This window comes from Sinorhizobium arboris LMG 14919 (assembly GCF_000427465.1).
GTDB lineage: Bacteria > Pseudomonadota > Alphaproteobacteria > Rhizobiales > Rhizobiaceae > Sinorhizobium > Sinorhizobium arboris.
This window is the reverse complement of record NZ_ATYB01000014.1, coordinates 941,585-998,290: the sequence shown is the minus strand read 5'-3', so window position 1 is coordinate 998,290 and position 56,706 is coordinate 941,585. Positions and strand designations below refer to the sequence as shown.

General features: G+C 62.7%; 52 protein-coding genes (1 of these 52 running past the window's edge). 26 read left to right on the top strand and 26 right to left on the bottom strand.

Annotated features, from left to right (window positions below; genetic code table 11):
* Nucleotides 1-207: the 5' portion of a YceD family protein gene (locus tag SINAR_RS0115855; RefSeq protein ID WP_028000018.1), read on the bottom strand. The gene continues 345 nt to the left of window position 1, outside the view; 207 of the gene's 552 nt are visible here — the first part of the coding sequence; it begins with the start codon at nt 205-207; its stop codon lies off the left edge, out of view.
* Nucleotides 208-291: 84 nt separating this feature from the next.
* Nucleotides 292-828: a ubiquinol-cytochrome C chaperone family protein gene (locus tag SINAR_RS0115850; RefSeq protein ID WP_028000017.1), complete on the bottom strand. Its 537-nt coding sequence runs from the start codon at nt 826-828 to the stop codon at nt 292-294.
* A gap of 138 nt (nt 829-966) precedes the next feature.
* On the opposite strand from SINAR_RS0115850, the gene SINAR_RS0115845 reads away from it, so the two are divergent.
* On the top strand, nt 967-1,473 hold the full coding sequence (locus SINAR_RS0115845; RefSeq protein WP_028000016.1) for an outer membrane protein assembly factor BamE: 507 nt from the start codon (nt 967-969) through the stop codon (nt 1,471-1,473).
* Nucleotides 1,474-1,625: 152 nt separating this feature from the next.
* On the opposite strand, the gene SINAR_RS0115840 is transcribed toward SINAR_RS0115845, so the two are convergent.
* The 4 genes from SINAR_RS0115840 to ribH all read right to left on the bottom strand — a co-directional run bounded on the left by SINAR_RS0115840 (nt 1,626) and on the right by ribH (nt 6,133).
* Nucleotides 1,626-3,761, bottom strand: coding sequence for a sodium-translocating pyrophosphatase (locus tag SINAR_RS0115840; protein WP_028000015.1), 2,136 nt, complete (start codon nt 3,759-3,761; stop codon nt 1,626-1,628).
* Nucleotides 3,762-3,959: 198 nt separating this feature from the next.
* Nucleotides 3,960-5,186 (bottom strand): MFS transporter, encoded by a 1,227-nt coding sequence (locus tag SINAR_RS0115835; protein ID WP_028000014.1) that lies wholly within the window; start codon nt 5,184-5,186, stop codon nt 3,960-3,962.
* Nucleotides 5,187-5,192: 6 nt separating this feature from the next.
* The gene (nusB, locus tag SINAR_RS0115830; RefSeq protein ID WP_028000013.1) at nt 5,193-5,675 is read right to left on the bottom strand and encodes a transcription antitermination factor NusB; all 483 of its coding nucleotides are present in this window, start codon (nt 5,673-5,675) and stop codon (nt 5,193-5,195) included.
* The gene (gene ribH / locus SINAR_RS0115825; RefSeq protein ID WP_028000012.1) at nt 5,672-6,133 is read right to left on the bottom strand and encodes a 6,7-dimethyl-8-ribityllumazine synthase; all 462 of its coding nucleotides are present in this window, start codon (nt 6,131-6,133) and stop codon (nt 5,672-5,674) included. Before ribH ends, nusB begins: the two co-directional genes overlap by 4 nt.
* Before the next feature lie 249 nt (nt 6,134-6,382).
* Here ribH and SINAR_RS0115820 point away from each other — a divergent pair, with 249 nt between their 5' ends.
* Entirely contained in the window at nt 6,383-6,886 is a 504-nt protein-coding gene (locus SINAR_RS0115820) for a cupin domain-containing protein (protein WP_028000011.1), read from the top strand.
* A gap of 36 nt (nt 6,887-6,922) precedes the next feature.
* A complete protein-coding gene (locus tag SINAR_RS0115815) occupies nt 6,923-7,465 on the top strand; it encodes a GNAT family N-acetyltransferase (RefSeq protein ID WP_028000010.1) in 543 nt (180 codons plus the stop codon).
* 114 nt (nt 7,466-7,579) lie between these two features.
* Here SINAR_RS0115815 and SINAR_RS0115810 read toward each other — a convergent pair whose 3' ends face one another.
* The 7 genes from SINAR_RS0115810 to SINAR_RS0115780 form a co-directional block, all read right to left on the bottom strand.
* A complete protein-coding gene (locus SINAR_RS0115810) occupies nt 7,580-8,200 on the bottom strand; it encodes a riboflavin synthase (RefSeq protein WP_028000009.1) in 621 nt (206 codons plus the stop codon).
* On the bottom strand, nt 8,201-9,406 hold the full coding sequence (gene ribD, locus SINAR_RS0115805; RefSeq protein ID WP_028000008.1) for a bifunctional diaminohydroxyphosphoribosylaminopyrimidine deaminase/5-amino-6-(5-phosphoribosylamino)uracil reductase RibD: 1,206 nt from the start codon (nt 9,404-9,406) through the stop codon (nt 8,201-8,203).
* A gap of 17 nt (nt 9,407-9,423) precedes the next feature.
* Nucleotides 9,424-9,897, bottom strand: a complete 474-nt coding sequence (nrdR, locus tag SINAR_RS0115800) for a transcriptional regulator NrdR (RefSeq protein ID WP_028000007.1) — start codon at nt 9,895-9,897, stop codon at nt 9,424-9,426.
* A 12-nt stretch (nt 9,898-9,909) separates the two neighbouring features.
* A complete protein-coding gene (glyA, locus tag SINAR_RS0115795) occupies nt 9,910-11,205 on the bottom strand; it encodes a serine hydroxymethyltransferase (RefSeq protein ID WP_028000006.1) in 1,296 nt (431 codons plus the stop codon).
* 183 nt (nt 11,206-11,388) lie between these two features.
* Nucleotides 11,389-12,720: a L,D-transpeptidase family protein gene (locus SINAR_RS0115790; RefSeq protein ID WP_028000005.1), complete on the bottom strand. Its 1,332-nt coding sequence runs from the start codon at nt 12,718-12,720 to the stop codon at nt 11,389-11,391.
* A gap of 421 nt (nt 12,721-13,141) precedes the next feature.
* Nucleotides 13,142-13,654 (bottom strand): transcriptional regulator LdtR, encoded by a 513-nt coding sequence (ldtR, locus tag SINAR_RS0115785; RefSeq protein WP_028000004.1) that lies wholly within the window; start codon nt 13,652-13,654, stop codon nt 13,142-13,144.
* A 130-nt stretch (nt 13,655-13,784) separates the two neighbouring features.
* Nucleotides 13,785-14,222 carry a DUF6163 family protein gene (locus tag SINAR_RS0115780; RefSeq protein ID WP_028000003.1) on the bottom strand — a complete coding sequence of 146 codons (438 nt, stop codon included), beginning with the start codon at nt 14,220-14,222 and terminating at the stop codon, nt 13,785-13,787.
* Between the two features lie 177 nt (nt 14,223-14,399).
* On the opposite strand from SINAR_RS0115780, the gene hemB reads away from it, so the two are divergent.
* The 4 genes from hemB (at nt 14,400) to SINAR_RS0115760 (ending at nt 17,735) form a co-directional block, all read left to right on the top strand.
* Entirely contained in the window at nt 14,400-15,413 is a 1,014-nt protein-coding gene (hemB, locus tag SINAR_RS0115775; protein ID WP_028000002.1) for a porphobilinogen synthase, read from the top strand.
* Nucleotides 15,414-15,493: 80 nt separating this feature from the next.
* A complete protein-coding gene (locus SINAR_RS0115770; protein ID WP_003529322.1) occupies nt 15,494-15,958 on the top strand; it encodes an RDD family protein in 465 nt (154 codons plus the stop codon).
* A 95-nt stretch (nt 15,959-16,053) separates the two neighbouring features.
* Nucleotides 16,054-16,833, top strand: a complete 780-nt coding sequence (locus SINAR_RS0115765) for an arginyltransferase (RefSeq protein ID WP_028000001.1) — start codon at nt 16,054-16,056, stop codon at nt 16,831-16,833.
* 2 nt (nt 16,834-16,835) lie between these two features.
* Nucleotides 16,836-17,735, top strand: a complete 900-nt coding sequence (locus SINAR_RS0115760; RefSeq protein WP_028000000.1) for a DMT family transporter — start codon at nt 16,836-16,838, stop codon at nt 17,733-17,735.
* A gap of 35 nt (nt 17,736-17,770) precedes the next feature.
* Here the strand turns inward: SINAR_RS0115760 and SINAR_RS0115755 are convergent, their stop codons facing one another.
* Both SINAR_RS0115755 and parC read right to left on the bottom strand, forming a co-directional pair.
* The gene (locus SINAR_RS0115755; protein ID WP_027999999.1) at nt 17,771-18,109 is read right to left on the bottom strand and encodes an ArsR/SmtB family transcription factor; all 339 of its coding nucleotides are present in this window, start codon (nt 18,107-18,109) and stop codon (nt 17,771-17,773) included.
* Between the two features lie 158 nt (nt 18,110-18,267).
* Nucleotides 18,268-20,544, bottom strand: coding sequence for a DNA topoisomerase IV subunit A (parC, locus tag SINAR_RS0115750; protein WP_027999998.1), 2,277 nt, complete (start codon nt 20,542-20,544; stop codon nt 18,268-18,270).
* A gap of 261 nt (nt 20,545-20,805) precedes the next feature.
* Between parC and SINAR_RS0115745 the strand changes: the two genes are divergently transcribed.
* The 3 genes from SINAR_RS0115745 (at nt 20,806) to groL (ending at nt 24,134) form a co-directional block, all read left to right on the top strand.
* Nucleotides 20,806-21,999 (top strand): aq_1923 C-terminal domain, encoded by a 1,194-nt coding sequence (locus SINAR_RS0115745; protein WP_027999997.1) that lies wholly within the window; start codon nt 20,806-20,808, stop codon nt 21,997-21,999.
* A gap of 174 nt (nt 22,000-22,173) precedes the next feature.
* The gene (locus SINAR_RS0115740) at nt 22,174-22,392 is read left to right on the top strand and encodes a hypothetical protein (RefSeq protein WP_027999996.1); all 219 of its coding nucleotides are present in this window, start codon (nt 22,174-22,176) and stop codon (nt 22,390-22,392) included.
* Nucleotides 22,393-22,505: 113 nt separating this feature from the next.
* Entirely contained in the window at nt 22,506-24,134 is a 1,629-nt protein-coding gene (gene groL / locus SINAR_RS0115735; protein WP_027999995.1) for a chaperonin GroEL, read from the top strand.
* 186 nt (nt 24,135-24,320) lie between these two features.
* Here the strand turns inward: groL and SINAR_RS0115730 are convergent, their stop codons facing one another.
* Nucleotides 24,321-24,701, bottom strand: a complete 381-nt coding sequence (locus tag SINAR_RS0115730) for a rhodanese-like domain-containing protein (RefSeq protein WP_027999994.1) — start codon at nt 24,699-24,701, stop codon at nt 24,321-24,323.
* Nucleotides 24,702-24,818: 117 nt separating this feature from the next.
* On the bottom strand, nt 24,819-26,606 hold the full coding sequence (gene aspS, locus SINAR_RS0115725; RefSeq protein ID WP_027999993.1) for an aspartate--tRNA ligase: 1,788 nt from the start codon (nt 26,604-26,606) through the stop codon (nt 24,819-24,821).
* A gap of 301 nt (nt 26,607-26,907) precedes the next feature.
* On the opposite strand from aspS, the gene SINAR_RS0115715 reads away from it, so the two are divergent.
* The 5 genes from SINAR_RS0115715 (at nt 26,908) to SINAR_RS0115695 (ending at nt 33,779) form a co-directional block, all read left to right on the top strand.
* Nucleotides 26,908-28,143, top strand: coding sequence for an MFS transporter (locus SINAR_RS0115715; protein ID WP_027999992.1), 1,236 nt, complete (start codon nt 26,908-26,910; stop codon nt 28,141-28,143).
* A gap of 146 nt (nt 28,144-28,289) precedes the next feature.
* A complete protein-coding gene (locus SINAR_RS0115710) occupies nt 28,290-29,747 on the top strand; it encodes a multicopper oxidase family protein (protein WP_027999991.1) in 1,458 nt (485 codons plus the stop codon).
* Between the two features lie 82 nt (nt 29,748-29,829).
* Nucleotides 29,830-30,981 (top strand): ribonuclease D, encoded by a 1,152-nt coding sequence (gene rnd, locus SINAR_RS0115705; RefSeq protein WP_027999990.1) that lies wholly within the window; start codon nt 29,830-29,832, stop codon nt 30,979-30,981.
* Nucleotides 30,982-31,234: 253 nt separating this feature from the next.
* Nucleotides 31,235-32,302 carry an adenylate cyclase Cya2 gene (gene cya2 / locus SINAR_RS0115700; RefSeq protein ID WP_027999989.1) on the top strand — a complete coding sequence of 356 codons (1,068 nt, stop codon included), beginning with the start codon at nt 31,235-31,237 and terminating at the stop codon, nt 32,300-32,302.
* Between the two features lie 118 nt (nt 32,303-32,420).
* Complete coding sequence (locus SINAR_RS0115695; protein ID WP_027999988.1) at nt 32,421-33,779, top strand: esterase-like activity of phytase family protein; 1,359 nt, start codon at nt 32,421-32,423, stop codon at nt 33,777-33,779.
* Between the two features lie 160 nt (nt 33,780-33,939).
* Here the strand turns inward: SINAR_RS0115695 and ppx are convergent, their stop codons facing one another.
* The 4 genes from ppx to SINAR_RS0115675 form a co-directional block, all read right to left on the bottom strand.
* Nucleotides 33,940-35,463 (bottom strand): exopolyphosphatase, encoded by a 1,524-nt coding sequence (gene ppx / locus SINAR_RS0115690; RefSeq protein ID WP_027999987.1) that lies wholly within the window; start codon nt 35,461-35,463, stop codon nt 33,940-33,942.
* 11 nt (nt 35,464-35,474) lie between these two features.
* Nucleotides 35,475-37,685, bottom strand: coding sequence for an RNA degradosome polyphosphate kinase (locus SINAR_RS0115685; protein WP_027999986.1), 2,211 nt, complete (start codon nt 37,683-37,685; stop codon nt 35,475-35,477).
* Between the two features lie 64 nt (nt 37,686-37,749).
* Nucleotides 37,750-38,439 (bottom strand): DnaA regulatory inactivator HdaA, encoded by a 690-nt coding sequence (hdaA, locus tag SINAR_RS0115680; RefSeq protein ID WP_027999985.1) that lies wholly within the window; start codon nt 38,437-38,439, stop codon nt 37,750-37,752.
* Between the two features lie 73 nt (nt 38,440-38,512).
* Nucleotides 38,513-39,628 (bottom strand): AI-2E family transporter, encoded by a 1,116-nt coding sequence (locus SINAR_RS0115675; protein ID WP_027999984.1) that lies wholly within the window; start codon nt 39,626-39,628, stop codon nt 38,513-38,515.
* 222 nt (nt 39,629-39,850) lie between these two features.
* Between SINAR_RS0115675 and purM the strand changes: the two genes are divergently transcribed.
* Together purM and purN are read left to right on the top strand one after the other, a co-directional pair.
* Nucleotides 39,851-40,921 carry a phosphoribosylformylglycinamidine cyclo-ligase gene (gene purM / locus SINAR_RS0115670; RefSeq protein ID WP_027999983.1) on the top strand — a complete coding sequence of 357 codons (1,071 nt, stop codon included), beginning with the start codon at nt 39,851-39,853 and terminating at the stop codon, nt 40,919-40,921.
* On the top strand, nt 40,918-41,580 hold the full coding sequence (gene purN, locus SINAR_RS0115665) for a phosphoribosylglycinamide formyltransferase (protein WP_027999982.1): 663 nt from the start codon (nt 40,918-40,920) through the stop codon (nt 41,578-41,580). Before purM ends, purN begins: the two co-directional genes overlap by 4 nt.
* A gap of 30 nt (nt 41,581-41,610) precedes the next feature.
* Here purN and SINAR_RS0115660 read toward each other — a convergent pair whose 3' ends face one another.
* From SINAR_RS0115660 to SINAR_RS0115645, 4 genes are all read right to left on the bottom strand, one after another.
* Entirely contained in the window at nt 41,611-42,993 is a 1,383-nt protein-coding gene (locus SINAR_RS0115660) for a virulence factor (protein ID WP_027999981.1), read from the bottom strand.
* The gene (mprF, locus tag SINAR_RS0115655) at nt 42,990-45,596 is read right to left on the bottom strand and encodes a bifunctional lysylphosphatidylglycerol flippase/synthetase MprF (protein WP_027999980.1); all 2,607 of its coding nucleotides are present in this window, start codon (nt 45,594-45,596) and stop codon (nt 42,990-42,992) included. The genes SINAR_RS0115660 and mprF overlap by 4 nt, the downstream gene beginning before the upstream one ends.
* A gap of 104 nt (nt 45,597-45,700) precedes the next feature.
* On the bottom strand, nt 45,701-46,294 hold the full coding sequence (locus tag SINAR_RS0115650; protein ID WP_027999979.1) for an NUDIX domain-containing protein: 594 nt from the start codon (nt 46,292-46,294) through the stop codon (nt 45,701-45,703).
* Nucleotides 46,295-46,396: 102 nt separating this feature from the next.
* Nucleotides 46,397-48,529 carry a molybdopterin-containing oxidoreductase family protein gene (locus tag SINAR_RS0115645; RefSeq protein WP_027999978.1) on the bottom strand — a complete coding sequence of 711 codons (2,133 nt, stop codon included), beginning with the start codon at nt 48,527-48,529 and terminating at the stop codon, nt 46,397-46,399.
* A gap of 68 nt (nt 48,530-48,597) precedes the next feature.
* Here SINAR_RS0115645 and SINAR_RS0115640 point away from each other — a divergent pair, with 68 nt between their 5' ends.
* Genes SINAR_RS0115640 through SINAR_RS0115625 form a run of 4 tightly spaced genes read left to right on the top strand, consistent with a single transcriptional unit; the run spans nt 48,598 to nt 51,271 of the window.
* Nucleotides 48,598-49,467 carry a 23S rRNA (adenine(2030)-N(6))-methyltransferase RlmJ gene (locus SINAR_RS0115640; protein WP_027999977.1) on the top strand — a complete coding sequence of 290 codons (870 nt, stop codon included), beginning with the start codon at nt 48,598-48,600 and terminating at the stop codon, nt 49,465-49,467.
* A gap of 51 nt (nt 49,468-49,518) precedes the next feature.
* Nucleotides 49,519-49,962 carry a hypothetical protein gene (locus tag SINAR_RS0115635; protein ID WP_027999976.1) on the top strand — a complete coding sequence of 148 codons (444 nt, stop codon included), beginning with the start codon at nt 49,519-49,521 and terminating at the stop codon, nt 49,960-49,962.
* On the top strand, nt 49,923-50,666 hold the full coding sequence (locus SINAR_RS0115630) for a ribonuclease T2 family protein (protein ID WP_050577509.1): 744 nt from the start codon (nt 49,923-49,925) through the stop codon (nt 50,664-50,666). Before SINAR_RS0115635 ends, SINAR_RS0115630 begins: the two co-directional genes overlap by 40 nt.
* A 14-nt stretch (nt 50,667-50,680) precedes the next feature.
* On the top strand, nt 50,681-51,271 hold the full coding sequence (locus SINAR_RS0115625) for a glutathione S-transferase (protein ID WP_027999974.1): 591 nt from the start codon (nt 50,681-50,683) through the stop codon (nt 51,269-51,271).
* A gap of 57 nt (nt 51,272-51,328) precedes the next feature.
* Here SINAR_RS0115625 and SINAR_RS0115620 read toward each other — a convergent pair whose 3' ends face one another.
* The gene (locus SINAR_RS0115620) at nt 51,329-51,967 is read right to left on the bottom strand and encodes an outer membrane protein (protein WP_027999973.1); all 639 of its coding nucleotides are present in this window, start codon (nt 51,965-51,967) and stop codon (nt 51,329-51,331) included.
* A gap of 364 nt (nt 51,968-52,331) precedes the next feature.
* On the opposite strand from SINAR_RS0115620, the gene SINAR_RS0115615 reads away from it, so the two are divergent.
* The 5 genes from SINAR_RS0115615 (at nt 52,332) to SINAR_RS0115595 (ending at nt 56,671) form a co-directional block, all read left to right on the top strand.
* On the top strand, nt 52,332-53,096 hold the full coding sequence (locus SINAR_RS0115615) for an SDR family oxidoreductase (RefSeq protein WP_027999972.1): 765 nt from the start codon (nt 52,332-52,334) through the stop codon (nt 53,094-53,096).
* Nucleotides 53,093-55,117 carry an excinuclease ABC subunit UvrC gene (gene uvrC, locus SINAR_RS0115610; protein ID WP_027999971.1) on the top strand — a complete coding sequence of 675 codons (2,025 nt, stop codon included), beginning with the start codon at nt 53,093-53,095 and terminating at the stop codon, nt 55,115-55,117. Before SINAR_RS0115615 ends, uvrC begins: the two co-directional genes overlap by 4 nt.
* Before the next feature lie 237 nt (nt 55,118-55,354).
* On the top strand, nt 55,355-55,942 hold the full coding sequence (gene pgsA, locus SINAR_RS0115605; protein ID WP_027999970.1) for a CDP-diacylglycerol--glycerol-3-phosphate 3-phosphatidyltransferase: 588 nt from the start codon (nt 55,355-55,357) through the stop codon (nt 55,940-55,942).
* Entirely contained in the window at nt 55,939-56,199 is a 261-nt protein-coding gene (gene moaD / locus SINAR_RS0115600; protein ID WP_027999969.1) for a molybdopterin converting factor subunit 1, read from the top strand. Before pgsA ends, moaD begins: the two co-directional genes overlap by 4 nt.
* Nucleotides 56,200-56,203: 4 nt before the next feature.
* The gene (locus tag SINAR_RS0115595; RefSeq protein WP_027999968.1) at nt 56,204-56,671 is read left to right on the top strand and encodes a molybdenum cofactor biosynthesis protein MoaE; all 468 of its coding nucleotides are present in this window, start codon (nt 56,204-56,206) and stop codon (nt 56,669-56,671) included.
* The last annotated feature ends 35 nt before the right edge of the window (nt 56,672-56,706 follow it).

Here is a 56,706-nt window from a genome sequence, read left to right as displayed (position 1 = left end):
AACCTCGCCCCTGATCTTCACGCCGTCCTTTTTCCAGCGCGCGATCTGCAGGTCCGCAGTCAGGGAGGAGACGCCGTCGACGCGCCAAAGCTTGGCAAGTGCGCGCAGTTCGGCCTCGTTCGCCGACAGATGCACGGTGACGGGATTTGCCGATATATGCCCGACTTTCACCGGATAGGAGAATGCCGATTTGCTCTCTTGCTTCATGTTCAAGTCCTTCCTCGCACCGGCGCCACGGCAAGGCGGCGGCCGGCGCGCTGCCATTTCAATCGACGAACGATCACGGCGCTCTTACGTTCCGGCCGAGGGGATGCGCAACTGACCGGTCTCGACTGCCTCTTCGGCTGTATCCGAGAGCACGGACTCGACCGCAAGAAGGTAGGAGGCGAGGCCTCTCATGGACGGCGCGTCCTCCACGCCGGCATGAAAATTGCGCCGCAACGCGGCCGCCAGGGCGCCGGCGTCCCGACCTTCGAGCGCCGCCGCATAGGATTCGAGACGGCCATAGAACATGCCCGCGAGTTTCTTCATCTTCTTCGGCACGCTGACATCGCCGACGCCGAGCTCGCGGATGGAATGATCGACATCCTCGAAGAACGCGTCGACAATCTCCTGCGCGATCTCCTGGCCCGCTCGTGCGGAGGTGCGCGTGCGGCGGAAATAGAGAATGAGAATCGCCGACAACATTTCGAAGCGCCCCATGACCGTGTCGGGCACATCGAGATCGGTATAGAGGAACGGCTGGCGCGCCGCTGCGGTCAGCGCCGCATATTGGCGTGTCACAATCGCAATATTGCCGCTTTTTTTCTTGAACAGTCCAAAAATCATCACAGAGGCCGGCTGGCTTTCTCGAAATCAGGGGCAAGCGCCCCATGACCATGTTGCATGATAGCCGAAGCTGGTTTACCGAAGCGGGCACGAATTGCAATGGCCGATCTGCCAATCGATACTCCAGGGGAGCAGTCCTTGACGAAGCGGTATTTGACGACAAACCTCAAAGTACTGGGCCGTGCCGTGCTCGTGGCTTCCCTTTGTACTACCGCCCTTTCCGCCTGTATGTCCGCGAATGTGGGTGAAGTCCTGCATCAGGGCTATGTCGTCGATCAGGAAACGCTGGCGCTCGTGCCGGTCGGATCGAGCCGCGAGCAGGTACTGCTCTCGCTCGGTACGCCTTCGACGACCGCGACATTCGACAATGAAGTGTTCTATTACATCTCCCAGACCCGCAAGCGGCCGGTCGCCTTCATGAAGCCGAAGATCATCGATCAGTCGATCCTGGCCGTCTATTTCGACAAGGAAGGCACCGTCAGCCAGCTTGCGCACTACACGATGAAGGACGGGAAGGTCTTCGATATGCTGTCGCGCACGACGCCGACCGGCGGCAAGGAAACGAGCTTCCTCGGTCAGCTCCTGAGCGGCCCGGGCGCAGGACAGGCCGCCGCGCGCAATCTGTTCAAGGACTTCGGCAAGTAACCGAACCGCAGCCGGTCGGCATAGGGGCTTCGCTCGCCATGACCAGCTCGTGGCGGGACTTCCACCCGCAGGAATGCGCCCATGCCGGGCGCACAAGGAAAAAGGCCCGCGAGACTTTGTCCCGCGGGCCTTCTGCGTGTAAGGAGCCTGCCTCAGGCGAGAACGGCGAGCAGGAGAAGCGCCACGATGTTGGTGATCTTGATCGCGGGGTTGACCGCCGGACCGGCCGTATCCTTGTAGGGATCGCCGACGGTGTCGCCCGTCACCGAGGCCTTGTGCGCGTCGGATCCCTTCATGTGACGCATGCCGTTGCGATCGACGAACCCGTCCTCGAAACTCTTCTTCGCATTGTCCCAGGCACCGCCGCCGGACGTCATCGAGATGGCCACGAAAAGACCGTTGACGATAACGCCGAGGAGCGAGGCACCGAGCGCCGCGAAAGCCGAGGCCTTGGAGCCGGAGATCAGCAGCACGCCGAAATAGACGACGACCGGCGCCAGCACCGGCAGCAGAGACGGGATGATCATCTCGCGGATCGCCGCCTTCGTCAGCATGTCGACGGCCCGCCCGTAATCCGGCCGGTCCTTGCCTTCCATGATGCCCGGCTTTTCCTTGAACTGACGGCGCACCTCCTCCACGACGGAGCCCCCTGCCCTTCCGACGGCAGTCATCGCGATGCCGCCGAAGAGATAGGGAATAAGGCCGCCGAAGATCAGCCCGGCGACGACGTAGGGATTCGACAGGTCGAAGGAGATCGTCCCTACGTCGAGGAAATAGGGATGCTTGTCGCCATTGGCTGCGAAATAGGCGAGGTCGTTGGAATAGGCGGCGAAGAGCACGAGGGCACCAAGCCCCGCGGAGCCGATCGCGTAGCCCTTCGTCACGGCCTTGGTGGTGTTGCCGACGGCATCCAATGCGTCGGTCGACTTGCGCACCTCCGGCGGCAGATGCGACATCTCGGCGATCCCTCCGGCATTGTCGGTCACGGGTCCGAAGGCGTCCAGCGCCACGATCATGCCGGCAAGGCCGAGCATGGCGGTCACGGCGATGGCGGTCCCGAAGAGGCCGGCGAACTGGTAGGTCGCGATGATGCCGCCGACGATGACGATCGCCGGCAAGGCGGTCGACTCGAGGGACACGGCGAGACCCTGGATCACGTTGGTGCCGTGCCCGGTGACCGAGGCCTGCGCGATCGAGTTCACCGGCCGCTTGTTCGTCCCCGTATAATATTCGGTGATCACCACGATCAGCGCGGTAACGATAAGACCGATGATGCCGCAGAGAAACAGGTTCCAGCCGGTGATGTCCATTCCGGCGACCGATCCGATCGATCCCCACCCGATCGTCAGCGACGTCGCCGCGCCAAGACCAAGGATCGATAGCGCGCCCGTGACGATCAGCCCGCGATAGAGCGCGCCCATGATCGAGCCGTTGGTGCCGAGCCTGACGAAGAAGGTGCCGATGATCGAGGTGATGATGCAGGCCGCGCAGATCGCCAGCGGATAAGTCATGACGGTTGCGAGCAACGGAGCTCCGGCGAAGAAGATAGATGCAAGCACCATCGTCGCCACGACGGAGACCGCATAGGTTTCGAAGAGGTCGGCTGCCATGCCGGCGCAGTCGCCGACATTGTCGCCGACATTGTCGGCGATGGTCGCCGGATTGCGCGGATCGTCCTCGGGAATGCCGGCTTCGACCTTGCCGACGAGGTCGCCGCCGACGTCGGCGCCTTTGGTGAAGATGCCGCCGCCGAGACGGGCGAAGATCGAAATCAGCGATGCCCCGAAACCGAGCGCGACCAGGGCATCGATCACCTCGCGCGAGGCCGCCTCATGCCCGAGCCCTGCGGTGAGTACAAGGTAGTAGACCGAGACGCCAAGGAGGGCGAGGCCGGCCACCAGCATGCCGGTGATGGCGCCGGATTTGAAAGCGATATCGAGACCGGAGGCGAGGCTGACCGACGCGGCCTGAGCCGTACGGACATTGGCTCTGACCGAAACATGCATGCCGATGAAGCCCGCGGCACCCGAGAGCACCGCACCGATAAGGAAACCGATGGCGGCCGCACCTGAAAGCAGAACCCATGCGGCGATGAAGACGACGACACCGACGATGGCGATGGTCGTATACTGACGCGTGAGGTAGGCCTGCGCCCCCTCTCTGATAAAACCTGCGATTTCTTGCATGCGGGCATTCCCCTGATCGGCGGCAAGCACCGATCTCGTCGCCCAGATGGCATAGACCACCGAAAGCAACCCGCATGCGATAACGCCCAACAATATGGTCATTTCGCACTTTCCTCCGTTACAACCTGCGGGCTCACTCCCTGCCGCAGGCCCCTCTCTCCGCGAATCACGCGCCGCCTCCTCAAGCGACGCGTTTTCGCGGCGCGGCCAGAGTGCTGTTGCCGATGTGGATCGTCAAGCCCCTGAAATTGCCCGCATGCGGGCCTTTTCGGGCCGGGAAACTCTGGTGAAAGCGGGTCTTCAGGCGATGGCTTGCTTGCGCGTGCGCATCAGCGGGACAAGGAGAAGCAGGCAAACCCCTGCCACCGGCCATACGGCCGCGCTCAGCATGTCCCAGCCATAGGCGGAGAGCACCTTGCCGGAGGCGAACGAGGAACCAGCGACCGCCGAGAAGAGAATAATGTCGTGAAAGCCCTGGACCTTGTCTGCCTCATGCGGCCGATAACTCTGCGCGACAATCGCCGTCGAACCGATGAAGCCGAAATTCCAGCCGAGGCCGAGCAGGGTCAGTGCACCCCAGAAGTTCCAGAGCGCGACACCAAGGTGAGCCACGGCAGCGCACGCCATCAGCAGGAGGAGGCCGCAGGCGACGATGCGTTCGGCCCCGAAGCGGCTGATCAGCCAGCCTGTCACGAAGCTCGGAGCGAACATCGCAAGCACGTGCCACTGAATTCCGAGGGTTGCGAGATCGCTTGAAAAACCGCAGCCGACAACCATGGCGACAGGCGCACCCGTCATCATGAAGGTCATAAGGACATAGCTCGAAATCCCGCAGATCATACCGGTCAGAAATCGCTGGTTGCCGGCAATCTCGCGCAGCGGGCGCGCCGGAGGCAGATTTTGCGGGGTTGATGCCCGTGAGCGATCAGGCAACCGTAGCGGCATGAAGAAGAACAGCGCGGCGATGCAGACCGGTACGAGAGCGACGAAAGCGCCCGCAAACCACACGGGCGCAAAGTAATCGCCGGCGAGAATGACGATCTGTGGCCCGAGCACCGCCGAGACGATGCCGCCCCCCAGGATCCAGGAAATCGCCTTGGCTTTGTAGAAAGACGGCGACGCGTCGGCTGCGGCAAAGCGGAGCTTCTGCGTGAAGCCGTTGGAAGCTCCGAGGACGGCGAGACCGCAGGCGAAGAACCAGAAGCTCTCCCGAAAAAGCGCCGCCGTGGCGAGCACGCCACCGAACGCGGCAATCGACGCGCCGGCCATGAAGGCGTAGCGCCGGCCGATGAGTCGTGACAACACCGCAACGAGCACCACGCCGAGCGCCATGCCGAGATTGTAGGCGGTGAGCGGCGCGGTCGCGAGCGACTTGTCTTCCCCGAGCAGCTGATGGCCGGCAACGCCGCCGACGGCGAAACTGATCGGGCCGACAACGCCGAGCAGCGCCTGGGCCACGGTGAGCAACTGCACGTTGCGCCGCGCCTCGCGCAGGGTCGTGCCCGCTTCCGTCGTGTCAGCGATCACCCGCGCTTACTTTCTCTGATCGCCGCGAACCTGCTTGGCGATCCGGTCGAGGACGGCATTGACGAGCTTCGGCTCCTCGTCCTGGAAGAAGGCTTTGGCGATCTCGACGTATTCGGTCACGATGACAGGGACCGGCACGTCCTTTCGCTCCAGGATCTCAAAGGTTCCGGCACGCAGGATTGCACGGACGGTGGAATCGAGCCGAGAAAGCGCCCAGTCATCCTGCAACGCCGAGCCGATCAATGGATCGAGTTTGCGCTGGTCCCGCACGACGCCCGCAACGATCGAACGGAACCATGAGGCGTCCGCCCTCAGATAGGTGTCGCCGTCCAATTCCTTGCCGAGGCGGTGCTCCTCGTATTCGGCGACGATCTCCAGGACGCCGGTCCCGCCGACGTCCATCTGATAGAGCGCCTGAACGGCTGCGAGGCGCGCGGCACCGCGCTGGTTGACCTGTTTCAGCGGCTGATCCGAGGGGGTCTTCGTCACTTGTCTGCGCCCAATCTTTTCTTCAGTTCGATCATGGTCAGGGCGGCGCGCGCCGCGAACCCGCCCTTATCGCCTTCCGAGCGGCGGGCCCGTGCCCAGGCCTGCTCGTCGTTCTCGACCGTCAGAATGCCGTTGCCGATCGCGAGGCTCTCGCTGACGGCGAGGTCCATCAGTGCGCGCGAGGACTCGTTGGCGACAATGTCGAAATGATAGGTTTCGCCACGGATCACCATTCCGAGCGCAACGAAGCCGTCATATTCCGCCCCGCCTTCGTCGGCGCCGTCGAGCGCCATGGCGATTGCCGCGGGAATTTCCAGTGCCCCCGGAACGGTCACAATATCATAAGTGGCGCCGGCCGCATCCAGCGCATGCTTCGCTCCGTCGAGCATTGCGTCGGCCATATCGTCATAGAAACGCGCTTCCACAATCAGGATGTGGGCGGGCTTGCTCTTCGCCATGGATCACCTGTCTTGAAAAAATTCGGACCGGCCTTGGCCGGTGCAGGCGGCGGTCAAACCATGCCCGGCACGGAATGGCAAGTAAATTCCGCCGAGCGTGAGCCATTTGCCGTGCCGCAGTCCTCGATATTGGCCTGCTGAATAGCAAACCCGCTTGTAACCCTGTCAACTGTCTCTAATCCTAGGCGCGCCCGGGCCGATTCCAACAAGGCCGTTCCGGGCCTGCGACGCGGCCGGAGGAGGACTGCGATGACGGAAGCAAAAAGGCCCATCGTGAATCTGAAGAAGCTGAAGCTCGAGCACTGGCGCCGCGGTTCGTTTTTCGAATCCAGCGATGCCTCCTTCGGATCGCTTCTCGGTCTCAAGGATCTCGGCATCGGCTACGGCGAGGTTCCGCCCGGCAAATCGGGCTGTCCGTTCCATAATCACCATGTCGAAGAAGAACTGTTCATCATTCTCGAGGGAGAAGGAACGTACCGTTTCGGCAGCGAACGCCATGCGGTCGGACCGGGCGACGTGCTCGGAGCGCCAGCCGGTGGACCCGAAACAGCGCATCACCTCATCAACACCGGCACCGTGCCGCTCAAATACCTGTCCATCTCGACCATGGCGGCGACCGAAATCTGCGAATATCCGGACTCCGGCAAACTCCTGGCCAGGACCCGGCGTCCGGGCGAAAGCCAGGCATCGTTCGACTTCATCGGCCGCGCTGCGTCGAAGGCAGATTACTGGGACGGTGAACCGGGCATCTGAACCCTACTCCTTTCCTGCCAAACAAGCGGAGCGAACATGCATAGCGTGCCCACGATCGAGACCGAGCGGCTTCTTCTGCGCCCTTACAGGCGCGACGATTTCACTCCCTATTGCGCACTCTTCGGCGACGAGGAAATGAACCGCTATACCGGCGGCGTACCCTACACGCGCGAGCAATCCTGGACGCGCTTCCTGCGTCAAGTCGGGATGTGGCATTACTTCGGTTTCGGCTTCTTCGCGATCCAGGACAAGCAAAGCGGTGCCTTCATCGGAGAAGCCGGCTTCCACGAGGCGCATCGCCAGATCACACCCTCGCTCGAAGGAACGATGGAGACGGGCTGGGCGATTTCCCCGAAGAACCATGGCCGCGGCCTGGCGACGGAAGCCGTGACCGCCGCCCTCGCCTGGGCCGACCGTCAGTTTCCGACGCTCAGAAAGACCTGCATCATCGAACCGGGCAACCAGGCTTCAATCAACGTCGCGCTGAAACAGGGCTTCAAGGAATTCTGGCGCACGACCTATAATGGCCGGCCAATGGTCATGTTCGAAAGGCAGGTGAAACGCCGGCAGCCTGACTGAATGCTGCAGCGGGCGCATCGGCGCCTCGTCCGGCCCGTCGGCCGCCTTCTCCCTGCAAGCGGGAAACGAAGGGGACTCGCGGCGCCAGCGATCTTTCGGCTGAACGATCCCGCTTCACTTCTCGCCCGGTACCGGGAATTCCGCCAGCCGCGCTGCGTAGCGCGCCATGGTGTCCACTTCGAAATTGACGAGATCACCAGGCTTGCGTCCGCCCCAGGTCGTCACTTCGAGCGAGTGCCGGATCAACAGCACGTCGAATTCGACGCCATCCACCTTGTTCACGGTGAGTGACGTTCCGTCGAGCGCCACCGAGCCCTTGGGGGCGACGAATCTCGCGAGATGTTCCGGTGCGCGCAGACGGAAGCGCACAGCTTCCCCCTCCGGTTCCACGGCGAGGATCTCCGCTCTGCCGTCGACATGGCCGGAGACGATATGGCCGCCTAATTCGTCGCCGATCTTCAGCGAGCGCTCGAGATTGATGCGCGTGCCCTCCCGCCAGTCGGCGATTGTCGTCAGCCTCAGCGCCTCCTCCCATGCCTCGACCTCGAACCAGCGCTCGTTGCTGCCGGCTTCCGGCAGTGACGTGACGGTCAGGCAGACGCCGGCATGCGCGACGGAGGCACCCAGGTCGATCGTCTTCGGATCGTAATTGGTGGCAATGCGAAGCTTGATGCCTTCCTTGAGGGGCGTGACTTTCTCGACCGTGCCGATGTCGGTGATGATGCCTGTGAACATTCAGATATCTCTCTCGTAGTCTTCGAAAATATCGTCGCCATAACGCGCCGTGCGACGAAGCGTGAAGCCCGCCGGCACGGACGTCCTTTGAAATGGGGATGAAATACCGTTTTCACCAATGGCTTCCGGACCGGTGAAGAGCAGTATCCGGTCCACGACACCGGCATCAAGAAAGGAACGGGCCGCTCGGGCCCCACCCTCCACGAGCAGGGAGGAAATGCCCCTGGACGCAAGTGCAGCCAGGAGGTCGGGGATGGTTTCGGCGTTCAGCAGCTCGGCTCCAGCGGCTTCAAGGGCGTTTCGACGGGCGTTGTAGTCGCCCTCTCCCACCGCCTGCGGCGAGAGGGCTGATCCTCGGGTCAAACCCGAAGAGAGGGGCAAACTGCTCCGCCTCTCATTCGCCCCTCGGGCAGATTCTCCCCATTCGCGGGGAGAATGAAAGCCCGCGTCTCCCGTTACGACGATCAGCGGAACGCGGCGCGCCGTGCGGACCAATTTCGATTCGAGTGGCAGATCGAAGCGGCGGTCGAGCACGATCCGCACAGGGGAACGGTCTTCCAGCCCGTGCATCCGCACGGTGAGTTCGGGATCATCTGCAGCGGCCGTGCCGATACCGACAAGAATCGCGTCAGTCTCGGCCCGCAATATCTGCACCTGGGCGCGCGAAACGTCACCGGTGATCCTCACCTGCCCCTCGCCTCTCCGTCCGATCATGCCATCGGCGGAAACCGCAAGCTTAAGTGTCACATGCGGACGTTTCTTGCGTTGGCGCATGAGGTAGGCCTCGAGTACGCGCTCGCCCTCCTCCTGGAGAATACCGATGTCCACGTCAACGCCGGCGTCGCGGAGCATCACGACGCCGCGGCCGGCTACGCGCTCGTCGGGATCGAGTATGGAAACGACGACGCGGCCGATCCCCGAGGCGATCAGCGCGTCCGCGCAGGGCGGGGTCTTGCCGTGATGCGAGCAGGGTTCGAGGGTGACGTATGCGGTTGCCCCCCTCGCCTTCTCGCCCGCCACCGCAAGCGCCTGCGTCTCCGCGTGCGGGCGCCCGCCCGGCGCCGTCACGGCGGCGCCGACGATCGTCCCCTGTTTGACGAGGATGCAGCCGACGGAAGGGTTGGTGGAAGTCAGGCCGAGATTGCGTCGCGCCAGACGCATCGCCGCCGCCATGAAACGTTCGTCTTCATGCATCGGCTCGCCCATAGCGCTTGCTCTCCGGGTTATTCGCCCGGATCGCGGGCAATCTTGGCGCTTATCTCCGCGATGACCTTCTCGAAATCTTCGGCATGGGAGAAGTCGCGATAGACAGACGCGTAGCGCACGAAGGCGACGTCGTCGAGGCTCTTCAACGCCTCGAGCACCTGAAGACCGATCTCCTCCGAATGGATTTCGGTTTCGCCCGAGCTTTCGAGCCGCCGGACGATGCCCGAGACAGCCCGTTCGATCCGGTCGCGATCCACCGGACGCTTGCGAAGCGCGATCTCGAAGGAGCGCAACAGCTTGTCCCGGTCGAAAGGAACCTTCCGACCGGTCTTCTTGATGATCATCAGCTCACGCAGCTGCACCCGCTCGAAGGTCGTGAAGCGGCCGCCGCAATCAGGGCAGATGCGGCGGCGGCGAATGGCATTCCCGTCCTCTGCCGGACGGGAATCCTTCACCTGACTGTCTTCGGAACCGCAATAGGGGCAGCGCATGCAGCCGTCCGATCACATATAGCCGTACATCGGGAAGCGACCGGTGAGATTCATCACCTTCTCGCGCACGCCACCTTCGACGGCAGCATTGCCCTCGTCGGAGTTGGCAGCCTTGAGACCGTCGAGCACCTCGACGATGAGCTCGCCGATTTCCTTGAACTCCGCTTCCTTGAAGCCGCGGGTCGTGCCGGCCGGTGCGCCGAGGCGAACGCCGGAGGTGACGAAGGGCTTTTCCGGGTCGAAGGGGATGCCGTTCTTGTTGCAGGTGATGAAGGCACGGCCGAGAGCGGCTTCGGCACGCTTGCCTGTCGCGTTCTTCTTGCGCAGGTCGACGAGCATCAGGTGGTTGTCGGTACCGCCCGAGACGATGTCGAGGCCATTGGCCTTCAGCGTTTCGGCGAGCGTGCGGGCGTTCTTGACGACCTGGGCCGCATACTCCCTGAAGGAGGGCTGCAGCGCTTCCCCGAAAGCAACCGCCTTGGCTGCAATCACGTGCATCAGCGGTCCGCCCTGGAGGCCGGGGAAGACGGCAGAGTTGATCTTCTTGGCGATTTCCTCGTCATTGGTGAGGACCATGCCGCCGCGGGGCCCGCGCAGAGACTTGTGGGTGGTCGTCGTTGCGACGTGGCAGTGCGGGAACGGCGACGGGTGCTGTCCGCCGGCCACGAGACCGGCGATGTGCGCCATGTCGACCATCAGCCATGCGCCCACCTCGTCGGCGATCTCGCGGAAGCGCTTCCAGTCCCAGATGCGGGAATAGGCCGTACCACCGGCGATGATCAGCTTGGGCTTGTGCGTGCGCGCCTTGTTGGCGACGTCGTCCATGTCGAGGAGGTGATCGTCTTCGCGCACGCCGTAGGAAACGACGTTGAACCACTTGCCCGACATGTTGACCGGGGAACCGTGGGTCAGGTGACCGCCGGAATTGAGGTCGAGGCCCATGAAGGTATCGCCCGGCTGCAGCAGGGCCAGGAAGACCGCCTGGTTCATCTGCGAGCCCGAATTCGGCTGGACGTTGGCGAAGTTGACGCCGAAGAGCTTCTTCGCGCGCTCGATCGCAAGTTCCTCGGCGATATCGACATACTGGCAGCCGCCGTAATAGCGCTTGCCCGGATAACCCTCGGCGTATTTGTTCGTCATGATCGAACCTTGCGCCTCGAGCACGGCCCGCGAAACGATGTTCTCGGAAGCAATCAGTTCGATCTCATGGCGCTGGCGCCCCAGCTCCTTCTCGATCGCACCGAAAATCTCCGGATCGCTGTCGGCGAGAGAGCGGGTGAAGAAAGCGTCGTTGGTCTGTGAAAGCATCGGCTCGAGGCTCCTCTGAAGGGTGGCTGTTCTTTAGCTTCCTCGCACGCGGAGAGCAATATCCGCTATGCGGATTGCGTCATTTCCGCCATCCGCCGCGCCGGGTGCGAGCAGCCGCCCCCAATCGAAAGGGCCGCGCGTTCGATGAACGCGCGGCCCTTGATGAGGAATGCGGCATTTGGCCTATTGCGGCAGGGCGTCCGCGTCGATGGGACCGGCAGACTGCTCGATCCCCGTCGTCGTCTGCAGCGCGAGTTCGGCTGCGCCGTCCCGGCGATAGATATCGTCGCGGAACTGGACCACGCGATCCTTCGCCGACCATGCCGTAACGTAGGTGAAATAGACCGGGACTTCTTCGGCAAGCCTGATCGGCGTGTTCACGCCGGACTTGATCGTCGCCTCGATCTGCTGGCGCGACCAGCCGGGCGTCTCCTTCAAGAGCCAGGTGGAAAGGTCGCGCACGTTCTGGACGCGCACGCAGCCCGAGGATTCGAAGCGCATCAGCTTGTTGAACAGGCCCTGCTGCGGCGTGTCGTGCATGTAGACGGCATGCTCGTTGTGGAAGTTGATCTTCGTCGAGGACATCGCGTTGATCTTGCCGGGATCCTGACGGAACATCAGGTTCGGCGCCTTTTCAGCCTGCCAGTCGACCGTTTCCGGCGACACTTCGTTGCCGTTGCCGTCGAAAAGGCGGATCGCATTGCGCTCCAGATAGGTCGGATCCTTGCGCATCAGCGGCATGATGTCCTTCTGGATGATCGAGCGCGGCGCGGTCCAGTAGGGATTGAGAATGACCTCGTAGATCTTGGAATTGAGGATCGGCGACTGCCGGTCGATCTTGCCGACGATGGCCGTATGGCGCAGGACGACGCGCCCGTTCTCCACCGCCTCGATATAGGCTGCAGGGATGTTGACCATGACATAGCGCCGGCCGAGGTCACCCGACATGGATTGAAGCCGCACGAGATTTGTTTCGAGTTGGGCCAGCCGGGTCGCGGCGTCGACGTTCAGCGCCTTCAGGGTATATTCGCCGATCACGCCGTCTGCGGGCAGCCCATGGCGCGCCTGAAAGCGCTTGACCGCGCCGTCGACATAGGAGTCGAAGGAAGAGGAAATACCCGCGGACTGCGGCAGATCGCCTGAAATCATCAGTCGTCGACGCAACTGCTGGACGGACGGATCGGTGACGCCGAGTTCGAGCCTCCGGGTGCTGGCAGGCGTAACCATCGGCCAGCCGCCCGCGGCTGCGATCTGCTGATAATCCAAGATCGCCTGCTGCAGGTGCGCGATCGTTTCGGGCCCGAAAACCGGAGTATTGGAAAGAACTGCCGTCGCGGTACGCGAAGCTTTTGCGTCGAACTGATCGTCCCAGGAGCCGCGGCGCGGCGAATTGATGATTTCGTTCAGTGCATCCTGGGCGCTGGCGGCACCCGCCCATGCGGCGGCCCCGAAGGTTGCGGCCGAACGCAGAAATGCGCGGCGCGAGAAAGCATCAATTCCGTTCTTTTTCGACATAGTCCCACCGTCTCAATGCGCCAGAAGCGCGCTGCCCGAGCCCTAAAGCGCATCGCGCGATGCGCTTTACGTCTTTGCATTCATGCAAGTCGCTTCCCAAAACCTATCTGCGCTTTTGGGCGACATGCATTAGCACGGTCGTGGTTAACAAAGGTAAACCCGCCTGCCACCCGGCCCTCAAATCGCTTCACGTTGCCGCGAACAAGAGCCGCCCCGGCAGGCGAGCCGCGAAGCGGACTTCCGCCGCGTCAACGCAATTGCGCACCTGCCACACCCGAGCGTCGCTGTCACAGCAATATGGCCAATTCGTGTCTCCGCGCAGCCGGCAGGTCGCAGCGCAACAACCAAATGGCGTAAAACGCCGCAAAGGTCGGACACGCAGGGATTGCGCCCGACCCTTGAGACTGGAGGTGACGGTTGACTACAGCCGATAAAGGATCTGATCGTTCCAGAAGCGGTCGAGACGCTGCAGCAGCTTGTTCATCTGCGTGAATTCGTCGCTGCCGATACCACCGACCTTCTGGATCGAACCGATATGGCGCTCGTAAAGCTTGGCGACGGTTTCGGCGATCTCCTGCCCCTCTTCCGTCAGGCTGATGCGAACCGAACGTCGGTCGACACGGGAACGCTGATGGTTGATCAGACCGAGATCGACGAGCTTCTTGACGTTGTAGGAAACATTCGAGCCGAGATAATAGCCGCGGGAGCGAAGTTCGCCGGCCGTCAGCTCGGAGTTGCCGATATTGAAGAGCAGGAGCGCCTGAACCGCATTGACGTCGCTGCGGCCCTGGCGGTCGAATTCGTCCTTGATGACGTCGAGCAAGCGGCGATGCAGACGCTCGACCAGGTGGAGGGATTCCATGTAGAGACCACGGATGGTTTCTTCCTGCGGGTCTCTGGGCGCAATAACCTGCGGCTTCATCTTGGTGTTCATTTTCGTGCCTCACTGTTTCGTTTGGCGGTGTCTCTTTGTCTTCCCGCCTTGAGTGAGACCCTATCGAATACGTATAAAATTCTACTTAAACCGCAGCCTTAACATGTACTTACCGAGGGCCAGGCCTGTCTCAGGGTGAATCAACCCTTACCTTCCGCACTTGGCGCAGCCGCTGATAAAGCAGCGCGGCGCGGGAAAGAATGAATGTGACGGCAACGGATCCGTGGAGCGCGATCAGCAATGGGCGGTGGCCAAATATGCCGGGATAGAACTTGTCCATTGCGATCTCCGTCGCGGCGGCAACCACCCAGACGACCGGGCCCCAGGAGACCAGAAGCCATAGTCCTATGGCGGCAACCGGATAGACGACCGCCAGGGCCGTGGCGGCCGCGCGCCACTCCGCCGACAGAAGATCGAACCGGCCGGCGCCGTTATGGGAAAAGCCGATCAGCATGGCCCAATAGTTCAATGCGAACCAGAAGCAGGACGCGGCAACCAGGCGCAGGAACCAGGCGAAGAGCACCTCGGTGAGCGACGGTTTCGGCACATGAACAGAATCATGAAGCATGGCCGGCAAGATAGGCCGTCCGCCGGCGAACCACCAGCACGAAGGACGGGAAAGCGCCGCGATGCACTCGACGAGCGGAAGAAATGCCGCATCCCACCGCGGGCAATTCGGGTTTCAACCCCTAAAGGCGCGTGATAAACCGCCTTCGAGCACGAGTAGGAAAAAGGACGCGGCGCGATGAACGACAGGACAAATCTTGTGGACAGGATCACCGGACATCGCCGCATGCGCCGCAATCGCAAGGCGGACTGGACGCGCCGCCTGGTGCAGGAGAACCGGCTCACCGTGGACGACCTGATTTGGCCGATCTTCGTCGTGCCCGGCACCGGTGTCGTCGAGCCGATCGATGCGATGCCGGGTGTCAGCCGCATGAGCGTCGACAAGGCGGTCGAGGCAGCGAAGGAGGCGGCCGGCCTCGGCATCCCGGCCATCGCCACCTTTCCCAATGTCGATATGGCGCTTCGCGACGAGACCGGATCGAACAGCCTCGAGGCCGACAATCTGATCAATCAGGCGACGCGGGCGATAAAAAAGGCCGTACCCGGCATCGGGATCATCACCGATGTGGCGCTCGATCCGTTCACCAGCCACGGCCACGACGGCATCCTGCGCGGCGGCGAGATCGTCAACGACGAGACGGTGGAAGCGATTGCCAGGGCGGCGGTCATTCAGGCCGATGCCGGTTCCGACATCATCGCACCCTCCGATATGATGGACGGGCGGATCGGCGCCATCCGCGAGGCACTCGACGCGGCCGGCCATCAGAATGTCGGTATCATGTCCTATGCGACGAAATTCGCCTCCGCCTTCTATGGCCCGTATCGCGAGGCGATCGGCACCGGCGGGCTGCTCAAGGGCGACAAGAAGACCTATTACATCGATCCGTCGAACGGCACGGAGGCGATCCGCGATGCGGCACTCGACGTGGAGGAAGGCGCGGACATGCTGATGGTGAAGCCCGGCCTGCCCTATCTCGATATTTGCTGGCGGGTGAAGGAAGCCTTCGGCCTGCCGGTCTTCGCCTATCAGGTTTCCGGCGAGTACGCGCAGATCAAGGCGGCGGCGGCCAATGGCTGGATCGACGGCGAGCGGGTGATGCTGGAGACACTGCTGGCCTTCAAGCGGGCCGGCTGCGACGGGATCGTCAGCTACTTCGCCGTCGACGTGGCACGTATCCTCGCCAAGCGCTAAAAACGGGCGACCGCACCGACGCATTGTTTTACCGCATTCGCTCCCCATATTCTGGGTGGATAGCAATCTGAGGCACGCGCATGAGCATGCATAATGAAGAATTGAGGCTTCCGAGCGAGGATTGGCGCGCCTACCAGGGCGTCCTGTCGCGCAGGATATTCGCCTTCATCATCGATTACCTGATCGTCGCGCTGCTGTGGATCCCGGCGGCCGTCGTGGTTTTCTTCCTCGGCATCCTGACGCTCGGCCTCGGCTTTCTCCTTTACCCGGTCCTCTTCGCCCTGGTGGCGATGCTCTATTTCGGGCTGACCGTCGGCGGCCGCGAGCAGGCATCACCCGGCATGAGGATCATGGGCGTGGCGATCGCCCGGACGGACGGCCGCCCGATGGATTTCCTGACGGCAATCGTCCATCTGGCGATATTCTGGATCGCCAACGCGCTGCTGACGCCGCTCATCCTGCTGATCGGCCTGTTCACCGACCGTGGCCGCCTGCTCCACGATCTGCTGATCGGCACAGTCGCCGTTCGGCGCGACATGTACTGACGGCGCCGTTACGCCGAACGAGTGTGTTGACGTTTTTCATTCTTCGGCCATGCTATTACGATGAGCAACCGCACGAAGAGTGATCCCCGCGCTCGATGAACACGCAGACAGCACCGTCTCCTCAGTTCTACCTGACCGCACCGGCAGCCTGCCCCTATTTGCCGAACCAGATGGAACGGAAGGTATTCACCCACATGGTGGGAGAGCGGGCACCGGAGCTCAACGACCTGCTGACGCAGGGCGGCTTCCGCCGCTCGCAGAACATCGCCTACCGCCCCGCCTGCGAGACTTGCCGGGCGTGCATTTCGGTACGCATTCTGGCCAACGAATTCGTACCGACACGATCCATGCGTCGCGTGCTCGCGGCCAACGGCGACATCGTCTCCGCCGAATATCCGGCCGAGCCGTCGAGCGAGCAGTACAATCTCTTCCGACGCTATCTCGACTGTCGCCATCAGAAGGGCGGCATGTCCGACATGTCGGTGCTCGACTATGCGATGATGGTCGAGGATACGCATGTGCACACGAAGATCATCGAGTATCGGTTGCGGGTCGAAGGCGACGGCATCAGCGACAAGGCGCGAGGTCCCCTCATCGCCACCGCCTTGACGGACCGAATGAGCGATGGTCTGTCCATGGTCTATTCCTTTTTCGATCCGGCTCTCTCCGAGCGATCTCTCGGCACCTACATGATTCTGGATCATATCCGCCGGGCGAAGGAACGCGGCCTGCCGCATGTCTATCTCGGCTACTGGGTCAGGGGATCGCGCAAAATGGGGTATAAGACAAAGTTTTTGCCGCAAGAGCACCTTATGGCCCGCGGCTGGGAGCGCTATTCTGGCGAGCACGATTCCACCAAACCCGCCACGGATTGAAATTGACGCCCTCCACTGACGCCGCCCGGCACCGGCGCGGCCTTGCCATTACCGGCCTCGGCGGCCTTGCGCTCTCCTTCGACATCCCGCTGATCCGGTCAGCAGATGGCGAGGTCTGGTCCATCCTCGCCGTGCGCAGCCTCTCGACCTTTCTTGCCGCGCTCGCCATATGGGTGGTGATCAACCGCCTGCTCGGCCGCCGTGTGGCCCTGATTCCCGGCAAGGCCGGCCTGATCGCGGGGCTCTTCTACGGCATCAACTCGTTTACTTTCCTGCTCGCCGTGTTCAATACGTCGACGGCGAACGTTGTCTTCATCCTGGCGTTCACTTCGACGTTCGCGGCAATCCTCTCCTGGATATTCCTCAAGGAGCGCCCCTCCAACGCCACTTTCCTGACAATGGCGGTCATGGTCGTCGGTGTCGGTGTGATCGTCAGCGACGGGCTCGAAAGCGGACACCTTTTCGGTGATGCGATGGCTGCTTGCTCGGCCTTCCTGCTCGCAAGCGCGATCACGATCAGCCGCGCCAGCGGCCGCGACATGTCGCTCGTGCCGCTGACGACGGCGATCTTCCCGGCAATTGCCGGCTTCATGCTCTTGCCGCCCGGCGGCCTGTCGATCGCCGAACCGGCCTACATCCTCTTCAACGGGCTGGTGATGATCCCGCTTGCCTTCTTCTGTCTGGCGACGGGGCCGCGCTACCTTTCCGCACCGGAGGTCGGCATGTTTTATCTGCTGGAGACCATTCTTGCGCCGATCTGGGTGTGGATCGTCTTTGCCGAAACGCCAACGAGCCGAACGCTTCTCGGCGGTACGATCCTCATTCTCGCTTTGCTCGGCCATTCGCTTTGGCAGACGCGGATGAAGGCGGCGAGGATCGCGTGTGCGGAGCTCCCGAGCTGACCGGCACGCGATCGCATCCCGTCCATGCGGCATCGTTATCGCTGTTCGGGCGACCCGTCGTCCCTGGAAGATTCCTGCATCTGCGACTGCATCGCCCAAAGCTCGCGATTGGTGTCGATCCACTCCGCGGCAATCTCGAGCGGCGCGGGATCGGCTTTGACGAGTTCCTTCCCGCCCTTCCACCGCCGCGCGATCAGTCCCGCCGTCTCCAGAACGGCCAAATGACCGGCAAGGACATCCTGCCCGATGCCGACGGCTGCAGCGATACCCGCCGCGGGCGTCTCGCCGGCGAAGAGGACTTCGAATATGCGGCGCCGCGTCGGGTCGGCGAGCGCCAGCAACGTGTCGTCAAGAGCCGAGGCCATCGCGTTCATCTCGCCGGCGCATGGTCGCTCAAATCAGGGCCGATTTGAGGAAACATGCAGGAGATCAGGGAATTACAGCGACTTTCAGGATAACGAAGACATCCGCCTGCGCCATCCACGAACATTGATCCACGGACGCGCCGCGCTTGCAAGCCCGGAGTCTCCAATCAGCCGCTGAACTTGCCGCTCCTTGGAAAGCCTTTCGGCACGACCCTGCCCGCGCCGGCGCGATCACCCATCCACTCTATCAGCTCGTCCTTGGTCTTGGCGAAGACCCGTCCGGCGCTGTCTTCCCAGGTGAGACCTTCCGCGATCGCGAAAGAGCGGATATCGGAAACGCCGCCATCCTTGTAGCGCTGCAGCCGCACGCCCTTGCCGCGCGCCATTTCCGGAACCTGGACCAGCGGGAAGACGAGCATCTTGCGGTTCTCGCCGACGACGGCGAGATGATCGCCCTTGACCGGAACGACGAGCTTGGCTTCGTCGGGCATGGTGACGTTCATCACCTGTTTGCCCTTGCGCGTGTTGGCGACGATGTCGCTCTCGGTGACGACGAAACCATTGCCTGCCGTGGACGAGACGATGAGCTTGCGCGCCGGATCATGCACGAAGGCGGTCAGCACGTCCTGGTCGTTCTCCATATCGACCATGATGCGCAGGGGTTCGCCGTGGCCGCGCCCGCCGGGCAGCTTGTCGCCGCCAAGCGTGTAGACCTTCCCGCCCGTCGTGAAGATGAGGATCTTGTCGGTGGTCTGGGCAGGGAACGATACTTTCAGGCCGTCGCCGTCCTTGAACTGGAGCGAAGACGTATCTGCGATGTGCCCCTTCAGGGCCCGGATCCAGCCTTTCTCGGAGATGACCACGGTGATCGGTTCTTTTTCGATCATCGCCTGCTGGATGGCTTCGACATCCGCCTCGGGCGCGTCGGCGAAGGTGCTGCGGCGTTTGCCGAGCTCGGTCGCCTTGGCGAATTTCTTCTTGACCTCGCCGATCTCCCACGCAACCGCCTGCCACTGCTTGTCGTCCGAAGCGAGCAGTGCCTCGATTTCCGACTTTTCCTTCGACAGCGCGTCGAACTCGGTACGAATTTCGAACTCTTCGAGCTTGCGCAGCGAGCGCAGTCGCATGTTGAGGATCGCTTCGGCCTGAACATCGGTGAGCGTGAAGCGCTCGATCATCACCGCCTTCGGCTCATCCTCCTCGCGGATGATGCGGATGACCTCGTCGATATTGAGATAGGCGATGAGATAGCCGCCGAGAATCTCGAGCCGCCGCTCGATCGCTGCAAGCCGGTGGCGCGAGCGGCGCTGCAGGACCTCGCGGCGGTGCGCCAGCCATTCGCTGAGCACCTCGTTGAGCGCCATGACGCGCGGTACGCGGCCCATCGAGAGCACATTCATGTTCAGCGGAATGCGGCTCTCGAGCTCGGTAAGCTTGAAGAGCGATTCCATGAGAATATTGGCGTCGACCGAGCGGCTCTTGGGCACGAGCACGACGCGGACGTCCTCGGCCGATTCGTCTCTGATATCCTCGAGCAGCGGCAGTTTGCGCGCGATCAGCAACTCGGCGATCTTTTCGATCAGGCGCGACTTCTGGACCTGATAGGGAATTTCGGTGACGACGATCTGGAAGCCGCCGCGTCCAAGATCTTCCACCGCCCAGCGCGCCCGGACCCTGAATCCCCCACGGCCGGTGCGATAGGATTCGATCATGCTGGCGCGGCTCTCGACGATCACGCCTCCGGTCGGGAAATCCGGACCTTCGATGCCCCCGCGCTGCGGATTGGCCGGGTCGAACAGCAGCTCCTCCACTGTCGCATTCGGATGCTTGATGAGATGGAGCGCCGCGTCGCAGAGTTCATGCGCATTGTGCGGCGGAATGGAGGTCGCCATGCCAACGGCGATGCCGGAAGCGCCATTGGCCAGCAGGTTCGGGAAGGCGCCGGGAAGCACGGTGGGCTCCTGGTCCTCCTCGTTATAGGTTGGACGGAAGTCGACCGCATCCTGATCGATGCCCTCCAGGAGAAGGGCGGCGACGTCGGTCATCTTCGCTTCCGTGTAACGGTAGGCGGCGGCATTATCGCCATCGATATTGCCGAAGTTGCCCTGACCGTCGACGACCGGATAGCGCTGGGAAAAATCCTGCGCAAGGCGCACCAGCGCATCATAGACCGACTGGTCGCCATGCGGATGGAACTTACCGATGACGTCGCCGACGATACGGGCGCATTTCTTGAATGAGGAATTGGGCCGCAGGCCCATCTCGCTCATGGCGTGAATGATCCGGCGATGGACCGGCTTCAGGCCGTCGCGGACATCCGGCAACGCGCGATGCATGATGGTCGACAGTGCGTAGGCGAGATAACGCTCTTCCAGCGCCGCCTTCAGGTCAACCGGCTGAATGTTGTCGTCCCCGCCAGACGGCGGCAAAAGGCTTTGTCCCATGCATCCTTGCTACCTCAACCGGCGCCAGACGGCAAGAATTCCGGGCTATGCCACTGTGGAGAACGTCATCGGCGGCCGGTCCCTGCCCCGTATCGATCGAAAGGATAAGCGTCCCAGAGGGGAAAAGCCGGTTTGCACTTGGCGGAGGAACTGCGCTTGCGTATCGTCCGGTCACGGTCGACGCATCGGGTAAGATCACTCACTCGGAAATAAGCGATCCAGACACAGATTTGCAATCAAACCATTTCATAGGGAACTCCAATGGTACATACGCGCAAAGTCCGCCTGATGCTGGCCAGCGCCGCCCTCCTTATCCTCGCAGGACCGGCCATGGCCCTGGACGGGGCGGACATGATGAAGAAGCTCGATGCGGCGACGTCAGCCAACGGCACTTCGGTGACCTACGACAAGGCGGAGGCCGACGGCGACGTGGTGACGGTCACCGGCATGAAGCTGCGGGTGACGGCGAAACCCGGCCGGTCCCTCAATATCGGCGAAGTGACATTCGAAGGCGTCGAGGAAACGGACGGCGGCGGCTACTATGCCGAAACCGTCTCCTTTCCTGACATCAATATCAGTGACAAGGACGCAAGCGTCTCGATCAAGGACATCTCGATCGGCGGCCTGTCCATACCGGGCAACCCGGCCGGCACCACGATCGATGACATCCTGCTCTACGAAACGGCCGGCACCGGCCCGATGAGCGTCAACGTCGAAGGCAGGAACGTCTTCACGGCCGAAAGCACGGAAACCAATCTGACGCGACAGGAAGACGGTGCGGGCTTCGATTTCGACGCGACGCTTGCCGGAATCAAGGCGGACCTGTCGGACATCCGGGATGCCAAGGCGAAGGATGCGGTCGAGAAGCTCGGCCTCACGACCCTCGATGGCGGGATCACGATGAAGGGCAGTTGGAAACTGGAAACCGGCAACCTTGCTCTCGATGAATATGCCCTCGACTTCAAGGATGTCGGCCGGCTGAATATCGCCATGAACTTCTCCGGCTACACGCTCCAATTCATGAAGTCGCTGCAGGAGGCGGCCAAAGCGGCGGAAGCCAACCCGAACAGGGAAGAGGCCGACCAGGCCATGGGGCTGGCAATGCTCGGCCTGATGCAGCAGCTTACCTTCAACAGCGCCTCGATCCGTTTCGACGACGCGTCCATCACGAAAAAGGCGCTCGACTACGCCGGCAGTCAGCAGGGCGTCACCGGAGATCAGCTGGCACAATCGCTGAAGGGGCTCGTGCCGATCATGATGGCACAGCTCAATGTCCCGGAGCTCCAGAATCAGGTTACCGGTGCCGTCAACGCCTTTCTCGACAATCCGAAGAGCCTGACGATCAGCGCCGAGCCGGAAAAGCCTGTGCCTTTCCCGATGATCATGGGCGCCGCGATGGGGGCTCCCAATACCATTCCCTCCGTCCTTGGCGTCAAGGTGACGGCGAACGACTGATCGCGCTCATGGCGCGGCGACAGGCTGAATCCCGGCGGCAAGGCCGCCGGTTTTTTTTCATCCGCCCAATCGATGCTATGATGCGGTGCTTGATGCTCGAAAGCGATCGCCTATCTATTTTTTGCGTGCCGACACATTGCGCATTCGCGACCTACGAAGCGGAAGGAGGACGCCATGGGACTGAAGCATTCGGATATCACCGCCATCCTCGGCCCTGTCGACGAAACGCTGATGGCCGAACTTCTTGCGACGGGTGCGACCGCGGGTGAGCTTGCGGAAGCAATCGCCTGGGTCAACAATGACGAGGCCCTGATCGGAGAGGGTCGCCATCTTCCGGCAGGCCGGGTCGCGGCGCTGATCGATATCCTGACGCCCGATGACGACGAGGAGTGAATGCGACCGCAAGCGACGGGGAGCACGGCACGCCTAGCTCCGCTCGCCGTGGGCAGATGAGCAGTGTGCAGCGAGCACGAGGCATTACGGCATTCAATGTCGAGGAGGAATAGATGGCTGCCAAGGAAGTCAAGTTCACCAGCGATGCCCGCGACCGACTGCTGCGCGGGGTGGATATCATGGCCAATGCGGTCCGCGTGACCTTGGGCCCGAAGGGACGAAATGTCGTCATCGACAAGTCCTTCGGTGCGCCGCGGATCACGAAGGACGGCGTTTCGGTTGCCAAGGAAATAGAGCTCGAAGACAAATTCGAGAATATGGGCGCCCAGATGCTGCGCGAGGTGGCGTCGCGTACCAGCGACGTTGCCGGTGACGGCACCACCACCGCCACCGTACTCGCCCAGGCTATCGTCCGGGAGGGAGCAAAGTCCGTCGCCTCGGGTATGAATCCCATGGATCTGAAACGCGGGATCGACCTTGCGGTCGATTCGATTGTCAAGGAACTCGGGACCAACGCCCGCAAGGTCTCCAAAAACGCCGAAATCGCACAGGTGGCGACGATTTCGGCCAATGGCGATGCGGAGATCGGCCGCTATCTCGCCGAGGCAATGGAAAAGGTCGGCAATGAGGGCGTGATTACGGTCGAAGAGGCAAAGACCGCCGAGATCGAGCTCGAGGTCGTCGAGGGAATGCAGTTCGATCGCGGCTATCTCTCGCCCTATTTCATCACCGATCAGGACAAGATGAGAGCCGAGCTCGAAGACGCGTACATTCTGCTGCATGAGAAAAAGCTTTCCAATCTGCAGGCGATGGTCCCAATTCTCGAATCGGTGATCCAGGCCGGCAAACCGCTCCTGATCATTGCCGAAGACGTGGAGGGCGAGGCGCTGGCGACGCTGGTCGTCAACAAGCTTCGCGGCGGTTTGAAGATCGCTGCGGTGAAAGCCCCGGGCTTCGGCGACCGCCGCAAGGCCATGCTGGAGGATATCGCCATCCTGACCGGGGGAACCGTCGTGTCCGAAGAGCTTGGCATCAAGCTCGAGAATGTGACGATGGACACGCTCGGCCGCGCCAAACGCGTCATGGTGGAAAAGGAGACGACGACGATCGTCGACGGAGCCGGATCGAAAGAGGACATCAGCGGCCGCGTCGCTCAGATCAGGGCGCAGATCGAGGACACCAGCTCGGACTACGACAGGGAGAAGCTGCAGGAGCGGCTTGCCAAGCTCGCTGGCGGCGTGGCCGTCATCCGCGTCGGCGGCTCAACCGAGGTCGAGGTCAAGGAGAAGAAGGACCGCGTCGACGACGCACTTCATGCAACGCGTGCGGCGGTCGAGGAAGGCATCCTGCCCGGCGGAGGCGTAGCGCTGCTGCGGTCCGTGGGCGCCCTCAAAGGGCTTGCGACGGCCAATGACGACCAGCGCGTGGGCATCGACATCGTTCGCCGCGCGATTGAAGCGCCGGTGCGCCAAATCGCCGAAAATGCCGGCGCCGAAGGATCGATCATCGTCGGGAAACTGCGCGAGAAGGAGGATTTCGCCTTCGGCTGGAACGCCCAGACCGGAGAGTTCGGGGACCTCTTCGAAATGGGCGTCATCGACCCGGCGAAGGTCGTGCGCGCCGCCTTGCAGGATGCTGCCTCGGTCGCCGGTCTTCTCGTGACCACGGAAGCGATGATCGCCGAGAAACCCAAGAAAGAGGGGCAGCCGCAGATGCCGCCCGGCGGCGGAATGGATTTCTAAGAAAGGGTCCAGGCCACGCAGGCGGCAGGACCGCCGCTGCCGCGACCTTCTCCCCGTTCTGACGCGTTCTGACGGGGAGAAGGGAGCAGGGACAAGTTGCGGGCGCCGCAAGTCTCCTTCGCCCCGCTTGCGGGGAGAATATGCCGGCAGGCGGCTGAGTGGCGGAGCGCCGTTCGATGTGCGCGCCTATGCCGGTTCCGTTTCAATGCCGCTTTCCGCAAGCTCCTTGAAGCCGCCGATGTTGAACACCGACGTGTAACCCATCTCCTGCAGGACTTTGCCGGCAAGTGCCGAACGGCCGCCGGAGGCGCAATGCAGGAGGATGGTCCGGTCCTTCTGAAAGACCGGGTTGTGATATGGGCTTTCCGGGTCTGCCCGGAACTCCAGCATGCCCCGCGAGACGTTCACCGCCCCCTTGACCTTGCCGGTCTGCTGGACCTCCGTCGGATCGCGGACATCCACCACGAGCACATCGCCGGAGCGCATTTTCTCGGCCGCTTCGGCGGGTGACAATTTCTGGACGGCACCATTTGCTTCCGCCAGCAGATCCTTGACGCTCTTGGCCATTGCTCCCCTCCAACCAATCTGCTGCACGCTGCAGCGTGGAAAGGAAACGCCTCGGCGCCCGCCCTGTCAAGGCAGGCGCCGTGAACTTGGCGGTTCCGCTCGGCCCGGCCGGAAGGATCAGTCCTTCTTCTGCGGGATCGGCCGGATCGAAAGTTCCCTCAGTTGCGCCGGCGTCGCCGGAGAAGGCGCGCCCATCAGCAGATCCTGGGCCTGCTGGTTCATCGGGAACAGCGAGATCTCGCGCAGATTCTTGGCGCCGACCAGCAGCATGACGATGCGATCGATGCCGAAGGCCATGCCGCCATGTGGGGGAGCACCGTACTGGAACGCACGGTAGAGACCGCCGAACCGCTCTTCGACGTCGGCTTGGCTCAGGCCCACGTTCTCGAAAGCCTTGACCATCAGTTCCGGCGACTGGTTACGGATCGAGCCCGAGGCGATCTCGAAGCCGTTGCACACCATGTCGTACTGGAACGCCTTGATCGACAGCAGATCGTCGCTCGAAAGCGCCGTCAGACCGCCTTGCGGCATCGAAAAGGGGTTGTGGGCGAAGTCGACACGCTTTTCCTCCTCGTTCCATTCATAGAACGGGAAGTCCACGATCCAGCAAAGCTCGTACCGATCGCGGTCGACGAGGTTCAGTTCCTCGCCGGCCCTGGTGCGAGCCTCGCCGGCGAACTTGTAGAATTTCGCCGGCTCGCCGGCGACGAAGAAGCAGGCGTCGCCATCTTCGAGGCCGAGCTGGGTGCGGATCGCATCGGTACGTTCCTCACCGATATTCTTGGCCAGCGGACCGGCGCCCTCGAGCTTCTCGCCCTCTTTGCGCCAGAAGATGTAGCCGAGACCCGGCTGGCCCTGGCTCTGGGCCCAGGCGTTCATACGGTCGCAGAATGCGCGGGAGCCGCCGGTCCTGGCAGGAATGGCCCAAATCTCCACCTTCGGGTTGGAGGCGATCATGTTGGCGAAGACCTTGAAGCCGGAACCGGCGAAATGCTCGGTGACTTCCTGCATTTCGATGGGGTTGCGCAGATCCGGCTTGTCGGACCCGTATTTGCGGATCGCGGTGTCATAGGGAATGCGCGGGAACTTGTCGGTCACCGGCTTGCCGCCGGCGAAGTCCGAGAAGATCGCCCGGATCATCGGCTCCATGGCGTCCCAGACGTCTTCCTGTTCGACGAAGCTCATCTCGAGATCGAGCTGGTAGAACTCGCCGGGCAGCCGGTCGGCGCGCGGATCCTCGTCGCGGAAGCAGGGGGCAATCTGGAAGTAGCGGTCGAAGCCCGCAACCATCAGGAGCTGCTTGTACTGCTGCGGCGCCTGCGGCAGCGCATAGAAATTGCCCGGATGGATGCGGCTCGGCACCAGGAAGTCGCGCGCACCTTCCGGCGAAGAGGCCGTCAGGATCGGCGTCGTATATTCCGTGAAGCCGATGTCGCCCATCCGCCGGCGCATGGCGGCGATGATCTCGGTGCGCCTGACGATGTTCCTGTGCAGCGTCTCGCGGCGGAGATCCAGGAAACGGTATTTCAGGCGCACGTCTTCCGGATAGTCCGGCTCGCCGAAGACCGGCAGCGGCAGCTCCTTGGCGGCCGAGAGAACCTCGATCTCGCGGGCATAAAGTTCGACCTCGCCGGTGGGCATGTTCTTGTTGACCGTTTCGTCGGTGCGCGCCTTGACGACACCATCGACGCGGATGACCCATTCGCCGCGCACGGTCTCGGCGCTCTTGAAGGCCGGGGAATCCGGATCGGCGACGACCTGGGTCATGCCATAGTGGTCGCGCAGGTCGATGAAGAGCACGCCGCCGTGATCTCGGACGCGGTGAACCCAGCCGGAAAGGCGAACGGTGGAGCCGACATCCGACTTGCGGAGGGCGGCACAGGTGTGGCTGCGGTAACGGTGCATCGTATAGTCCCGGAATTGCTTAAAAGCCGCGCGGCTCGCAGAACGGCGCAGGGCGGCATGGTCAAAGTCGGGCGGAAAAGCGCATGATGCGCCGGTTTTGTCAAGGCCGCAGCACGCCGCCGGCAAGAGCGCCGCCGGGCGGCAGAAACCACCGCTTCGATCACGGCCGCGAGCGGTAAGGCGCAAATTTCGACACGGGCGGTCACAAATTGCTACTGTTCCCGCTCGTCCGCCGCGGTTAAACAGGAGAAAGGGTCGCGTATCGCGCGAGTCGCGGCCGCAATCGGATGCCTCCTGCCCCATGTCCCAGATTCGCCCGCTCATCCCGCTGCTCGTCACCGCAGGCATTCTGATCGGCGGCAACGGGTTGCAGGGCACGTTCATTTCCTTGAGAGCGCTCGAAGAGGGGTTCTCTACCTCGCTGATCGGCGTGATCGGCGCCGGCTACAATGTCGGCTTCGCGATCGGCTGCGTCTATGTCACCCGCATTCTGCGGGCGATCGGCCATATCCGCACCTTCTCGGCAATGGCCGCCATCGCTTCCGCCGCTGCCATCGCCATGGTGCTCATCATCGATCCATGGTTCTGGTTCCTGATGCGGCTCGTAGCCGGCATATGCTTCGCGAGCCTGTTCGCCACGGTGGAGAGCTGGTTGAATGCCAGCGTCACCAATGCCAATCGCGCTCGCACCCTGTCGGTCTATCGCCTCGTCGATCTCGGCTCGGTGACGGCTGCGCAATATGCAATCCCCGGAATCGGGATCGGGGGGTTCGAACTTTTCGCCATCGTCTCGATGGCGCTGACACTCTCGCTCGTTCCGATCTCCTTTGCCGACCGCTCGAGCCCGGTTGCGCCGGAAGCGATACGCTTCGACGTGAAGGCGCTCTGGAACATCTCGCCGCTGGCCACCATCGGCTGCATCGTCGTCGGCCTCACCAATGCCGCGTTCCGTTCGCTCGGACCGATCTATGCGCAGGAGATCGGTCTGTCGGTGACCGCGATCGCGACCTTTATGAGCGCGGGCATCATCGGCGGCGTCGTGCTTCAATATCCGCTCGGATATTATTCCGACCGGCTCGATCGCAGGCTGATCATCCTGGTCGCCACCTTCGGCTCCCTTCTCGCGGGGCTCTTCCTCGCCTTCGTCGCCGGCAGCGACGAGTGGTTGAACTTCGCCGGCATCTTCGCCTTCGGCGCCTTCGCGATGCCGCTCTTCTCGCTCTGCTCCGCGCATGCCAACGACCATGCGGCGGAGGGCCAGCATGCGCTGGTTTCCGCCGGCATGCTTTTCTTCTGGTCGCTCGGAGCCATCATTGGACCGCTCCTGGCGTCCTTCCTGCTCGAGATCTTCGAACCGCAGGTGCTTTTCGTCTATATGGCAGCTGTCCTGGCTCTCTTCATGCTCTACACGCTCCGGCGCATGACTGCGCGCAAGCCCGTTCCAACCGAGGAACGGTCGATGCGCTTCCGCAGCCTTCTGCGCACATCGTCATTCTTCAACAAACTTGCAGGCGGCCAGACGCGGAAGGAACCTTGATCCCTTCGGGCGACAGCGGGGCGCGGGCCCGCCTAATTGCTGAAAGTGAAAATCAGGTTTAATAACGGGCCGGATCGTTTTCGCAGGGCGAAACGACCTCGCCGCGCACGCCCCTTTTACTCGGGAACAGACAAGCAAAGATACCGATGCTAAACCGCCGAATATTTCTCCAGGGTTCAGCCGCGCTTGGGGGCGCCTTCGCGCTCGGCGCCGGTCTTGCCGCCAGGGCCGGGGCAGCCCCCGACCCGCAGATCCTGACGGCGCGGTTCACCGAGGCGCAGATCGCGGCCGGCGGCATCACCCCCCGGGTCATGACCTATGATCCCCGGGTCATGGTCCATGATCCCCGGGGCATGGCCCATGATCCCGCGGTCATGGCCCGTGATCCCGGCAAAGCGGCAACCGCCGGCATGCCGCCCGTCCTCAGGATGCGCAAAGGCGAGCCTTTCGCAGCGAGACTGGTCAACCGTCTCGACGAACCGACGACCGTCCACTGGCACGGTCTGAGGATCGCCAATGCGATGGACGGCGTGCCGCAAATGACGCAGCCATATGTCTATCCCGGCGACGGCTTCGACTATCTCTTCACGCCGCCGGATGCCGGCACCTTCTGGTACCATCCGCATTGCAACACGCTGATGCAGATGGGGAGCGGCCTGACAGGCGTGATCGTCGTAGAGAACCCGGAGGACCCGGTCTTCGATTCGGAGATCGTCCTCAATCTCAGGGACTGGCGGCTCGGGGCCAACGGCGAATTCATCGCCCCTTTCAAACCGCGCGACGCGGCGCGCGGCGGGACATATGGGACGGTGAGAACCGCGAACTGGCGGCGGGAGCCGGTCTACGACGCTCCGGCCGGCGGGCTCGTCCGGGTCAGAATCGCCGCCACCGACGTCACGCGTATCTACACGATCGGGCTCGAAGGCGCCGGGGCCAAGGTGATTGCACTCGACGGCAACCCCGTCGAAGTCCCCTTCGCCCTCGACCGGCTCGACCTCGGCCCCGGCCAGCGCGCCGACCTTGCGCTTCGCATGCCGGAAAGTGAGGGCGAGCGCGCCAGGCTCGGCAATCTCCGAGGCTCCGCCCCCTGGACGATCGCGGCCTTTCGGGCAGTCGGCACTTCGCTGAAGCGGGACCTCGGGGATGACGCGCCTCTGCCCCCGAACCCTATTGCAGAGGCCGACCTTTCGACGGCCAAGCGGATTCCGATCGATCTGACGGCAACGGCCGAGCACAAGGCGACCGCCTCGATCTGCGGCTCGCTCGGTTATACGTTTTGGGCAATCAACAAAGTTCCATGGCCCGGCGACACGCCCGATCCGGTCGCGCCGATCGAGGAACTCAAACTCGGAAAAAGCTACGTGCTGGAGATTGCAAACCGCACGCCGCATGCCCATCCGATCCACCTGCATGGCTTGAGCTTCCGCGTCCTCGCCTCGAATAAACGGAGCCTGCTGCCGCCACCGACCGACACGATCCTGCTCATGCCGGACGAGCAGGCGCAGCTCGCACTGGTCGCGGACAATCCCGGAGACTGGGTCTTCCATTGCCATATCATCGAACATCAGAAGACCGGTATGTCGGCTTATTTCCGGGTCGCCTGACAATTTCGATTGTGACAGGTGCCGTGAAACGGTACACGGGAAAGCTCAAAGCCGCATTTTTGCCACAGTGATTTAAAGCCCGATGATTCAAACGACAGCAGATCTTGAGGCCGCCTGCCGAGAGCTGGCCCGTTCAAGCTATATTACGATCGATACGGAGTTCCTGCGCGAAACCACGTTCTGGCCGGAGCTGTGCCTCATTCAGATGGCGAACCCGGAAATGGCCGTCATCGTCGATCCGATGGCACCGGGGATCGACCTTGCCCCCTTCTTCGCGCTCATGGGCAACCCCGATGTCGTGAAGGTGTTTCACGCCGCCAGGCAGGACATCGAGATCATCCACCATCTGGGAAATCTCATCCCTCATCCCCTCTTCGACACTCAGGTCGCCGCCATGGTCTGCGGATTCGGCGACAGCGTCTCCTATGACCAGCTCGTCAACCGAATCAAGAACGAACATATCGACAAGTCCTCGCGCTTTACCGATTGGAGCCGCAGACCATTAAGCGACAAGCAGCTCGACTACGCGCTGGCCGATGTGACTCATCTGAGGGAGATCTATCATTATCTCACCAAGGAATTGGAACGCGAGGGCCGCTCCTCCTGGCTTGCGGAGGAAATGGCGATCCTCGAAAGCCGGGAAACCTACGACCTCCACCCGGACAAAGCCTGGCAACGGCTGAAGATGCGGGTGAGAAAGCCGATCGAGCTTGCAGTCCTTCAGAAGGTGGCGGCGTGGCGCGAGCGCGAGGCGCGGGCCCGCAACGTGCCGCGCGGACGAATTATCAAGGATGATGCGATCTACGAGATCGCGCAGCAGCAGCCGAAGGATGCCGAGGCGCTCGGCCGCCTCAGGACCATTCCCAAGGGCTGGGAGCGCTCCAGTGCAGGCGCGGCCCTCATCGAGGCCGTCGGCGAAGCCCTGGCGATTCCGAGGGCCGAGCTGCCGCGCCTGCCGCGCCAGAACCACGCGCCCGAAGGCGCCGCGGCGGCGAGCGAGCTGCTGAAAGTACTTTTGAAGCTCATCTCCGAAAAGGAGGGCGTTGCGGCCAAGATCATTGCCAACAGCGATGATCTTGACAGGATTGCAGCCGAGGGCGAAGGCGCCGACGTCGCTGCGCTCAGGGGCTGGCGGCGTGAACTCTTCGGCGACACGGCGCTGAAGCTCATCAATGGCGAGGTGGCATTGCGCTTCGTCGACAAAAAGATCGAGGCGATGGAAATCGGCGGTTGAAACCGCCACCCGACGACAATTTTCCGCCCGAATCCGAGCTTAGCCGAGGCACTCGACTGATCGCAGCAAGTGGTTGCGGTCAGCTATTTCTAGGTGGCGAGCCGCACCGCCCGCCCGCGTGCTCACAACTGCATGTCTCCTTCAGTCGTGCCCGATTGAAGGAGAAAGCATGTAGCCACTCAAAGTCCTAAAGCGACCTTTGCGCGACTGACAAGACGGGCGGCGCCAGGTCTCCGATTCCGAGGCTGTCCACATGCGCTGGAGATTTTCCACGCTCGAGATCATTCTTTTGGTGCTCGTCGTTGCCGGCAGCGGCATGGCTTATGCATGGGTGGTCTACGGCGGCGGCGGCCTGATCGGGGCGACCTATGCGCTCTTCATGTGCATGCCGGTTCTCGCCTTTGAAAGGCACATCATTTTCCGACGTCTTCACCGGTGGATACACGGCTCGGCGACGCCGGCGTTTGTTCTCGCGTCCCTCGCCGTCTACTTCCTGTTCGTCAACGTCGGTTACGCGGCCGCCGGGCTGCTTTTGCACGTCGCCGGCGTAATGCGCGAAAGCAGAACTGAGGCCATGCTGCCATCGCTCAATGTGCTGGCATACGCGCTTGCGACTTCCGGTCCGATCATCTTCGTTCTCAGGGTGCGCGAATTGCTCGGCCGCGACATTTTTCTGAGCCTGCTGACCGGGCGCTACCGCAAGCCGGTGCAGGAGGAGCGCGTATTCCTCTTCATTGATCTCGCCGGATCGACGTCGCTTGCCGAGCGCTTCGGCGATCTGCGCATGCAGGAGTATCTGGGAAAGCTGTTCGCAACCATGGCTGATCCCGTGCTGCGCTATGGCGGGTCCATCGACGATTATGTCGGCGACGCTGCCGTGATCACCTGGCCGTACGACCGTGCCGTTGCGGATGCGGCCTGCATCCGCTGCGTGTTCGACATCCTCGAGCAGATCGAGGCGGACGCCCATCGCTGGCGAAAGGATTACGGCGAGGTGCCGCGCCTGCGCGCCGCCCTTCATGGCGGCACGATCGTTGCTGCAGAGATCGGCGTCGACAAACACAAGATCACTTATTTCGGCGACACGGTGAACACGACGGCGCGCCTCGAGGGCCTCTGCCGAACGCTCGACCGCCAGGTGTTGATCTCGGCCGATCTGCTTCGCCGCCTGCGCCCGCCCGTCTTCGTCCGTTGCGAGGATCTCGGCGAGCACGAGGTCAAGGGCCGCGGCCAGCGGCTCGCGGTGTTGTCGCTCGGCACAGGCGAGCCGGTCGACAAGGGCAAGGGGGCAAGCAGCCGTGCAGCTTCGCTCCCTTCGTGATCGACATCGGTCATGCGGCCGGTCACAGAAGCTTCACACCACCGTAAAGCAAACATCAAACAGCCGTCATGAAAGCCGCCTATCGGGTTCATCTGAACTCCAGCCCGAGGTGAACTTCATGACGAAATCCATTCTGGCCACGATGGCGGTGATCCTGCTGACGTCGAGCGCGGCGCTTGCGGAGGAAACGGCCTTTCCCGCAACGCTCAAAGCGCATGCGATCCTTCCCGCAAACACGATCATCGCCGCGCCGGCGGATGCCGCGGAGTACCTCAAGACCTCGGGCAAGTTCTCGACCGCCGACCGCAAGCGCGCCACGGAGCTCGGCAGCGTCCCCGGCAAGGACGGCATCCGCGCGACCGGTCTGTCGCTTCCCTTCAACGGCCAGCCCATGCAGGGTTTCTCCGGCATCAAGGCGATGGAGGACGGCACGTTCTGGAGCCTGTCGGACAATGGCTTCGGCAACAAACTGAACTCCACCGACGCCATGCTTATGCTCCACCATCTCAAGATCGACTGGGATGCGGGCAAGGCCGAGGCGTTGAAGACCCTGTTTTTGTCCGATCCCGACCGTAAGGCCCCCTTCCCCATCGTCATGGAAGGCTCGGCCACCCGCTATCTGACAGGCGGCGACTTCGACGTCGAATCCATTCAGCCGGTCGCCGACGGCTTCTGGGTCGGCGAGGAATTCGGCCCTTATATCCTGAAGTTCGACACAGCCGGCAAGCTCACCGATGTCATTCCGACTGTTGTCGAGGACAAGCCCGTGCTCTCGCCCGACAATCCGGCACTGACGCTGCAGGGCGATCCCTCCAAAAAGGCACCAGCCTTCAACCTGAAACGCTCCGGCGGCTACGAAGGACTGGCACTTTCGAAGGACGGCTCGAAACTCTACGGCTTGCTCGAAGGGCCGATCTGGGCAGACAGCGAATCCGTTGAGCAAGCGGACGGCCGGCCGGCTCTCAGGATCCTCGAGCTTGACGTCGCTACCAAGGCCTGGACCGGGCGCAGCTGGCTCTATCCGCTCGCCGAAGGCGGCGAAGCGATCGGCGACTTCAACATGCTCGACGAGAAGACCGCGCTGGTGATCGAGCGCGACAACGGCGCCGGCACCGCCGACAAGGCCTGTGCGGACCCCAAGAACCCGCAGCCGGATTGCTTCGCCGTCGGGTCGAAGCTGAAGCGGATCTACAAGATCGCGATGGGCGACGAGAACGTCGGCAAGGCCGTGCGCAAGATCGGCTATATCGACCTGCTGAACATCGCCGATCCGGACAACCGCAAGCGGCAGGGCGGCGGCGAGGGCTATTACGACATGCCCTTCGTCACCATCGAGAATGTCGACCGCGTGGACGAGGCGCATATTGTCGTCGGCAACGACAATAACCTTCCCTTCTCCGCCGGGCGTTCGCTCGACAAGGCCGACGACAACGAGTTCGTGCTCCTCGAAGTGGGCGAGTTCCTGAAGGCCGAGTAAGTCGCCCGAACATCGCTCGTCGCGCCGACCGGCATTGCTTTTCGGCGCCGCGAACGCGGCGCTGCCCTGATCGCTGCGACAACGAGCGCAGGGATGAGGGCACAGGGGTGTGCCGCGCCTTATTGACGCGTCCGGTTCGAGCGCACACTCGAAAGAACATTCAGCGTTCGAAGCAGAAGGCGAGCTTTTTGCCGGTCAGCTTGCCGAGCTGCTGGAGCCGGCCATCGAGGCGCTCGCCCTCGAAATCGGCATAGGCAGCCGGGACGACGAATTCCAGATCGATGTCGGGATTCGAAGATTGCCTGAGGGTGAGATGGCGCGCCACACCCGGCATGGAGGCCGAAAAGAGATAGGCGACGCGCAACAGCCCTCCCAGGAGCTTCGCCAGTTCATGCAGGCGCGGCGTCGTGATGCCGGCGAGCGGGCTCGTGGCGCCGTCGTCGTTGAGCCCTTCGAACCGGTAGTAATTCGCGAGCGCGATATAAGCTCGCCCCGCATGGGTGATGCCGGTGAAGGCCGAATGGGCAATAATGTTCAGCGCCTGCAGACCGCGATAGTCCGGATGCGCCCGCCAGCTGATATCCGCCAACAGACAAGCAGCCTGACGGTAGCGCCTCTCCTCTTCCGTTTCCTCGACACCGAAGAACGGCACCAGGCGACCGGTCCATTGAGCCAGCTCGCGCGCATGTTCCGGCGAGCGGGCGCGAAGGATGGCGAGTTCGTTGGCGGCCGTCAGCAGCGGATCCTGCTGGCGTTCCTCCTCGGAAAGCAGCGAAAAGAGATAGCCCTCGCGAACCCCGAGCGCGGAAAAGGAGATGCGCTCGGGCTTCATGATGGAGATTGCCTCCTGCATCGTCACCGCCCCGAAGGGCAGCAGGTTCCGGCGGCTCTTGGAAATCGTAGCATAGGCGGAGGGCTTGATATTCTTCGGCTCGATCACTTCCGCAAGGATCGCCAGCGCCTCCTCATAGGAGATCTCGTAGCCCTGCATCATGTGCAGCGGGTAATCGTGCATCTCCATGTGCAACTTGGCGATCGCTCGCCAGGTTCCGCCCACGGCATAGAAGGTCCGTCCGGTCCCCTTCCTCAGGACCTCGGTATTTTTCATGAACTTGCGGACCCAGGTTCGCGCCTTGCTCAGCGAGCCGCTCGAATGTTCGAAGAGGCGAATGCCGCCCAGCGGCAGCGTTATACCTTTGCCGATCCGCTTGCCGCTCACGTCGACCAGCTCGAGCGAGCCGCCGCCGAGGTCGCCGACGACACCGTCCGGCTCATGGTAACCGCCGACGATACCCATGGCCGAGTAATAGGCCTCCTCCTCGCCACTCAGGATTTTCACCCTTTGCCCGAGGATGGCTTCCGCCCTTTCGATGAAGGCAGCTCCGTTGGTGGCCTCGCGCGCCGCAGCGGTCGCGAGCACATACATCTCTGTCGCGCGCGCCTGGTCGGAGAGCGCACGAAAGCGGTGCAGCGCCCTCAGCGCCCGCGCAACGCTTTCCTCCTCCATGCGGCCGGTCGCATCGATGCCCTTGCCGAGGCCGCACATCACCTTCTCGTTGAAAAGCATTGCCGGCGAACGACTCAGCCCTTCATAGACGACGAGGCGAATGGAGTTGGAGCCGATATCCACAACGGAGACCGGGCGGATGCCGGGCAGACGTCCCTGCGCTTCAGATTCGACCATGCAATTCCAGTTTACTTGCGCCAGCCGCTCTTCCAGCCGGCAATCAGCTTCGGTGCACTGGATTTCAGAGCCTCACCCCGGCCTGAAAGGCTCGGATTGGTCATGAAATAATGCTGCGCGTTGAACGGCTCGGCGTCCTTGCCGACTTCCATACGGCGCGAAGTGCCGTCCGGAAGAATCTCGTAGCTCTGCTGGTTGTCAATGAGATTTCCCAGCATGATCTGCGAAAGAACCTGTTCGTGCACAGTGCGGTTGATGAGAGGGACGAGCGTCTCCACTCGCCTATCCAGATTGCGCGGCATCATATCCGCCGAGCCGATATAGACAAGCGCGTTCTCCGATGGAAGTCCATGTCCGTTGCCGAAGCAGAAAATTCTCGAATGCTCCAGGAACCGGCCAACGATGGATTTGACGCGGATGTTGTCGGAAAGACCGGGCACCTGCGGCCTGAGGCAGCAGATGCCGCGCACGACGAGATCGATCTCGACGCCAGCGCAGCTTGCCTTGTAGAGCGCGTCGATGATTTCCGGGTCCACCAGGGAGTTCATCTTCATCCAGATCGCCGCCGGACGCCCGGATTGCGCATGCCCGATCTCCTCCTCGATGTGCTTGAGGATGCGCGGACGCAGCGTATGCGGTGACACCGCGAGCTTCATGCCCGCTTCCGGCTCGCCGTAGCCGGTGATGAAGTTGAAGATGTTCGCCATGTCGTGGGCGATCACCGGGTTGCAGGTGAAGAACGAGAGGTCGGTATAGATCTTTGCCGTGACCGGGTGATAGTTGCCGGTACCCAGGTGGCAATAGGTCCTGAGTTTGCCTTCCTCGCGGCGCACGACCATCGACATTTTGGCGTGGGTCTTCAACTCAATGAAGCCGAAAACCACCTGGACGCCGGCGCGCTCGAGGTCGCGCGCCCAGCGGATATTCGCCTCCTCGTCGAATCGGGCCTTGAGCTCGACAAGTGCGGTCACCGACTTGCCCGCCTCGGCGGCGTCGATCAGCGCGCGCACGATCGGGCTGTCGTTCGAGGTCCGGTAAAGCGTCTGCTTAATCGCGAGCACGTCCGGATCGCGTGCAGCCTGCAGCAGAAATTGCACCACGACATCGAAGGATTCATAGGGGTGGTGGACGACCATGTCCTTTTCGCGAATGGCGGCAAGACAATCGCCGGCATGTTCGCGCACCCTTTCCGGAAAGCGCGGATTGTAGGCTTCGAAGCGCAGATCCTCGCGCGGCGCCTTGGTGATCTCCGAGAGGGTGTTCAGCGCAAGCAGGCCCGGCAGCACCGCGACGCGGTTTTCCGGGACCCCGAGTTCCTGCACGACGAACTGGCGCAAGGAAGCCGGCATTTCCGAATCGGTCTCGATGCGGATCACCGATCCGCGACGCCGGCGCTTGAGGGCCGTCTCGAAAAGACGCACGAGGTCTTCGGCTTCTTCCTCGACTTCGATATCGCTGTCTCTGATGATGCGGAACGTGCCCGACCCCTTCACTTCGTAGCCCGGGAAAAGCCGGTCGATAAACAGGCTGACGACGTCTTCGAGGGTGATGTAGCGAATGACGCTCTTGACGTCCGGCAGACGAATGAAGCGGTCGAGCGCCACCGGCAGGCGCAGCAGCGCCGTCATCGGGTCGCGCCCGGTCTTGCTGACGAGCTGCAGGCCGATGGAGAAGCCGAGATTCGGAATGAACGGGAACGGGTGTGCCGGATCGATCGAGAGCGGCGTCAATACGGGGAAGATCGCCTGGTCGAATTCGTTCGCAAGCCAGCTGCGATCCTGCGCGGAAAGCGAAGCCGGACGGACGATGAGGATGTCCTCCTTGGCGAGATATTGCTGCAGGACGGCAAGCGATGCCTGCTGTTCCATCTGGAGGTTGTCGACTTCCGTCAGGATGCTCTCGAGCGTCTCCGCCGGCGTCCTGCCGTCCGGGCTGCGCAGCGAAAGTCCGGAACGCACCTGGCCCTCCAGGCCCGCGACACGAACCATGAAGAATTCATCGAGGTTGGCGGCGGAGATCGAAAGAAAGCGGACGCGCTCCAGGAGGGGATGCGCCGTGTTCAACGTTTCTTCGAGTACCCGGCGGTTGAACTGGAGCCAGGAGAATTCGCGGTTGACGAAGCGCTCGGGGCTCGTGAGAAGGTCCGGCTTCTCGGCGGGCGCCTCACGCTTCTGTTCGGCAGGCGCCTCATGTTCCGTGATTGCAGACGTCGCGTTATCCATGCCCATAAGACCCCATTACTCCGAACGAACGAGCTATCCCAGTTTGACGACGGAACTGTGACAGTCAATCGGAGGAACCGGCATTTGCAAGCTCCTCCAGCACTTCCGCCGCCAGGGTGCGGTTCGGCCGCGTAGCGCGGGCGAGCGCCAGGTGGTCGATCCGCTCGACGATGGTCTGCGCCGCCTCCAGCGAGCGTTCCATCCGCGCGACGATGTAGCCGACCAGGCGCTCGTCGACGAGAAGCTGCCGGTCGGCGAAAAGCTTGGTGAGCACCTGCACGAGCAATTCGTCGTCGGGCTCGCCGATTTCGACCACGGTGGCAGCCTTGAGACGCGACCTCAGGTCAGGCAACTCCACCGGCCACGACATCGGCCATAGCCGCGACGTCATCAAAAGCGCCGTGCCGTTCTGGCGCACGCTGTTGATGACATGGAAGAGAGCGGCATCGTCGAAGCCCTGCCGGTCGGCATCCTCGAAGAGGACCGGTTTTTCCGCAGCGATATCCGCGGCGTCCGAGCCGTCTATGGGATGTATCGGCTCCGCCCCGGCCTTTTCGCGCCAGATGCCGGCGAGGTGCGATTTGCCGGAACCGACCGGCCCGCAGATGATGACCACCGGCGACGGCCAGGCCGGCCAGTGATCGACGATGGAAATGGCCGCACTCAGCCGGTCGGAAACGAGCAGGTCGTCGCGGCCGGTCGCGGGCGCGTGGCCGAAGACCAAAGGCAATTGTTCGGACAGATGTCTCTTCATGCGTTACCCGTGAGCATTCACCTTTTGCAGCTGCGTACGTCCGGACGGGAAACCGCTATGCACTGGACGTGCTCTAGCCGTGGCTTTCCGGCTCCTTGTGCGCGGCTGTCCTATGCCCGTGATAGAGATCGCTATCAAGGTACCGCTGGATGCCGAAGCGGACAAGCACACCGATTGCAGCCGCCGCAGGCACCGCCACGAGAAGGCCGACGAAGCCGAAGAGAGCACCGAATGCAAGAAGGGCGAACATCAGCCAGACCGGATGCAGCCCGACGCTTTTGCCGACCAGTTTCGGTTGCAGAATGTTGCCTTCGAGAAATTGGCCGCTGAAGAAGACGGCAAGCACCACAAGTATCCAGATATAGTCCGGCCAGAACTGAACGAGAGCGACGCCGACCGCAAGCACGAGGCCGACCAGCGATCCCACATAGGGAATGAAACTGATCATTCCGGCAAAGAGGCCGATCAGGAGGCCGAAATTGAGCCCGACCATGCTCAGCCCGATCCCGTAATAGAGGCCGAGGATGACGCAGAGAGAACCCTGGCCGCGGACAAATCCGGCAATGGTCGTATTCATATCGCGAGCGATCTGCCGCACGATCTCGACATAGTCGCGCGGTATCCAGCTATCGACCTTGTCGACCATGCGGTCCCAGTCGAGCAGCAGATAGAACGCGACGACGGGGGTGATGACGAAAAGGGACAGGATGTTGAGCAGCGCCATCCCGGAGTTCCAGAGCTGCTGAAACAGCGTTCCGAGAAAGCTTGCGCCCTGCTCCAACAGTTTGGCCGAGTTCTGCTTGATGGCCGCCATCTGGGCACCGAGCCAGTCCGGCAACAGCGTCGACTGGCTGTCGGTCAGAAACTCCTGAAGCCTGGTGACGTATCCCGGCATTTTCTGAATGAAATCGGCAGCCTGAGTGACGACCAGCGGAACGATGATCATCAGCGACAGCGCCAGCACGACGACGAAGGCGACCAGGATGGCGATCGTGGCCATCAGCCGGCTCAGTCCGAGCCGCTCCAGGCGATCGGCAACCGGATCGAGAAAATAGGCGAGCGCCATGCCGGCCAGAAACGGCAGGAGAATGGAGCTGAACACCATCAGGAAAATAATGAAGCCGACAAGCACCAGGAGCCAGAAAAAGATCTGGCGCTGAAGTCCCATACTACTGACCCGATCGCCCATGGCGGCCCCCGTTGCGCGCGGCGCACCGCACGTTCCGCGTCGTTTGTTCCGACGAGATAGGGCTTGGTGCGCGCTAAGGTCAAGTCCGCCAACGGTCGACCGGAGGCGCTGACGATGGGCAAAATCACGAAAAAACCGGAAAGGGCGCGCCTCTCCGCTTGCACTCCTCGCCTCGCCGTGCCAATCGCATCCGCAATAAGCGACGAGCCTTGGAGAACGAGCATGAGCCAGTCGGGAAAGAACGGCCTCACCTACAGCGACGCGGGTGTGGATATCGATGCCGGCAACCTGATGGTCGAGAAGATCAAGCCGCATGTTCGCTCGACCCGGCGCCCCGGCGCCGACGGCGAGATCGGTGGTTTCGGCGGCCTCTTCGATCTTAAGGCCGCCGGTTTCAGCGATCCGGTGCTCGTCGCCGCCAATGACGGCGTCGGCACGAAACTCAAGATCGCGATCGACGCCAACAAGCACGACACGGTCGGCATCGACCTGGTGGCCATGTGCGTGAACGATCTCGTCGTGCAGGGCGCCGAACCGCTGTTCTTCCTTGACTATTTCGCGACCGGCAAGCTCGATCCCGACCAGGGCGCCGCAATCGTTGCCGGGGTCGCAGCCGGCTGCCGCGAGGCAGGTTGCGCGCTGATCGGCGGCGAGACGGCCGAGATGCCGGGCATGTATTCCGGCGGCGATTACGACCTTGCCGGCTTTGCCGTCGGCGCGGCCGAGCGCGGGCAGCTTCTGCCGGCGGGAGACATCGCAGAAGGCGACGTCATCCTCGGCCTTGGCTCCTCCGGCGTTCACTCGAACGGCTATTCGCTGGTGCGCAAGATCGTTTCCCTCTCGGGCCTCGCCTGGGATGCGCCGGCACCTTTCGGCCAAGGCACCCTCGCCGACCTCCTGATGACGCCGACGCGCATCTATGTGAAGCCGCTTTTGAAGACGATCCGCGAGACGGGCGCGATCAAGGCGCTGGCCCATATCACCGGCGGCGGCTTCCCCGAGAACATTCCGCGGGTATTGCCGAAGCATCTTGCCGCCGAAATCGACCTCGACGCCATCAAGCCGCCGCCCGTCTTCTCCTGGCTCGCAAAGACCGGCGGCGTTACGGCCAACGAGATGCTGCGGACCTTCAATTGCGGCGTGGGCATGATCGCGACCGTGCCGGCGAGCGACGCGGAAAAGGTTGCGGCCGTGCTTGCCGGCGAAGGCGAAACGGTCTTCACGCTCGGCCGCATCGTGGCACGCGCCGAGAGCGCCACCGGTACCATCTACAAGGGCAGTCTCGCCATATGAGCATGGTGACCGGCAGGAAGAAGGTCGTCGTCTTCATTTCCGGCGGTGGCTCCAACATGATCGCGCTGGCGAAGGCTGCCGCTGCGCCGGATTATCCCGCCGAGATCATCGCGGTCATCGCCGACAAGGCGGATGCGGGCGGCCTCGACAAGGCGGCCGCGCTCGGCATTCCGACCTTCTCCTTCCTTCGCAAGGATTTTGCGGGCAAGGAAGCGCACGAGGCAGCGATCCTCGCCGAACTCGACCGGCTCCAGCCGGACGTGATCTGTCTGGCGGGCTATATGCGCCTTCTTTCTGCGGCCTTCATTAGACGCTACGAGGGCCGGATCCTCAACATTCACCCTTCGCTGCTACCGCTCTTTCCGGGGCTCAATACGCACCAGCGGACCATCGACGCCGGAATGAAGATCGCAGGCTGCACCGTGCATTTCGTGACGGAGGGCATGGACGACGGGCCGATCGTCGCGCAGGCGGCGGTGCCGGTCATTTCCGGAGATACGGCAGATACGCTCGCAGCCCGCGTCCTCACGGTCGAGCACAGGACCTATCCGATGGCGCTTCGGCTCGTGGCTCAAGGCAAGGTGCGTATGGAAGCCGGCCGGGCGGTAAGCCACTCCGAGGGCGAGGCAACGGGTACTCTGATCTCGCCCGCGATCTGATCACAAGTGCCGGGAATACGACGCGCCCGCTCACTTCGCCGCGGCGAGACGCCGGTCGAGTGCGTCGAGCACACGACGTGTCAGAGCAGCATAGTCGCCGTCGAAATGATGGCCGCCTTCGATGGGAACCACGTCGATGCCGGAGGATTTCAGACCCGGGCAGGCGTCGTCCTCCTCGTCGGTGCCGTAGACGCACTGGATGAGCGACGGCTCGATGGCCTTGATGTCGTCGACCGGGTCTCCAGCATTCCCCTCCCCTTCGGCGCCAAGCCAGCCCAGGACGGAGATCTTGTAATCGGCGCGATGTGACAGCGCCATGAGCGTGACCTGCCGTATCCGCGCGCGGGTCGCCGGCGGAAGCAGGTTGTAGGTGCGCGGCAGGATGTCGGCTCCGAAGGAGTAGCCGATCAGCAGCACCTGAGGGACGTTCCATCGTTTGCCGTAATAGTCGATGATCCGGGCGAGATCGTCGGCTGTCGCCTGCGGCCGGCGCTCCGACCAGAAATAGCGCAGCGAGTCCACTCCGACGACGGGGACGCCCTGCTGCTGCAGGGCATTGCCGACTTCCTTATCTATGTCGCGCCAGCCGCCGTCGCCGGAATAGATCACCGCCATGGTATCGCGGGTAGGCTGCGCGTCGAGGATGGTCAACGGAAGTCCGAACGGATTATCCACTCCGTCGTCCTCCTGAAGATATCCGCCGAGGGCGTCGGAGAGCACGGCATAGGCATCTTCGTCGCTGACCCGGGCTTCGATGTCCGGATGCTTTGACATGAGGGCAGCCACATGCTCGCGTCCCTCGGACGGCGCCGCCGGCGACGAGACGACGGCTATCGGGTCGGGCAAGGCACCATCGGTCAGACCGTAGACCGTGCGATCGCCTTTCCGGATTTTCTCGGCCGGCGTGCAGAGCTGCTTCGTCAGCGCGATGCCCTCGTCGGGATCGACCGCAAGCGTCCGGCCGATCGTCGCTGCCGGAGACTGTGCTGCGATCGCCAGCGCCATGGCTCCACCGGCCCCGACGCCTGCGACGATCGGGGGTCTGTAGGCGCTGTTGCCGGCTGCGCGCTGGACTTGCCGGCTCAAGGATTCGATATCCGAAACCGTGTAGACGCAGTCTCCGTCACCCTTGGCGAGGGCGGCCAGATAGGCTTTGAGGTCGATGCCGATGACGAGCGCCTTCTCGCTCGATAGCTTCCGTGCAGCGGCATCCTCCTTCTCTGTCCAGCCGCCGGCGTCCGAGAGCAGCACCACCAGCCCGGAAGCCGCCCCCTTCGTGAGCAGGATGTGCGGTGCGGGGATCATGCCGGTGTCGAGCGTTGCCGCGTCTTCGGCAGAAGACGGCAGCGGGGCAGCGCCGGCAATCAGTGCCGCCAGAACGGCACGCTTCAAGACGCTTCTAACGCGGGTCATTTCTTGATCACTCCTTTCAGACCGCCGCCGATCAGGAATGTCGCATCCATCAGCGCCAGGATCGGGTTGAAGCCGCCGCTCGCCACGAGGTAGCGCGGCTGCCACTGCGGGTGAAACTTGGACTTGAAGGCGCGCAAGCCCTTGAAGTTGTAGAAGCGCTCGCCGTGCTCATAAAATGCATGGCCGGCGCGGTCCCATACGGGCGCCAGCCGGCGCTCCGACATGCCCGACAGCGGCGCCATTCCAAGATTGAAACGCCGGTAACCCTCGGCCTTCAGATATTCCATAAGTTGCGCGAACAGAAAATCCATCGCCCCTTTCGGCGCCTCGGGCGAGAAACGCATGAGGTCGACCGACCCCTCCTCCCCGGTAGCGGTGACGAGGATGTTGGCGAAGGCCACGATGCGACCCCGGCTCCTGAGGATCGCCACAGGCAGCTCCGCCAGATATCGCGGATCGAAAGCGCCGAGGGAGAAGCCCTTCTCCCGAGCCTTGTGCTGGGCGAGCCATGCATCGGAAACGGCCGTGAGTTCCGGAAGGATCGCGGGCACCTGCGCGGGCGCGACGACCGAGAATTCCAGCCCGTCGCGAAGGCCACGGCTCACCTGCTGGCGCAGGTTTGCCCACTTGCCGCCCTTCAGCTCGAAGCGCGTGAGGTCGACCACCGCAAGTTCGCCGAGGCGGAAGGCCCTCAGGCCTGCATCCGCATAATAGGCAAGTCCGCGCGCCGAGACCTGGTAGAAGACCGCCCGGCAGCCATTGGCGCGAGCCGCCTCGATGAACTGCCAGATGAGGTCCGGCCAGGCATCCACGGGTCCTACCGGATCGAACAGCGCTATCCAGGAACGTGCCCAGCGGCCATACATGATGAAGGCCCGGCCATCGGCCGAGAACATGATGCTCTTGTCACCCATGCGCACGAGGTTGGCGTCGGACATGTCCTGCGCGTCAACGATGGCGATCGCCCGTTCCAACTCCTGCCCGCAGGCGGGCGCAACCGCCGCAGCTGCCGGGCGCATCAGACTCCAGATCGCCACCGCGCTCGCGCCGATCGTCACGCCCAGAAGGGCTCGAAGTCCACGCGGCGCCTCCGCCGAGAATTCGAACTGCCACCAGAGCTCATGGCTGTATGCGACGTCGCGATAGACGAAGAGCAGGACGACGAATGCGCCGAAGCAGATGGTACCCAGCGCGGTGAGCCACGGCACGGTCAGCGCCTGCCCAAAAAGCGAAGCGGATCGGGTGAAGAGGCGACGGCTTGCAAGCAGCCCGACAAGGAAGAAGGCGAGCATGCCGGCTTCCCCGAGCGCCACCGCCTTGACCAGCGAAAGCAGGAACGCGGCGAGCGCGATCCCGACCGAGGCCCACCAGGCGCCATCGAGGCGAAGCGCCAGCCCCCGCGCGACGATGAAGAGCCCCAGTCCCAGCAGGCTCGCAAGGAAATGCGCCCCTTCGACGATGGGGAGGGGCACGTATTTCGCGAGCGAGGCGAGCTTCTCGTCCGGCGTCGGCGTCACCCCCGAGAGCACCAGCATCAGGGCCAGCACGAGCGCCAACGTCGCAAGCAATAGCGGCGTCATCCGGCCGCCGGCCCGGCGGAGGCTGGAGGCAGCGGGACGGCCCGCGAACTGGCGGAGTTCGATGCCGATCATCACGACGATGGCGATGAGCAAGGGCAGCACATGGTAGATGACGCGGTAGAGAACGAGTGCGCCGAGCACGGCATCGACGCCGGCTGCACGGCCAAGGCTCGCGACAACCACCGTCTCGAAGACGCCAAGCCCGGCCGGCACGTGGCTGAGCACGCCAAGGCCCACAGCCACGCAATAGATCGCGAGGAAAGCGGGCCAACCCACTGTCCCGGCGGGCAAGAGTACATGGAGAACGGTGGCGGACGCAGCGAGATCGAGCGCCGTGACGAGGAACTGCTGCGAAGACGTTCGCGAGTCCGGCAGCCGCAAGGCGAAGCGGCCGATGCTGACTTCGTGACCGCTGCGGCCCGCGATCAGCAGCACCAGCACACCGGCAAGCACCAGGGCGGCAATTGCCCGCAGCCATGCCGGATCGAGCCCGGTCAACGGCGCCACATACTCGCCGACGGCAAGCAGGCTCAGGCAGGTGAGGACCGCAAGCCCCAGCCCGAAAGCCAGGGTGACGAAGGCGACGATACGTGCGATCTCCTCCGGTTCCAGCCCGAGACGCGAATAGGACCGGTAGCGGATCGCGCCGCCGCTCAGCGGGCCGAACCCTGCCGTATTGCCGACCGCATAGGCGCAGGCGGCCGTGAGCGCGACGGCGGGATAGGGGAGCTTGCGTTTGATATAGTCGAGCGCACTGACGTCATAGAAGGTGAGTGCGAGGAAACTCAAGCCCGTGAACAGAACCGCCGTTACCACCGATGGCCAGCTCGTGTCCGCCAGCGCAGACACGACGTCGTCATACCGCACCTCCCCCGTCAGATGGAAAATCGCCGCCCCGAAGAGCGCGATCACGAGGAGCGTGCCTATCGTGGAGAGGTAACGCTGGATGCGTTTCAGAAAGAGCCGCCATGCGACCCGCGGCCGTTGGTCTTCCGCTTCAAACTCTTCAGAGGAGGACGCCATTGGATCGCCCGTGTCGTTGAAGGAGACGACAAGGGCTTACCGCAGCGCAACGCAATCGAGAAGTGAAATATCGGTAATGTATAATGTTGTGGAGTATCGGGCCGTTACGTCAGCGAGGCCCGATGGAGCATGGCCCACTGCAGGAGCATGATGGTCTTGGCATCGCAGATCTCACCGGTGCCGATCCCCGCGACGGCTTCCTCGAAGGGGACTTCCAGCACTTCGATGTCCTCGCCTTCATAGGCAAGCCCGCCACCAGCCGCGACCTTCTTGGAGATATCGATGATACCAAGGAAGAAGCTCGTGCGCTCGGTAATGGAACCAGGGCTCATATAGGCGTCGAAAAGATGCATGGCGCTCTCGATGCGGTAACCGGTTTCCTCCATCGCCTCGCGGCAGATGGCGACTTCCGGGGCTTCGCCGTCGAGGAGGCCCGCCGGTGCTTCGAGGATGTATCCCGTTTCCCCCTGCAGAAACACGGGCAGCCGGAGCTGGCGGACGAGAACCACCACCTGCCGCTCCGGATCGAAGAGCAGGATCGTTGCGGCGCGGCCGTGATCGTGCACCTCGCGCACCAGGCGCGCCGTGCTGCCGTCGGACATTTCCTGCTCGATCGTGATCTGTTCGAGATTGATGAAACCATCCCATACCGTTTTGCGGTCGATGATCCGGAAGCGCGGGTCTGCATTTCTGGTCATGGGAGATCCTTTAAGGCCTGTTGAGATTCGGGATACAAGCCGCGGCTTGTTTTCCGTCCGCATCCGCGTCTCAACCTGTTAGAATCGATCGGAGCGGGCCGGTCAGGCCCGGCGCATCCAGACCCGGTTGTCGTGAAATGCGGCGCCTCCATAAGGGGCGACGGCATCGGCACCGGTCAGCACGTTGATTCCTTCGCCATCGAGATGCGCGCCATTGGGCCACAGCCCTTCGGCGATGACAACGCCGCGGCGCGCGCCCCCTCCGATCTTCGCGTGCAGGCGAATTTCACCACGCCCGTTGCCGAGCATCACGACATCGCCTTCGGCGATACCGAGTTCGGCTGCATCCTCCGCATGGATCATGACTTCCGGCCGGCCCTCCTTCCGGATCGAGGAGGGAGTTTCGGCAAAGGTGGAATTGAGGAAAGAGCGCGCCGGCGAGGTTGCGAGGCGGAACGGATGATTCTCATCGGCCAACTCGATCAGGTCGACCTGATCCGGAAACTCCGGAAGACGGCCGTGCGGTCCCTGAAGCCCCATAGCCTCCGGCGGACGGTTCGGCGCAGGCGTGCCTGTCCAGTCCGCCCTGAAGCGGAACCTGCCGTCCGGATGCCCGAAACCGTTGAGAAAATGCGCCTCCTCGAAAGCCGGCTGGCAATCGAGCCACTTCCGCTCCTTCATTTCGTCGTAGCCCATCCCGTAATTGGCGAGCAACCGATCGATATGCTGCCGTTCGGTCAGTCCGAAGCCGGGTCCATCGGCGACGCCGAGACGCTTTGCCAATTCCTCGACGACGAAAAGATTGGTGCGCACGGTCGGCGGCGGCTCGACGACCTTCGGCCCGAGCAGGATATGCTGGTGGCCGCCACCGCGATAAAGATCGTCGTGCTCGAGGAACATGGTGGCCGGCAGGACGATATCCGCGAGCTGCGCGGTGTCCGTCATGAAATGCTCGTGCACGGCGACGAAAACGTCGTCGCGCAGGAAACCGCGCTTCACCAGCCGCTGCTCCGGCGCGACATTGACCGGGTTGGTGTTCTGGATGAGCAACGCCGTCACGGGACCGCGATGGCGAAGCGCTTCGACGTCGCCGGTCAGCACGCGGCCGATCTGCGACTGGTCGAGCATACGCACATCCGGATCGTGAAGGGCGCTGCCGACGAGCTCGCGCTTGTCCAGCCGGAAAATGTCGTTGTTGGAATGGAAGGCGCCGCCGCCCTCGTGCTTCCAGGAGCCGAGCACCGTGGCGACGGAGGCTGCGGCATGGATCGCGACGGAGCCGTTGCGCTGCCGGGTGAACCCGTAGCCGAGACGGAAATAGGTCCGCGGCGTCGTCCCGACGAGCCTCGCGAAGGCTTCGATCTCCTCCACGGAAAGCCCGGTGATGGTGGAAGCCCATTCCGGACCGCGCGTTTTCAGATGCACCTCGAGGCCTGCGGGATCGTCGGCATACTTCGCCATATAGGCGCGGTCGGCATAGCCGTCACGGAAGGCGATGTGCATGACGGCGCAGGCGAGCGCCGCGTCGGTGCCGGGCCTCAGGACCAGCCCCATATCGGCCTGCTTGATCGTCGGATTGTCGTAGACGTCGATGACGACGATCCTGGCACCGCGCTCCTTTCGCGCCTTGACCGCGTGGGTCATGACGTTGACCTGCGTCGCCACCGCATTGGTGCCCCAGATCACCACGCAATCGGACTTGGCCATTTCCCTTGGATCCGGACCGCGCAGGGTACCGGTCGCCATGGTGTAGCCGGTCCAGGCCATGTTGGTGCAGATCGACCCGAAGAAGCCGGAATAGCGCTTGGCGTGGCGCAACCTTTCTATTGAGTCGCGCTGCACCTGCCCCATGGTGCCGGCATAGAAATAGGGCCAGACCGCCTCCGAACCGTGCCTCTGCTCGGCCTTGACGAACTGGTCGGCAATCTCGTCGAGTGCCGTTTCCCAGGAAATCTCCTGCCAGCGCCCCTCGCCCTTCGCACCGGTCCGTCGTTGTGGCACCATCAGCCGGCCGGGATGATAGATGCGCTCGGCATAGCGGGCGACCTTGGCGCAGATCACCCCCGCCGTATAGGTGTTTTCCGCCGCGCCGCGTAGGCGCCCGATCCGGCCCTCGGCGGTGAGGTCGACCTCCAGCGCGCAAGCCGAGGGACAGTCATGCGGACAGACCGAATGACCGATGGATTTTTCTTGTCTGATAGGGGTCGCAACGTTCATGGCTTTTCTATATGGCATGGCCAGGGACGCTCAAAGCCCCATTCGCCATCCATCGAAACAATTGATCGCGGCCATCGGCAACGCTTATGAACTACCGGCACATCTACCACGCGGGCAACTTCGCCGATGTCCTCAAGCATGCGGTACTGGCTCGGCTCGTCACCTATCTGAAGCAGAAGGACAAGGCCTTCCGCGTGCTGGATACCCATGCCGGGATCGGACTTTACGACCTTTCGAGCGAGGAAGCACAGAAGACCGGCGAATGGCGCGAGGGTATCGGCAGGCTGATCTCGGCCGAGCTTCCAGCCGCGGTCGGCGCCATTCTCGAGCCATATCTTTCCGCCGTTCGCGAGCTCAATCCCCAGGGCGGGCTCACGCATTATCCCGGTTCGCCGAAACTCGTTCGCATGCTGTTTCGCCCACAGGACCGGCTGTCGGCCATGGAACTTCACCCGGAGGATCAAGAGGCGCTGCACCGGCTCTTCGAGGGGGACTTCCAGAGCCGCATCACCCGGCTCGACGGCTGGCTGGCGCTGGGCGCACATCTGCCGCCTAAAGAGAAGCGCGGGCTCGTTCTCGTCGATCCTCCCTTCGAAGCCGAAGGCGAGTATGAGCGGCTGGTGGACGGGCTTGCCAAGGCCTACCGCCGTTTCACCGGCGGCATCTACTGCCTTTGGTATCCGCTGAAGAAGGGCGCGCCGATCAAGGATTTTCACGAGGCGCTCAAGGCTTTGGAAATTCCGAAGATGCTTTGCGCCGAACTGTCGGTGCGCAGCGATCGCGTGACCACGGGGCTGGCGGGGTCCGGCCTCGTCATCGTCAATCCGCCCTTCACGTTGAAAGGCGAACTGGACATCCTTCTGCCTTTCCTGAAGTCGCAGCTCGCCCAGGACCGTTTCGCATCGGGACGCTGCTTCTGGCTGCGCGGCGAGGCGCCGATCCAGCGAGGGCCTTGACGGATAAGGTTCTGTGGCTTCAATCTCCTACAACGATTCAGGGAGGTAGCCATGACTTGCAAGCTTGCCGCAATGCTTCTCACCTCACTTTCCCTCGTGGCCGGCATGGCCGGCAGCGCGGCCGCCGCGGACTATGTGGAAGCTCCCGTTGCCCGGCACACCTACGACGTCGGCGTTTGCGGCAACCCCTCCGTTCTGGGCTTCATCACCCGACGCTTCGACTACAAGGCGGCGAATTACCTCCGCGCCAACATCGCCATCGCCGAGATTCGCGAAATGGGCCAATCCCGATTCGAACCACGCGATTACACCCATCTGGTGGAACGCGAATATTGCTACGCGACGGCGGTGACGACGGACGGCGTTCGGCGCCCCATGTGGTATCTGATCGAACGGCCATGGGGCTTTGCCGGCGTCGGGTCCAATATCGAGTTCTGCGTCGGCGGTCTCGATCCATGGTATGTCTACGGCGCCAACTGCGCTTCGCTTCGTTGACGGCTGCAGTCAGGTTGTTCCCGGCGGTCGTCGCTCTTGTCACGATCGCCGGCTGCAGTGACGAAAAGGACGGCCCGGCACCCCCGAACTCGCCGGCCGCGGAACACGCGGCAACCCTGTCCGTGCCCGTCGGCAAGGGGTTCGACTTTTATGTCCTTTCCCTTTCCTGGTCGCCCACCTGGTGCGACGCCAACGACCCCAGAGGGAAGTCCGATCAATGCGAAGCCGGCAGCGGACATGGCCTGATCGTCCACGGGCTCTGGCCGCAGAATGAAAACGGCTATCCGGAATATTGCCGCACGCGGCAATCGGACCGGGTGCCCGAAGCGCTCGGCCGGCAATATTTCGACCTCATTCCCTCGATGGGCCTGATCGGCCACCAGTGGCGCAAGCACGGCACCTGCTCCGGGCTCAGCCAGGGCGATTATTTTGCGGTTACACGGGCGGCTCGCGAGAGGCTCACCATTCCTGTGGAGCTGACGGCCGCGGACGGCTCGGCGAACCTCTCGGTCTCGGCCATCGAGGCGGCATTCGCGGAAAGAAATTCCGGGATGACGAGCGAGGCAATCGCTGTTACCTGCGAAGGCAGGCTGCTCGAAGAAGTCAGGATCTGCTTCGATAAGGAGCTGAAATTCAGGGCCTGTCCTCAGGTGGACCGGCAGGCCTGCAGACGAGACACGGTTTCGCTGCCTGCAGCGCCATAATGGAAAGACATCGCATGAAGATACTCTACTCGCCCGCCTCCCCCTATTCGAACAAGGTCCGGATGGCGGCCCATCATTCCGGAATCGTGGCCGAAAGCGTCCTCACGGAAACCAACGCCAATCCGCCGGAGCTCATCGACAACAATCCGCTTGGCAAGATCCCCACGCTGATCACCGCAGACGGCCTGGCAATCTACGACAGCCGGGCCATCATGCATTTCATCGACCGCGAAACCAAGGGCAAGCTCTATCCGAAGAATCCCGAGAAGCGTACCATGATCGAGATCTTCGAGGCGCTTTGCGACGGCATCTGCGACAGCCTGCTCGCGATTGTCTACGAGAAACGCTTCCACCCGCCCGAAAAGGTGCACCAGCCCTGGATCGACCGGCAGTGGGAAAAAGTGGAAAGGGGGCTGGACTACCTCGAAGACAACCTGCCCAAGACCGGTGGCAAGCTCAATGCGGGACACTTCGCCCTCGCCGCCACGTTGCGCTACATCGAACTGCGTTTCGCCGGCGAATGGCAGAAGGGACGGCCAAAGCTCAAGAGCTGGCCCGCCAAATTCGAGAAGCACTTCCCGGATTATTCGAAGTTCAAGGCCTGAACAGCCAAGACAAAAAAAGGCCGGGTCACCCCGGCCTTTTCGATCCCGTTGGACGGATCAGAACTTGACGCCCATACCGAGTTTGACGGCGTGCTCGTCGTAACCGGAAGAGATCGTCGAACCGCCGGCGCGGAAGTCCTTGGAGCCGTAATCCGTGTAGCGGTATTCGGCGCGCGCCGTGATGTTGTCGGTGACGAAGGTTTCGGCGCCGACACCGGCCGTCCAGCCCACCAGCGTCTTGTCGTCGGAACCGTTCGGCGTCGAAAGCTCGGCATTGCCGAGCGCTACACCGGCCGTGCCGTAGACGAGAACCGGGTTCATATCGACACCGACGCGGCCGCGAACCGAGCCGTTTAGTCCCTGCTTGACGCGGCGGCCGCTCGAACGCGAGTCGTTGCCGGTGTAGTTGATGTCGGCCTCACCGCCATAGACCATCTGGCCGTCCTGCACGTTGTAGCCGCCGTAGAGACCGCCGCCGGTGCCGACCGACTTGTTGTTGCCGGTCGCATCGGCTTCGCCGTGGTGCCAGTCGATCGTGCCGCCGACATAGGCGCCGGACCAGTTCCGCACGGCCGGCTCGGTGTAATCGGCGGCCGGAGCAGCCGGAACCTCGTCGACGATGTCAGCGGCGTGGGCGGCCTGGAAGGCAACGAGGGCAATGGCCGAGGCCATGAGAGTGGTGGTGAGCGTACGCATACTATTCTCCTTTCGAACCGGCGTTCCGTTGTAGTTGTTCTCTCAACGAAACACCGGACATCTGCAATTAACCCGCCCGGTTGACCCGAAATTGATCAGGAAATGAGGAATCTCAAGAGCCAAAATGTGAAATTTTAGTGGCCGCAGCACGACGAAAATACGGTGTTGCGGCACAGACACAGGGTATTTATTAACCATAATTCAAGATTAACAAAAGATATACTATAGCAATACAAAATAATGCAAATTACTGCTTTCGCGTTAATTTTTCAGAAATGAATCAGCCGGCGAGAGTTTCGGCGACCGTTTCCAGCCTATATCTTCTCCCTTCTGGCAATAGGATTCGCAGAAGCAGGACGAAACGTTGAAAAGACCACTCAAGGCGGCGCTCGTTACCGGCGGCGCCCGACGCATCGGCAGAGCGATAGTCGAGGATCTCGCGGAGCACGGTTTCGCACTCGCCATACACGCGAACGGATCGTTCGCCGAAGCGGAGGCGCTCGCCGAGACGCTCAGAACGACCGGCGCCAGGGCGGTTGCGCTCAGGGCCGATCTTACCGAAATCGGCGCGACGTCCCGGCTCGTCGCAGAGGCAACGGCCTTGCTCGGTCCGCTGGACCTCCTCGTCAACAATGCCTCGGTGTTCAACAAGGACAGCCTCGCCGAGTTCGACGAGACGATATGGGAGCGGCACTTCGCGTTGCATGTCAAAGCCCCATCCCTGCTTGCCCGCGATTTCGCACTGCAGCGGCCGGACGGCCTTTCCGGTCTCATCGTCAATGTCATCGATCAGCGCGTCTGGTCTCCAAATCCCCGCTTTTATTCCTATATGTTGTCTAAATCGGCGCTGTGGACGGCAACCCGGACGATGGCCCAGGCGCTCGCCCCCGACATTCGCGTCAACGGCATCGGGCCCGGCCCGACCCTGCCGAACGACCGGCAGGACCCCCGCGACTTCCAGGCGCAGGTCGAGGCGCTTATCCTCAGGCGCGGTCCGGCGCTCGATGAATTCGGACGTGCGATCCGCTTCCTTTTCGACACGCCGTCGGTTACCGGACAGATGATCGCGCTCGACGGCGGCCAGCATCTTGCCTGGGAGACGCCGGATATTCGGGAGATAGTGGAATGAACGGGCAGACGCCCACGGATGGCGGCATCCTCTATGACGGCACGGAAACCGAGGACGAAGACGATCTGATCGAACTGCCCGAGGTCGAACGGACTGCGCCCGAAATTGGATGGGCGGAGAGCCGGCCGGAAGTGGCGGGCCTCAAGGGAGCCGAACTCATACAGGCTTTGGTCAAGCGCCTGCCGAACGGGCCCGGCGTTTACCGGATGCTGAACGAGGCGGGCGACGTGCTCTATGTCGGCAAGGCCCGCAGCCTGAAGAAGCGGGTGAGCAACTATGCCCAGGGGCGCGGCCACTCGAACCGCATCACGCGCATGGTTCGCGAGACTGCGCATATGGAATTCGTGACGACGAGGACGGAGATCGAGGCGCTTCTGCTTGAAGCGAACCTCATCAAGCGCCTGCGTCCACGCTTCAACGTGCTTCTGCGCGACGACAAGTCGTTCCCTTACATCGTCGTCACCGGCGATACACGTGCGCCGGCACTTTACAAGCACCGCGGCGCGCGCAGCCGCAAGGGAGACTACTTCGGCCCCTTCGCCTCGGCAGGAGCGGTCGGGCGGACGATCAACTCGCTGCAGCGCGCCTTTTTGCTCAGAACATGCACCGACAGCGTTTTCGAGACACGCACGCGCCCCTGTCTGCTCTACCAGATCAAGCGCTGTTCCGCGCCCTGCACGAACGAGATCAGCGACGCCGGCTATGCGGAACTGGTCAGCGAGGCCAAGGACTTCCTCTCCGGCAAAAGTCAGGCAGTCAAGGCAACCATCGCCGCCGCCATGGCCGAGGCTTCGGAAAGTCTCGATTTCGAGCGTGCGGCGCTCTACCGCGATCGACTGGCTGCGCTGAGCCACGTCCAGAGCCACCAGGGCATCAATCCGGCCGGCGTCGAGGAGGCCGACGTCTTCGCCATCCATCACGAAGGCGGCATCTCCTGCATCCAGGTGTTCTTTTTCCGGACCGGACAGAACTGGGGCAACCGCGCCTATTTCCCCAAGGCGGACCCTGCGCTTCCGGCCGCCGAAGTGCTCAGCGCCTTTCTCGCCCAGTTCTACGACGACAAGCCCTGCCCTCGGCAGGTCCTCCTCTGCGCACCCATCGAGGAACAGGAATTGCTTGCACAGGCGCTCAGCGAGAAATCCGGCTACAAGGTTTCGATCCTGGTGCCGCAGCGCGGAGAGAAGAAGGATCTCGTCGAGCATGCGCTTGCAAACGCCCGCGAGGCGCATGGCCGGAAGCTTGCCGAGACCGCTTCGCAGGCGCGCCTGCTCGAAGGTTTCGCCGCAACCTTCCAGCTCCCTTACGTGCCGCGCCGCATCGAGATCTACGACAACTCGCACATCATGGGCACCAATGCGGTGGGCGGCATGGTCGTGGCGGGGCCGGAGGGCTTCGTCAAAGGCCAGTACCGCAAGTTCAACATCAAATCGACCGACATCACGCCGGGCGACGATTTCGGCATGATGCGCGAGGTCATGACGCGCCGCTTCTCCCGCCTCCTGAAAGAGGAAGGCAAGCCGGACCGGTCCGCGGAGCCGGGTGAAGATGCCGCTTTCCCTGCGTGGCCCGACGTCATCCTGATCGATGGCGGCCAAGGCCAGATGACGGCCGTTCGCGCGATTCTGAGCGAACTCGGCATAGAAGATTGCGTGACGGCGATCGGCGTCGCCAAAGGCGTCGACCGCGATGCCGGCCGCGAGCGTTTTTTCGCCGAAGGCCGGGAGAGCTTTGCTCTGCCGCCGCGCGACCCGGTCCTCTACTTCATCCAGCGTCTGCGCGACGAAGCGCACCGCTTCGCGATCGGCTCGCACCGCGCTCGCCGGAAAAAGGAAATGGTCAAGAATCCGCTCGACGAGATCGCCGGAATCGGTCCGACGCGCAAGCGCGCGCTCCTCACCCATTTCGGAACCGCCAAAGCCGTCTCCCGCGCGGGCATCAACGACCTGATGTCGGTAAACGGCATTTCGGAAACGGTCGCCCGTCTCGTCTACGAACATTTCCACGAGGACGCCGCCAAATAATCGTGGCGGCGCAATTCAGCCTGCGTTCAGACGAAATCCGCCAAATATGACGGGCGTCACGCAATGATCTGTTGACCTTACGGTCGCAAAGTCATTCTGTACAGCTGAACCCGGAGGGGATGAGGAAGTCATTCGGCGTTTCCGCCCGCATCCCGCTTCGACCACTAGAAATCGATCGCGCCGATGACCCCAGATCGCGGGAAATGAGGGACTGTCGTGTCCAGAGAAACCGAATCCATGCCAACGCCCATAGCCTATAGCATCCCGAATCTGCTGACCTATTTCCGTATCCTGATCGTACCGCTGATCGTCTTCTGCTTCTTCATCGAGGGACGGCTTCACAGCTCGGACTTTGCGCGCTGGACCGCGCTCATCCTCTTTGTCATGGCTTCGATCACGGACTTCTTCGACGGCTATCTCGCCCGCATATGGAAGCAGACCTCCAATATCGGCCGTATGCTCGACCCGATCGCAGACAAGCTGCTGGTCGCGTCGATCCTTTTGCTCGTCGCCGCCGACGGGACGATCGCCGGCTGGTCGATCTGGGCCGCCATCATCATTCTCTGCCGCGAGATCCTGGTTTCCGGCCTCCGCGAATATCTTGCAGCCCTCAAGGTCAGCGTTCCGGTGACGCGGATCGCCAAATGGAAGACGACGATCCAGATGGTGGCGATCGCCTTCCTGCTCGCCGGTCCGGCCGGCGACAAGATAGTGCCCTATGTGACGGAAGCCGGTATCCTGCTTCTGTGGATTGCGGCGGGCATCACCCTTTACACCGGCTATGACTATTTCCGCGCCGGCCTCAAACATGTGGTCAACGAATGAGCACGGTAAACCTCGTCTATTTCTCCTGGGTTCGCGAGCGCATCGGCAGGCCAGAGGAAACACTGGAACTGCCGGAGGATGTCGTGACGGTCGCCGACCTGCTTGGCTACCTGAAAGCCCGTGGCGAGGAATATGCCGCGGCATTCGAGCACTCGAACGTCATCCGGGCGGCGATCAACCAGGAGCATGTTGAGCACGGCGAGCCGATCGCCGGCGCCCGCGAGATCGCCCTCTTCCCGCCGATGACGGGCGGCTGAGGTCATGACCGTCCCCATCACCGTACGCGTCCAGCGCGACAACTTCGACATCGCCGCCGAGGTCTCCGCGCTGTGCCGCGGGCGGACGGATATCGGTGCGGTGGTCACGTTTTCCGGGTTGTGCCGCGACGAGGCCGGAGCGCTCAGCGCGCTCGAGCTCGAGCATTATCCCGGCATGGCGGAGGCGGAAATGGAACGCATCTGCCGCGAGGCAATCGAGCGCTTCCGACTGCAGGCCGCAACCGCCATCCACCGCTTCGGACGCATGGCGCCCGGGGAAAATATCGTCCTGGTGATAACCGCCTCCCCGCACCGGCAGGCGGCATTCGACGGCGCGAATTTCATCATGGATTTCCTGAAGACATCGGCGCCCTTCTGGAAGAAGGAACATCACGCCGACGGCAGCGCAGGCGATTGGGTCAGCGCGAAGGACGCGGACGATGCCGCCCGCGGCCGCTGGACGCGTGGGTGATTTCAACCCCTGAATGCGGGAGAAAACCGCGACGC

What these genes read in the sequence shown, in the direction of transcription:
- SINAR_RS0115850 (WP_028000017.1), bottom strand. Translation starts at nt 828, where the DNA reads ATGATTTTTGGACTGTTCAAGAAAAAAAGCGGCAATATTGCGATTGTG.
- SINAR_RS0115840 (WP_028000015.1), bottom strand. Translation starts at nt 3,761, where the DNA reads ATGACCATATTGTTGGGCGTTATCGCATGCGGGTTGCTTTCGGTGGTC.
- ribH (WP_028000012.1), bottom strand. Translation starts at nt 6,133, where the DNA reads ATGGCGAAGAGCAAGCCCGCCCACATCCTGATTGTGGAAGCGCGTTTC.
- SINAR_RS0115820 (WP_028000011.1), top strand. Translation starts at nt 6,383, where the DNA reads ATGACGGAAGCAAAAAGGCCCATCGTGAATCTGAAGAAGCTGAAGCTC.
- SINAR_RS0115815 (WP_028000010.1), top strand. Translation starts at nt 6,923, where the DNA reads ATGCATAGCGTGCCCACGATCGAGACCGAGCGGCTTCTTCTGCGCCCT.
- SINAR_RS0115810 (WP_028000009.1), bottom strand. Translation starts at nt 8,200, where the DNA reads ATGTTCACAGGCATCATCACCGACATCGGCACGGTCGAGAAAGTCACG.
- ribD (WP_028000008.1), bottom strand. Translation starts at nt 9,406, where the DNA reads ATGGGCGAGCCGATGCATGAAGACGAACGTTTCATGGCGGCGGCGATG.
- nrdR (WP_028000007.1), bottom strand. Translation starts at nt 9,897, where the DNA reads ATGCGCTGCCCCTATTGCGGTTCCGAAGACAGTCAGGTGAAGGATTCC.
- glyA (WP_028000006.1), bottom strand. Translation starts at nt 11,205, where the DNA reads ATGCTTTCACAGACCAACGACGCTTTCTTCACCCGCTCTCTCGCCGAC.
- SINAR_RS0115790 (WP_028000005.1), bottom strand. Translation starts at nt 12,720, where the DNA reads ATGTCGAAAAAGAACGGAATTGATGCTTTCTCGCGCCGCGCATTTCTG.
- ldtR (WP_028000004.1), bottom strand. Translation starts at nt 13,654, where the DNA reads ATGAACACCAAGATGAAGCCGCAGGTTATTGCGCCCAGAGACCCGCAG.
- SINAR_RS0115780 (WP_028000003.1), bottom strand. Translation starts at nt 14,222, where the DNA reads ATGCTTCATGATTCTGTTCATGTGCCGAAACCGTCGCTCACCGAGGTG.
- hemB (WP_028000002.1), top strand. Translation starts at nt 14,400, where the DNA reads ATGAACGACAGGACAAATCTTGTGGACAGGATCACCGGACATCGCCGC.
- SINAR_RS0115770 (WP_003529322.1), top strand. Translation starts at nt 15,494, where the DNA reads ATGAGCATGCATAATGAAGAATTGAGGCTTCCGAGCGAGGATTGGCGC.
- SINAR_RS0115765 (WP_028000001.1), top strand. Translation starts at nt 16,054, where the DNA reads ATGAACACGCAGACAGCACCGTCTCCTCAGTTCTACCTGACCGCACCG.
- SINAR_RS0115755 (WP_027999999.1), bottom strand. Translation starts at nt 18,109, where the DNA reads ATGAACGCGATGGCCTCGGCTCTTGACGACACGTTGCTGGCGCTCGCC.
- parC (WP_027999998.1), bottom strand. Translation starts at nt 20,544, where the DNA reads ATGGGACAAAGCCTTTTGCCGCCGTCTGGCGGGGACGACAACATTCAG.
- SINAR_RS0115745 (WP_027999997.1), top strand. Translation starts at nt 20,806, where the DNA reads ATGGTACATACGCGCAAAGTCCGCCTGATGCTGGCCAGCGCCGCCCTC.
- SINAR_RS0115740 (WP_027999996.1), top strand. Translation starts at nt 22,174, where the DNA reads ATGGGACTGAAGCATTCGGATATCACCGCCATCCTCGGCCCTGTCGAC.
- groL (WP_027999995.1), top strand. Translation starts at nt 22,506, where the DNA reads ATGGCTGCCAAGGAAGTCAAGTTCACCAGCGATGCCCGCGACCGACTG.
- SINAR_RS0115730 (WP_027999994.1), bottom strand. Translation starts at nt 24,701, where the DNA reads ATGGCCAAGAGCGTCAAGGATCTGCTGGCGGAAGCAAATGGTGCCGTC.
- aspS (WP_027999993.1), bottom strand. Translation starts at nt 26,606, where the DNA reads ATGCACCGTTACCGCAGCCACACCTGTGCCGCCCTCCGCAAGTCGGAT.
- SINAR_RS0115715 (WP_027999992.1), top strand. Translation starts at nt 26,908, where the DNA reads ATGTCCCAGATTCGCCCGCTCATCCCGCTGCTCGTCACCGCAGGCATT.
- SINAR_RS0115710 (WP_027999991.1), top strand. Translation starts at nt 28,290, where the DNA reads ATGCTAAACCGCCGAATATTTCTCCAGGGTTCAGCCGCGCTTGGGGGC.
- rnd (WP_027999990.1), top strand. Translation starts at nt 29,830, where the DNA reads ATGATTCAAACGACAGCAGATCTTGAGGCCGCCTGCCGAGAGCTGGCC.
- cya2 (WP_027999989.1), top strand. Translation starts at nt 31,235, where the DNA reads ATGCGCTGGAGATTTTCCACGCTCGAGATCATTCTTTTGGTGCTCGTC.
- SINAR_RS0115695 (WP_027999988.1), top strand. Translation starts at nt 32,421, where the DNA reads ATGACGAAATCCATTCTGGCCACGATGGCGGTGATCCTGCTGACGTCG.
- ppx (WP_027999987.1), bottom strand. Translation starts at nt 35,463, where the DNA reads ATGGTCGAATCTGAAGCGCAGGGACGTCTGCCCGGCATCCGCCCGGTC.
- SINAR_RS0115685 (WP_027999986.1), bottom strand. Translation starts at nt 37,685, where the DNA reads ATGGATAACGCGACGTCTGCAATCACGGAACATGAGGCGCCTGCCGAA.
- hdaA (WP_027999985.1), bottom strand. Translation starts at nt 38,439, where the DNA reads ATGAAGAGACATCTGTCCGAACAATTGCCTTTGGTCTTCGGCCACGCG.
- SINAR_RS0115675 (WP_027999984.1), bottom strand. Translation starts at nt 39,628, where the DNA reads ATGGGCGATCGGGTCAGTAGTATGGGACTTCAGCGCCAGATCTTTTTC.
- purM (WP_027999983.1), top strand. Translation starts at nt 39,851, where the DNA reads ATGAGCCAGTCGGGAAAGAACGGCCTCACCTACAGCGACGCGGGTGTG.
- purN (WP_027999982.1), top strand. Translation starts at nt 40,918, where the DNA reads ATGAGCATGGTGACCGGCAGGAAGAAGGTCGTCGTCTTCATTTCCGGC.
- SINAR_RS0115660 (WP_027999981.1), bottom strand. Translation starts at nt 42,993, where the DNA reads ATGACCCGCGTTAGAAGCGTCTTGAAGCGTGCCGTTCTGGCGGCACTG.
- mprF (WP_027999980.1), bottom strand. Translation starts at nt 45,596, where the DNA reads ATGGCGTCCTCCTCTGAAGAGTTTGAAGCGGAAGACCAACGGCCGCGG.
- SINAR_RS0115650 (WP_027999979.1), bottom strand. Translation starts at nt 46,294, where the DNA reads ATGACCAGAAATGCAGACCCGCGCTTCCGGATCATCGACCGCAAAACG.
- SINAR_RS0115645 (WP_027999978.1), bottom strand. Translation starts at nt 48,529, where the DNA reads ATGCCATATAGAAAAGCCATGAACGTTGCGACCCCTATCAGACAAGAA.
- SINAR_RS0115640 (WP_027999977.1), top strand. Translation starts at nt 48,598, where the DNA reads ATGAACTACCGGCACATCTACCACGCGGGCAACTTCGCCGATGTCCTC.
- SINAR_RS0115635 (WP_027999976.1), top strand. Translation starts at nt 49,519, where the DNA reads ATGACTTGCAAGCTTGCCGCAATGCTTCTCACCTCACTTTCCCTCGTG.
- SINAR_RS0115630 (WP_050577509.1), top strand. Translation starts at nt 49,923, where the DNA reads ATGGTATGTCTACGGCGCCAACTGCGCTTCGCTTCGTTGACGGCTGCA.
- SINAR_RS0115625 (WP_027999974.1), top strand. Translation starts at nt 50,681, where the DNA reads ATGAAGATACTCTACTCGCCCGCCTCCCCCTATTCGAACAAGGTCCGG.
- SINAR_RS0115620 (WP_027999973.1), bottom strand. Translation starts at nt 51,967, where the DNA reads ATGCGTACGCTCACCACCACTCTCATGGCCTCGGCCATTGCCCTCGTT.
- uvrC (WP_027999971.1), top strand. Translation starts at nt 53,093, where the DNA reads ATGAACGGGCAGACGCCCACGGATGGCGGCATCCTCTATGACGGCACG.
- pgsA (WP_027999970.1), top strand. Translation starts at nt 55,355, where the DNA reads ATGCCAACGCCCATAGCCTATAGCATCCCGAATCTGCTGACCTATTTC.
- moaD (WP_027999969.1), top strand. Translation starts at nt 55,939, where the DNA reads ATGAGCACGGTAAACCTCGTCTATTTCTCCTGGGTTCGCGAGCGCATC.
- SINAR_RS0115595 (WP_027999968.1), top strand. Translation starts at nt 56,204, where the DNA reads ATGACCGTCCCCATCACCGTACGCGTCCAGCGCGACAACTTCGACATC.